This window comes from Corallococcus sp. CA049B (assembly GCF_003611685.1).
GTDB classification, from domain to species: Bacteria; Myxococcota; Myxococcia; order Myxococcales; family Myxococcaceae; genus Corallococcus; species Corallococcus coralloides.
The window spans coordinates 1-56377 of sequence record NZ_RAWC01000026.1 but is presented as its reverse complement, the minus strand read 5'-3'; the positions used below and the strand labels follow the sequence as shown (position 1 = coordinate 56377).

The 56377-nt window shown below is 69.7% G+C and carries 52 protein-coding genes and 1 riboswitch (1 of these 53 cut by a window edge); of the genes, 28 read left to right on the top strand and 24 right to left on the bottom strand.

Annotated elements, in window-relative coordinates; translation table 11 throughout:
- A protein-coding gene (locus D7W82_RS08940; RefSeq protein WP_120617934.1) for an Ig-like domain-containing protein crosses the window boundary here: on the bottom strand, window positions 1-1169 show its beginning. Its footprint begins 1276 nt before the window's first position; 1169 of the gene's 2445 nt are visible here — the first part of the coding sequence; the start codon lies at window positions 1167-1169; its stop codon lies off the left edge, out of view.
- 314 nt (window positions 1170-1483) lie between these two features.
- On the opposite strand from D7W82_RS08940, the gene D7W82_RS40915 reads away from it, so the two are divergent.
- Window positions 1484-1633, top strand: coding sequence for a hypothetical protein (locus tag D7W82_RS40915; RefSeq protein WP_199727712.1), 150 nt, complete (start codon window positions 1484-1486; stop codon window positions 1631-1633).
- Between the two features lie 127 nt (window positions 1634-1760).
- On the top strand, window positions 1761-3050 hold the full coding sequence (locus D7W82_RS08930) for an OprO/OprP family phosphate-selective porin (RefSeq protein WP_120617933.1): 1290 nt from the start codon (window positions 1761-1763) through the stop codon (window positions 3048-3050).
- Between the two features lie 12 nt (window positions 3051-3062).
- Here the strand turns inward: D7W82_RS08930 and D7W82_RS08925 are convergent, their stop codons facing one another.
- From D7W82_RS08925 to D7W82_RS08890, 8 genes are all read right to left on the bottom strand, one after another.
- Entirely contained in the window at window positions 3063-6302 is a 3240-nt protein-coding gene (locus D7W82_RS08925) for a hypothetical protein (protein ID WP_120617932.1), read from the bottom strand.
- Between the two features lie 330 nt (window positions 6303-6632).
- Window positions 6633-7100: an NUDIX hydrolase gene (locus D7W82_RS08920; RefSeq protein ID WP_120617931.1), complete on the bottom strand. Its 468-nt coding sequence runs from the start codon at window positions 7098-7100 to the stop codon at window positions 6633-6635.
- Window positions 7097-8617 carry a DUF2380 domain-containing protein gene (locus D7W82_RS08915; RefSeq protein WP_120617930.1) on the bottom strand — a complete coding sequence of 507 codons (1521 nt, stop codon included), beginning with the start codon at window positions 8615-8617 and terminating at the stop codon, window positions 7097-7099. Before D7W82_RS08915 ends, D7W82_RS08920 begins: the two co-directional genes overlap by 4 nt.
- Window positions 8607-9947: a hypothetical protein gene (locus D7W82_RS08910; protein ID WP_120617929.1), complete on the bottom strand. Its 1341-nt coding sequence runs from the start codon at window positions 9945-9947 to the stop codon at window positions 8607-8609. Before D7W82_RS08910 ends, D7W82_RS08915 begins: the two co-directional genes overlap by 11 nt.
- A gap of 142 nt (window positions 9948-10089) precedes the next feature.
- Entirely contained in the window at window positions 10090-11433 is a 1344-nt protein-coding gene (locus D7W82_RS08905; RefSeq protein WP_120617928.1) for a sigma-54 dependent transcriptional regulator, read from the bottom strand.
- Window positions 11430-13565, bottom strand: coding sequence for an ATP-binding protein (locus D7W82_RS08900; protein WP_120617927.1), 2136 nt, complete (start codon window positions 13563-13565; stop codon window positions 11430-11432). The genes D7W82_RS08905 and D7W82_RS08900 overlap by 4 nt, the downstream gene beginning before the upstream one ends.
- 210 nt (window positions 13566-13775) lie before the next feature.
- A complete protein-coding gene (locus D7W82_RS08895) occupies window positions 13776-14012 on the bottom strand; it encodes a hypothetical protein (protein WP_120617926.1) in 237 nt (78 codons plus the stop codon).
- A complete protein-coding gene (locus tag D7W82_RS08890) occupies window positions 13942-14574 on the bottom strand; it encodes an OsmC family protein (RefSeq protein ID WP_120617925.1) in 633 nt (210 codons plus the stop codon). The genes D7W82_RS08895 and D7W82_RS08890 overlap by 71 nt, the downstream gene beginning before the upstream one ends.
- A gap of 352 nt (window positions 14575-14926) precedes the next feature.
- Between D7W82_RS08890 and D7W82_RS08885 the strand changes: the two genes are divergently transcribed.
- On the top strand, window positions 14927-15430 hold the full coding sequence (locus D7W82_RS08885; protein ID WP_158617616.1) for an SRPBCC family protein: 504 nt from the start codon (window positions 14927-14929) through the stop codon (window positions 15428-15430).
- Between the two features lie 7 nt (window positions 15431-15437).
- On the opposite strand, the gene D7W82_RS08880 is transcribed toward D7W82_RS08885, so the two are convergent.
- The gene (locus D7W82_RS08880) at window positions 15438-16877 is read right to left on the bottom strand and encodes a cytochrome c peroxidase (RefSeq protein WP_120617923.1); all 1440 of its coding nucleotides are present in this window, start codon (window positions 16875-16877) and stop codon (window positions 15438-15440) included.
- A 168-nt stretch (window positions 16878-17045) separates the two neighbouring features.
- On the opposite strand from D7W82_RS08880, the gene D7W82_RS08875 reads away from it, so the two are divergent.
- Together D7W82_RS08875 and D7W82_RS08870 are read left to right on the top strand one after the other, a co-directional pair.
- The gene (locus D7W82_RS08875) at window positions 17046-17873 is read left to right on the top strand and encodes a PPK2 family polyphosphate kinase (protein WP_120617922.1); all 828 of its coding nucleotides are present in this window, start codon (window positions 17046-17048) and stop codon (window positions 17871-17873) included.
- A 147-nt stretch (window positions 17874-18020) separates the two neighbouring features.
- Window positions 18021-19028 carry a fatty acid desaturase gene (locus D7W82_RS08870; protein ID WP_120617921.1) on the top strand — a complete coding sequence of 336 codons (1008 nt, stop codon included), beginning with the start codon at window positions 18021-18023 and terminating at the stop codon, window positions 19026-19028.
- Between the two features lie 73 nt (window positions 19029-19101).
- Here the strand turns inward: D7W82_RS08870 and D7W82_RS08865 are convergent, their stop codons facing one another.
- The gene (locus D7W82_RS08865) at window positions 19102-19578 is read right to left on the bottom strand and encodes a bacterioferritin (RefSeq protein ID WP_158617615.1); all 477 of its coding nucleotides are present in this window, start codon (window positions 19576-19578) and stop codon (window positions 19102-19104) included.
- A gap of 211 nt (window positions 19579-19789) precedes the next feature.
- On the opposite strand from D7W82_RS08865, the gene D7W82_RS08860 reads away from it, so the two are divergent.
- Complete coding sequence (locus D7W82_RS08860; RefSeq protein WP_120617919.1) at window positions 19790-22201, top strand: helicase-related protein; 2412 nt, start codon at window positions 19790-19792, stop codon at window positions 22199-22201.
- A 36-nt stretch (window positions 22202-22237) separates the two neighbouring features.
- Here the strand turns inward: D7W82_RS08860 and D7W82_RS08855 are convergent, their stop codons facing one another.
- On the bottom strand, window positions 22238-22609 hold the full coding sequence (locus D7W82_RS08855; RefSeq protein ID WP_120617918.1) for a DUSAM domain-containing protein: 372 nt from the start codon (window positions 22607-22609) through the stop codon (window positions 22238-22240).
- 189 nt (window positions 22610-22798) lie between these two features.
- Between D7W82_RS08855 and D7W82_RS08850 the strand changes: the two genes are divergently transcribed.
- Complete coding sequence (locus D7W82_RS08850; protein WP_120617917.1) at window positions 22799-24517, top strand: radical SAM protein; 1719 nt, start codon at window positions 22799-22801, stop codon at window positions 24515-24517.
- Here the strand turns inward: D7W82_RS08850 and D7W82_RS08845 are convergent.
- Window positions 24474-25196 (bottom strand): DUF6600 domain-containing protein, encoded by a 723-nt coding sequence (locus tag D7W82_RS08845; protein ID WP_233587388.1) that lies wholly within the window; start codon window positions 25194-25196, stop codon window positions 24474-24476. The two genes, D7W82_RS08850 and D7W82_RS08845, sit on opposite strands and share 44 nt — an antisense overlap.
- Window positions 25197-25387: 191 nt before the next feature.
- On the opposite strand from D7W82_RS08845, the gene D7W82_RS08840 reads away from it, so the two are divergent.
- A complete protein-coding gene (locus D7W82_RS08840) occupies window positions 25388-26098 on the top strand; it encodes a siderophore-interacting protein (protein WP_120617915.1) in 711 nt (236 codons plus the stop codon).
- A gap of 1 nt (window position 26099) precedes the next feature.
- On the opposite strand, the gene D7W82_RS08835 is transcribed toward D7W82_RS08840, so the two are convergent.
- Window positions 26100-26465 carry a hypothetical protein gene (locus D7W82_RS08835; protein ID WP_014396503.1) on the bottom strand — a complete coding sequence of 122 codons (366 nt, stop codon included), beginning with the start codon at window positions 26463-26465 and terminating at the stop codon, window positions 26100-26102.
- A gap of 205 nt (window positions 26466-26670) precedes the next feature.
- Here D7W82_RS08835 and D7W82_RS08830 point away from each other — a divergent pair, with 205 nt between their 5' ends.
- The 5 genes from D7W82_RS08830 to D7W82_RS08810 all read left to right on the top strand — a co-directional run bounded on the left by D7W82_RS08830 (window position 26671) and on the right by D7W82_RS08810 (window position 31594).
- Complete coding sequence (locus tag D7W82_RS08830) at window positions 26671-27165, top strand: MarR family winged helix-turn-helix transcriptional regulator (protein ID WP_120617914.1); 495 nt, start codon at window positions 26671-26673, stop codon at window positions 27163-27165.
- A gap of 28 nt (window positions 27166-27193) precedes the next feature.
- Window positions 27194-28018 (top strand): alpha/beta fold hydrolase, encoded by an 825-nt coding sequence (locus tag D7W82_RS08825; RefSeq protein WP_158617614.1) that lies wholly within the window; start codon window positions 27194-27196, stop codon window positions 28016-28018.
- A gap of 167 nt (window positions 28019-28185) precedes the next feature.
- A complete protein-coding gene (locus D7W82_RS08820) occupies window positions 28186-28857 on the top strand; it encodes an Isoquinoline 1-oxidoreductase subunit (RefSeq protein ID WP_120617912.1) in 672 nt (223 codons plus the stop codon).
- Window positions 28854-29315 carry a (2Fe-2S)-binding protein gene (locus tag D7W82_RS08815; protein ID WP_120617911.1) on the top strand — a complete coding sequence of 154 codons (462 nt, stop codon included), beginning with the start codon at window positions 28854-28856 and terminating at the stop codon, window positions 29313-29315. Before D7W82_RS08820 ends, D7W82_RS08815 begins: the two co-directional genes overlap by 4 nt.
- Before the next feature lie 11 nt (window positions 29316-29326).
- Window positions 29327-31594, top strand: a complete 2268-nt coding sequence (locus tag D7W82_RS08810; RefSeq protein ID WP_120617910.1) for a molybdopterin cofactor-binding domain-containing protein — start codon at window positions 29327-29329, stop codon at window positions 31592-31594.
- A 15-nt stretch (window positions 31595-31609) separates the two neighbouring features.
- Here D7W82_RS08810 and D7W82_RS08805 read toward each other — a convergent pair whose 3' ends face one another.
- From D7W82_RS08805 to D7W82_RS40010, 4 genes are all read right to left on the bottom strand, one after another.
- Window positions 31610-32803, bottom strand: coding sequence for a hypothetical protein (locus tag D7W82_RS08805; RefSeq protein ID WP_158617613.1), 1194 nt, complete (start codon window positions 32801-32803; stop codon window positions 31610-31612).
- Window positions 32804-32868: 65 nt separating this feature from the next.
- On the bottom strand, window positions 32869-33732 hold the full coding sequence (locus D7W82_RS08800) for a hypothetical protein (RefSeq protein WP_120617908.1): 864 nt from the start codon (window positions 33730-33732) through the stop codon (window positions 32869-32871).
- Between the two features lie 33 nt (window positions 33733-33765).
- A complete protein-coding gene (locus tag D7W82_RS08795) occupies window positions 33766-34626 on the bottom strand; it encodes a hypothetical protein (RefSeq protein WP_147439268.1) in 861 nt (286 codons plus the stop codon).
- A 516-nt stretch (window positions 34627-35142) separates the two neighbouring features.
- Complete coding sequence (locus D7W82_RS40010) at window positions 35143-36030, bottom strand: hypothetical protein (protein WP_147439267.1); 888 nt, start codon at window positions 36028-36030, stop codon at window positions 35143-35145.
- A gap of 392 nt (window positions 36031-36422) precedes the next feature.
- On the opposite strand from D7W82_RS40010, the gene D7W82_RS08790 reads away from it, so the two are divergent.
- Together D7W82_RS08790 and D7W82_RS08785 are read left to right on the top strand one after the other, a co-directional pair.
- Window positions 36423-36719: a hypothetical protein gene (locus tag D7W82_RS08790; protein ID WP_120617906.1), complete on the top strand. Its 297-nt coding sequence runs from the start codon at window positions 36423-36425 to the stop codon at window positions 36717-36719.
- A complete protein-coding gene (locus D7W82_RS08785; protein WP_120617905.1) occupies window positions 36659-37237 on the top strand; it encodes a hypothetical protein in 579 nt (192 codons plus the stop codon). Before D7W82_RS08790 ends, D7W82_RS08785 begins: the two co-directional genes overlap by 61 nt.
- Window positions 37238-37245: 8 nt before the next feature.
- Here D7W82_RS08785 and D7W82_RS08780 read toward each other — a convergent pair whose 3' ends face one another.
- On the bottom strand, window positions 37246-38022 hold the full coding sequence (locus D7W82_RS08780; RefSeq protein WP_120617904.1) for a hypothetical protein: 777 nt from the start codon (window positions 38020-38022) through the stop codon (window positions 37246-37248).
- A gap of 193 nt (window positions 38023-38215) precedes the next feature.
- A riboswitch (TPP riboswitch) is annotated at window positions 38216-38328 on the top strand.
- A gap of 45 nt (window positions 38329-38373) precedes the next feature.
- On the opposite strand from D7W82_RS08780, the gene thiC reads away from it, so the two are divergent.
- Together thiC and D7W82_RS08770 are read left to right on the top strand one after the other, a co-directional pair.
- Window positions 38374-40245 carry a phosphomethylpyrimidine synthase ThiC gene (gene thiC / locus D7W82_RS08775; protein WP_120617903.1) on the top strand — a complete coding sequence of 624 codons (1872 nt, stop codon included), beginning with the start codon at window positions 38374-38376 and terminating at the stop codon, window positions 40243-40245.
- A gap of 130 nt (window positions 40246-40375) precedes the next feature.
- Window positions 40376-40780: a DUF4870 domain-containing protein gene (locus D7W82_RS08770; RefSeq protein WP_120562849.1), complete on the top strand. Its 405-nt coding sequence runs from the start codon at window positions 40376-40378 to the stop codon at window positions 40778-40780.
- A 3-nt stretch (window positions 40781-40783) separates the two neighbouring features.
- On the opposite strand, the gene moaA is transcribed toward D7W82_RS08770, so the two are convergent.
- The 3 genes from moaA to thiO form a co-directional block, all read right to left on the bottom strand.
- On the bottom strand, window positions 40784-41788 hold the full coding sequence (gene moaA / locus D7W82_RS08765; RefSeq protein WP_120617902.1) for a GTP 3',8-cyclase MoaA: 1005 nt from the start codon (window positions 41786-41788) through the stop codon (window positions 40784-40786).
- Window positions 41789-41855: 67 nt separating this feature from the next.
- Window positions 41856-43088, bottom strand: coding sequence for an HD-GYP domain-containing protein (locus tag D7W82_RS08760; protein ID WP_120617901.1), 1233 nt, complete (start codon window positions 43086-43088; stop codon window positions 41856-41858).
- A gap of 172 nt (window positions 43089-43260) precedes the next feature.
- Window positions 43261-44376, bottom strand: a complete 1116-nt coding sequence (gene thiO, locus D7W82_RS08755) for a glycine oxidase ThiO (RefSeq protein ID WP_120617900.1) — start codon at window positions 44374-44376, stop codon at window positions 43261-43263.
- A 293-nt stretch (window positions 44377-44669) separates the two neighbouring features.
- Between thiO and hisG the strand changes: the two genes are divergently transcribed.
- The 10 genes from hisG to D7W82_RS08705 all read left to right on the top strand — a co-directional run bounded on the left by hisG (window position 44670) and on the right by D7W82_RS08705 (window position 52527).
- Complete coding sequence (hisG, locus tag D7W82_RS08750; protein WP_120587507.1) at window positions 44670-45527, top strand: ATP phosphoribosyltransferase; 858 nt, start codon at window positions 44670-44672, stop codon at window positions 45525-45527.
- Window positions 45524-46825 (top strand): histidinol dehydrogenase, encoded by a 1302-nt coding sequence (gene hisD / locus D7W82_RS08745; protein ID WP_120617899.1) that lies wholly within the window; start codon window positions 45524-45526, stop codon window positions 46823-46825. The genes hisG and hisD overlap by 4 nt, the downstream gene beginning before the upstream one ends.
- Complete coding sequence (locus D7W82_RS08740; protein ID WP_120617898.1) at window positions 46822-47859, top strand: histidinol-phosphate transaminase; 1038 nt, start codon at window positions 46822-46824, stop codon at window positions 47857-47859. Before hisD ends, D7W82_RS08740 begins: the two co-directional genes overlap by 4 nt.
- The gene (hisH, locus tag D7W82_RS08735; protein WP_120617897.1) at window positions 47859-48452 is read left to right on the top strand and encodes an imidazole glycerol phosphate synthase subunit HisH; all 594 of its coding nucleotides are present in this window, start codon (window positions 47859-47861) and stop codon (window positions 48450-48452) included. The genes D7W82_RS08740 and hisH overlap by 1 nt, the downstream gene beginning before the upstream one ends.
- Window positions 48449-49165: a HisA/HisF-related TIM barrel protein gene (locus D7W82_RS08730; protein ID WP_120617896.1), complete on the top strand. Its 717-nt coding sequence runs from the start codon at window positions 48449-48451 to the stop codon at window positions 49163-49165. Before hisH ends, D7W82_RS08730 begins: the two co-directional genes overlap by 4 nt.
- Complete coding sequence (locus D7W82_RS08725; RefSeq protein WP_120617895.1) at window positions 49162-49707, top strand: imidazoleglycerol-phosphate dehydratase; 546 nt, start codon at window positions 49162-49164, stop codon at window positions 49705-49707. Before D7W82_RS08730 ends, D7W82_RS08725 begins: the two co-directional genes overlap by 4 nt.
- Entirely contained in the window at window positions 49704-50468 is a 765-nt protein-coding gene (hisF, locus tag D7W82_RS08720; RefSeq protein WP_370450960.1) for an imidazole glycerol phosphate synthase subunit HisF, read from the top strand. The genes D7W82_RS08725 and hisF overlap by 4 nt, the downstream gene beginning before the upstream one ends.
- Window positions 50465-51247 (top strand): histidinol-phosphatase, encoded by a 783-nt coding sequence (gene hisN, locus D7W82_RS08715; RefSeq protein WP_120617893.1) that lies wholly within the window; start codon window positions 50465-50467, stop codon window positions 51245-51247. Before hisF ends, hisN begins: the two co-directional genes overlap by 4 nt.
- The gene (gene hisIE, locus D7W82_RS08710) at window positions 51244-51861 is read left to right on the top strand and encodes a bifunctional phosphoribosyl-AMP cyclohydrolase/phosphoribosyl-ATP diphosphatase HisIE (protein ID WP_120617892.1); all 618 of its coding nucleotides are present in this window, start codon (window positions 51244-51246) and stop codon (window positions 51859-51861) included. The genes hisN and hisIE overlap by 4 nt, the downstream gene beginning before the upstream one ends.
- A gap of 222 nt (window positions 51862-52083) precedes the next feature.
- Window positions 52084-52527, top strand: coding sequence for a hypothetical protein (locus D7W82_RS08705; RefSeq protein WP_014396527.1), 444 nt, complete (start codon window positions 52084-52086; stop codon window positions 52525-52527).
- 58 nt (window positions 52528-52585) lie between these two features.
- Here D7W82_RS08705 and D7W82_RS08700 read toward each other — a convergent pair whose 3' ends face one another.
- On the bottom strand, window positions 52586-53719 hold the full coding sequence (locus D7W82_RS08700; RefSeq protein WP_233587387.1) for a hypothetical protein: 1134 nt from the start codon (window positions 53717-53719) through the stop codon (window positions 52586-52588).
- An 81-nt stretch (window positions 53720-53800) separates the two neighbouring features.
- Here D7W82_RS08700 and lpdA point away from each other — a divergent pair, with 81 nt between their 5' ends.
- Window positions 53801-55198, top strand: a complete 1398-nt coding sequence (gene lpdA / locus D7W82_RS08695; protein ID WP_120617890.1) for a dihydrolipoyl dehydrogenase — start codon at window positions 53801-53803, stop codon at window positions 55196-55198.
- Here the strand turns inward: lpdA and D7W82_RS08690 are convergent.
- On the bottom strand, window positions 55195-56193 hold the full coding sequence (locus D7W82_RS08690) for a YafY family protein (protein WP_120617889.1): 999 nt from the start codon (window positions 56191-56193) through the stop codon (window positions 55195-55197). The genes lpdA and D7W82_RS08690 overlap by 4 nt on opposite strands.
- Window positions 56194-56377 lie beyond the last annotated feature (184 nt).

The following is a 56377-nucleotide window of genomic DNA, read 5'->3' as shown; positions in this document are numbered from 1 at the left end:
CAGTCGGCGTAGTCGTGCTCGAGCTGCAGCGCTTGCCCATACACGTGGTCGATGGCCCAGTTCGCGGTCGCATCGCGGATCCATCCGTATTGGGGCTGCGGGCCCTTCGTCTTATAGGACCACTGGATGGCGTGCATCAGCTCGTGTGCCACCGCACCCTTGAGCTCGTCGTTGGTAAGCCCGTCCGACACCAGGATGTAGGTGGCGGACTGCGTGTTGTCGAAGCCCTCCGGGACGGTCAACCCCCGGCCGGTCATGTTGCGGGACAGGTAGATGTCGAGGTGGGCGCTTCCCCCGTTGCAGCCGGCGTAGGCCCCGTCGGTGAGGGGCTCCTTGAGTCCCAGCGCCATCAGCTTCGGCCAGATCTCCTTCTCGATCGCCCTGTCGAGGAGGATGGCCTGATCGCGCTGACTCGCGAAGGCGAACTCGAACCAGACCTTCACCTTCGCGTAGGACGGCGAAACGGAGTGCCACCTGTCGGAGCTGGGCTTGCAGGCGGGCCGCTTCATGCTGCGCAGCCGGGTGTCGGATAGGGGCGTGTTGAGCCAGCTCCCCGGGTCATCCGGGCGGAGCATGTACATCCCGAGCGCTTCCTGCATCGGCGCGGAGAGGTCGTCGAAGCGCTCGCGAAGTTCTTCGAGCGGGGTGACGTCGAAGCCCGGCTCGACGCGGGCCTTGTACTGGAGGGGCAGCCGGGGATCGCTGAGCGCGGCGTACACCCGGTAGGCCAGCAGCTCTTCGTCGTTGATGAGGCCTGCCTCATGCGCGGACGCCAGGACCTCGTCGCTCGACGGACGGGATGCGTCATCCGGCATCACGACCACCGTCAGCGTCGTGCTCACCGACCCCACCTTGGCGGTGATGACCGAGCCGCCGGGGGCCACGCCCGTCACCCGGCCGTCGGACACCGTGGCGTACTCGGGCAGGTTGGAGGACCAGGTCACCTGGACGTTGTTGAGAACGTGGCCGCTGTCGTCGAGCGCATGGGCGGCCAGGGTCAGCGTTTCGCCGACCAGGAGCGTCGCCCCGTTCGGAGAGAGGGTGAGCGCGGCGACCTTGTCGCTGTCGTCATCCTCCCCAGGCCCCGGATCGGGTTCGGTGGAACCGCAGGCGAGGACGAACGTGAGCAGGCACAGCGCGAGCCAGCGGGCTCCATGAAACACAGGCATTTCCAGGCCTCGAAGTGTCGAGCCGCGGGGTGCGGGCTGCAACAAACCTTTATCGGCACGGCGCCAGGTGAAGTTTCTCCAGGCCGGTGGATGTCTGTCGTTGACTGGGAGGCCACAGTTGCCTGTCAGGCAACAACGGGCCGGGAGCGTGGGGGGGCGCGCTCGCGGTGCTGGCCGCATCCGCCTGGAGCCGGCGGACGCAGCGAAGGCGCAAGCGATGCTCTTCGACGCCACCACCCTGGAGCGTGTGGCGCTGGACGACACGGCGCGCACCCACGCCGCGCTGGCTCCGGCGCCACACCCCGAACGACACGGTGACCCAGTGGTTGGACGACGAGCTGGGCTACCCCGTCCGCGAGGAGTCCGACCTCTTCGGCACGCTCACGCTGACGGACATCCAGGTGGGTGCGCAGCGCGCGGAGCGCTTCGTCATTCCCAGCGGCGACCAGGCGGAGCGCGACTGAACCGGCTCCGGCAAGTGAAGGGGACAACAGCCCACTCCGCGATTCTTGACAGCATCACTGACTCGCGGGGAGGGTGAGCGCCCGGCGCCCCCTCCAGCCCTGGCGCCCCTCGCCTGAAAGGTCCCGCGTGTCCGCCTTCTCCGCCGCCCACCTCGCCACCCTGGGGCTGTTGCTCGCCGCGCCCCAGGCCCGCGCCCAGGCGACCGAGCCCGAAAAGTCTCCGGAGCCCCCCAGCGTCCAGATCTCCGAGGAGGGCTACGTCTTCTCCACCGCCGACAAGGCCTTCGTGCTGAAGATCCGCGGCCAGCTCCAGGGGGACGGCCGATTCTACGTGGCGGACTCGGACCGGAGCGGCACCAACACGTTCCTCATCCGGCGCCTGCGCCCCTTCCTGGACGGGACGCTGTTCGGCTTCGTGGACTTCCGGCTCATGCCGGACTTCGGCGTCAATCAGCCGCTCATCCAGGACGCGTATATCGACCTGCGCCCCGTCGAGTGGCTCCGCCTGCGCGCCGGCCGCTTCAAGACGCCCTTCGGGCTGGAGCTGCTCCAGGCCAACACGGACGTCCCCTTCATTGAACGCTCGCTCACCTTCGGCCTGGTCCCCATCCGCGACGCGGGCCTGCAACTGCACGGCGACATCGCCGGGGGGCGCCTCAGCTATGCGTTCGCGGTGGTCAACGGCGATCCCGACGGCGCCAGCATCGACGTCAACACCGACGACAGCTTCGACCTGGTGGCCCGCGTCTTCGCCCAGCCCTTCAAGGGCGATACGAGCTCCGCGCTCCAGGGCCTGGGCCTGGGCGTCGCCGTCTCCCGGGGCCTCCAGTTCGGCACGCCCTCCGCCAACACCGCGACGACCGCCCTGGGGCCGCAGCGCAGCACCGGCCAGGAGATCATCTTCAGCTTCCTGAACAACGGGACCCCCGGACCCACGGTCGTCGCGGACGGAGAGCACGTGCGTCTGTCGCCCCAGGGCTACTTCTACTGGGGCCCCGTGGGGCTGCTCGCGGAGTACGTCCTGTCGTCACAGGAGGTGAGCATCGGTGACCAGCGCGCGCGCCTGACCCACCACGCGTGGCAGGCCTCTGCGTCGTATGTGCTGGGCGGGGAGGCGTCCTTCACGGGCCCCAAGCCCCACCGCCCCTTCGACCCCAAGACTGGCAAGGGCGGCGCGCTGGAGCTCTCCGTGCGCTACCAGGGCCTGGACATGGACGACGACGCGTTCCCCGTGTTCGCGGATCCCACCCGCTCCGTGAGCCAGGCCCGGGGCTTCGGCGTCGCCACGCTCTTCGCCTTGAACCGGCGCGTGCGCGTCGCGTTGAACTACCACCACACGCGCTACGAGGGCGGGGCCCTGGACGGTGACAGGGAAGCGGAGAACGTCGTGATGTCCCGGTTCCAGGTCGCGTTCTGAGACACGGGCCGTCTACCGCGGTCCCCCGGCGGATTCCTGAAGGCGCGTCAGGCCCGGAGCAGGCCCGATGTGCACCTGCGTCACGACCTGCGTTTCGTTTCCCGCTGCATCCGTGGCGCGCACCAGCAGCGGGACGGATCCCCGGTTGACCAGGTCCACCGTGTGGCTGACCGTGCCCGCGCCGCTGTCCAGCGTGCTGGTCTCCAGCCACTGCGTCGTCACACGCGTGGGCGTGGCGTCCTGGACGGAGGAGGTCACGGTCACCAGGGGGCTGGAGAGCGTTTCGTCCCCCCGCGGAGCGAGGATGGCGAGGACGGGAGGCGTGAGGTCCACCGTCACCGGCAGCTGCTTTCGCGTGACGGCACCGCTCGAATCGGTGGCGGTCAGCTCCACGACATGGGGGCCTTCCCCCAGGTTCAGGAAGGTGAGGACGAAGCCTCCGCTGAGGTCCGGCGTCACGGGGAGGGGGGCGCCCCCGTCCACCTGGAAGGAGGCCTGGGTGACGGGGGCGCCGCCGGGACGGGGCGTGGTCCAACCGCAGGCCATGAGGGTCGTCTCCCGCGTGTATCGCGGCAGGTTGCACATCGTGACGTTCAGCGCGTCGTCCGGCGGGGGCTCCGTGACCTGGATGGTGGAGACACACTGCACCTGATTCCCGCCGACGTCCGTGGCGGTGTACGTCACCGGCGTGGTGCCCACCGGGTACACGCCAGCCGCGGGGCCGGAGACCTGGGGCGGCGCGCAGGAGTCCTCCGCGGTGGCCACGCCCGGTGTCACCAGGGCGCCCTCCGGGCCCGTGCCCTGGACGGTGATGGGCGCGGGGCAGGTGAGGGTGGGCGGCTGCGTGTCCCGCACCGTCACGCTGGCCGTGCACGACGAGCTGAGTCCCTTGCTGTCCGTGCACGTCAGCGTCGCTGTATGCGAGCCCAGCGCGTGCGGACAGCCAGGGGTCTGCACGCAGTTCACGGTGTCGCCCGTGTCCGGGTCGAAGGAGCCGTCATCCACCGAGCCGCAGCCGCTGCACGTGCTGTTGGCGGGAACGATGATGCCCTTGCAGCGGGCCACCGGGGGCTGGTTGACACAGAAGGCTCCGGGGCAGCTCGGACCGTCCGCCGGATCATCCCAGACGAGCTGCTCGATGGCGCTCGCGGGCTCGCTCATTCCTTCAGTGAAGGCGAAGACCTGGATGCTGTTGTCGCAGGCCTGCAGCGGCACCTGGAAGGAGAAGGTCGGGTCGAAGCCGCAGTCGGTGCAGAGCGTGACGTCCGGTCCTCCGTTGAGCCGGTACCAGACGCGGTCCACCTGGGCGGGCCGGCTCTTCACCTGTCCGGAGACCTGCTTGGAGTCCGATGCGGCGCATCCTGCCAGCGAGGCCAGGCTGATGGACAGCGGAGGCACCAGCTTGAGCCGCTGTCCACACCCCAGCGTCACCCCGATGGGCGCGAAGCTGGCTTTGTTCACCGCGCCTGACTCGCTCACCATGAAGGCGCCGGGCTGGAGGGTGAAGGTACCCTGGGGGAGTGCCATGGAGATCTGTCCGCTCGTCTGCGCGTACGAGGCGGGATTCGGCGTGTTCCAGACCGCGGGCGTCCCGTAGGCGGTTCCCGAAGCCACGTAGGCCGCTGGCTGGTTGCGCCAATCCCTGCCGGTGTAGCTGCCGGACACGTCAGCGAAGGGATTGAAGAAGCGGCCTGAGGTGGAGGTGTATTGGATCTGCACCTCGTTGAAGCAGTACTCGTGGTTGATGCGGAAGCGCTGTTCAGGATTGAGCCGGGCGCTGCTGGCGCCATCAATCGTGGAGCGCAGTGCGAGCGTCCCGTAGCGGAAGCGCGCCGGGTCATACAGCCCAGGCCGGGTGGTGAAGGGGCCGCTGCCGGTCGGCTCGGACCAGAAGCTCAGGGCGAACTTGTGCTGGGTCCAGTCCAGGACCAGCAGGTCGAAGGTCAGGGGCAACACCTGCTCATACGTAGAGACCAGCTCGCCCAGGTTCGCGTCGAAGGTGCCGGGGAAGGCGGTGTGGCTGGAACCGCCCGAACCGGTCGTATGGAAGTAGGTGCCCCGGCTTCCAATGGCCGTGGAGTCGGGCACGCCATCGCCATTGCTGTCGTGATCCCCCTCGAAGTAGAGCGCCTGGAGCGAGCTCCAGGCCCCCGGATGCTGGCGCATGAAGGGGTCCGCCAGATGGACGGAGCCGTAGAAATAAGCGGGGTGCATGTCATAGGCGTGGCGTGTCTGCCCATTCACCTGCCGCGTCAGCGGCATCGGTGGGCCCTCGGTGACGGACACCGGGAAGGCGTAATAGGGCGTGTTGACCTGCGTGAAGTTCCGCCCTGAGCGCAGGTTGGCCCTGGCATACGTTGAATAGGTGCCGACGGTGAGGTTGGGGCTCGTCCACCAGCTCGCGGCATCGTTCACGGGAGACCAGCCGCCGGGCAGGTTCAGGGTGTGTGCCTGGGCGGGCCCACCGAAATAGATGCTCTTGGAGGAGGCGGTCTCCCCGTGGATCTCGAAGGCCCCGGTCAGGCCTCCGAGCGCGGGGGGAGCGGGAGTCCCCACGGGAATGCACGCCTGGACGATCTCATCGCAACCCGCGGCGAGCTGCACGGGATACGTGCTCCTCACCGGTCCCGTCGAGGTACTGACGCTGTAGGCGAGCGAGGCGGTCTGGCTCGTGCCGCCCGCCACGTAGTGGATGTAGCGCCCCGCGCCCCAATCCGACAGATACAGGCCGCCGTCGAGCCGGACGTCCCTGACCGCCGTCAGGGTCTGGCAGGTCGCATCCGTTCCGAACTGGAACTGGACAACGCCAATGCAGCTCTGGACCGTGACTTCCGTGGGGGCGGGCTGCACGTCGACGGGCCGGACCGTCACCCCGGACATGACAGGGAAGGCGTAGGTCCCCCGGCTGGCGCTGAGGTTGTAGACGACGCCCGGGTTGCCGCCAGCCCCTGCCTCGACCTGCATCTCGAAGCGGAACTCCGAGGGGCTGACCCGCACGGTGGAGCTGGTGGTGGCACTGAAACCCGGAGGCGATGTGCTGGATACGGAAACGCTGTTGGAGCCGTGGATCCACGAGTCCGTGGCCAGCAGCGCCAGCACCTGCGGATTCATGTTGGTGAGTCGCACCGAGCCCTGGAGCACGTTCGACTCCAGCTCCACCACGCCCCCTGCGTCGAGCGCGGCTTCCTTCTGGGCGAAGAAATCACCGGAGCCTTCCTCTGGCGCTCGCTCCTCACATGCGGCCAGCCCCACCAGACCTGCGAGGACCGTGAAAAGTCTTCCGAGTTTCAAAATCACCAGGTCACCGGGCCTTCACCGACAGTGGTTTTTGCGACAGACCGGCGGCGTATACGGAGTATGTGTATTGAATGTCAAATGCGTGGCGGGATGAGAGGGGTTGAGTCCAGCTCCACCCGCCTGGGTTGGCGCAGCCCGGGATGCTCGCGCTGCTCCATGATCAGGCAGGAGAGGCGAGGCAGGGCATCAGTGGCAGAAGACGACTCGGGGTGTACCGCACCGGATTGTTGAGACACCAGGTTGGTTGTAATCAGGCAGCTTGCTTCTGCAGCAACTCCCGCCGGGTCAGACGTCCTCGTCGGGAAGGAGCGTCCGAAGCAGTTCGTCGTCAGGACTGAGCGGGCGCCAGCCGGGAGGTGGGGGACTGGCGAGGAGCGCATCGCGCACCTGCCGCACGCGCTCTTCATGGGTTTCTGGGGTGTACGCAGACCAGCGCCCAAGCGCCATTGCAACCTCGAAGCGGCTTGCGTCGTCCAAGATGAGCGGCCAACCGTTGGGGAGTCCCTCGGCGACTTCGCGCACGAGCACGTCGCGAACGAAGCGCGTGACCCGCTTGTGCTGCTCCGCCTCGTACAGCAAGCCGCTCAACACCTGCACCGCAGCAACGTCGTTGCCCAGCTCGTCGGCCAGGACGTACAGCGGAACGGCAGGGCGCGCATCGGCAAAGGCGGTCAGTGAGTCGTAGCCTCGCTCACGGACCCGTTCGTACAGGCGCGCCTTGATGTTGCCCTGCCATGCACCTCCGTCGCTCATCGTCCTCTCCCACGAGTGAAGCTCATCGGGATCCTATAGTCCCGCATGCTCTTCGCGACGAGAGTCAGGATCTCGTTCCGCGTCAGGGTTCGACCAGTGGCAATCTCGGCATCGCCCAGGGCCTTCATAATCAGCCTGTTCCACTCGCCGGGCCATGTGCGTCCCAGCTTCCAGTTTCCCCCGCCGTGAATCGCCTCGTGATCGGCCTGCTCCAGCCGGACGCAGAACTGGTCGATGTCCATGTCGCCCTTGAAGCCGCGCCGCTCGAACCACTCGCGGTGCTCTTTCGGTAGGACATGGTGCTTGGGTGCATCCGACATGCCCGCCCCAGCTCTGTCAGTTACCTGCATGCCGCGCACCTCGGGGCTGTCCCCCAGCGCTTCGCGCACGCCCTTGGGCAGGTCCTGGTGCGCCTGGGCCATCGTGACCTGTCCGCCCTGAATGAGGACGGCCGCGCCGACGGCAGGCACGGAGATGACGCCCGCCTGCACGAGCCTTCGCATCATCTCCACCCATTCGGCGGAGACCACCAGCCGCGAGCCCACCATGACGCCGCCTGAACTCATCGCCAGACCCACGCCCAGCGTCACAGGGGCCGAGGGCGGCACACGTGGCAGGGCCATCTTCATGGTGGAGATCATCGTGACCATCTCCACCGCCTGCATCGCCGCGATGACCTGCCCGCCAAGCTTCATGGTTTCGCGGGTCTCCCGATGGAGCGTGTCGAACTCACGCGTCAGCTTCCCCATCAGTTCCGGCATCGCGGTGGTCGCTGTCTCCACCCGCTCCGGGTCCAGTGAGGCAAGGTCCGTCAGCGTAGGCTCCATCAACCCCTGCACGCGATGAAGGTCCACGAAGAGCTTCTCGGCGCTGCACATGGGGCAGTGACGGAGCATGGCGTCCGCGAGGTGCAGGAAGTCCACCCAGGTGGCCAAGAGGAGCGTCCCGAACTGCGCCGCCTGGAGCTTCGGCCCTGTCATGCGCAGCAGGCCCAGCTCCATGTCCGTGTCGCCAACTTCCGAGGCCGCTTCCGTCAACGCGGTGGCGCTCCCCAGCGCGCCATGAAGCCACGTCACCTGCTTGGAGCCCTGGTCGAGGTAGCGTGTGAAGACGCCAGTGAGGCTCCAGCCCCAGGGGTCCGGAGGGCGGGCCGCCAGCTGGGTGAACGCGTCCTCGACGCTGCGCAAGGAGCCCTTCACGTCTTTCGTCGCGTCGAGGACTGCCTGCCGCGTCAATGCATTGCTCCGGTCCCCGCCCCCGACAGCGCCGCCTCCCACGGCGGTCACGTCGTCACGCGGCTGCTGGCGGCGCAGGAGCCGTTGCTCGGGCCCAGCAAGCGCGCGCGGGAGGAAGTTCTGGGCGCGCGGGGGATCATCGCTCGGAGCCTCCACCCACGCGGGCGAGGAGTCCTCTCGCGGTGCGTAGCTCAAGCTTCGGCCAGGCCCAGGCGCTTGCGGCACGGAGGCGCATCCCGTGGCCAGCAGCACCAGGGCCAGCAAGAGGGCATCAGCGCGCATTGTCCACCCCCAGGCCCACCGAGGCGAACGCCCCCGGCCGCAGCGTCCCCTCCGGCGCGGGGAACAGCAGCGTTCCGCCCGTCCCCATCGCGTAGAGCTTCCCGCCCAGCAATCGCCAGCGGGCCTCGACGGCTCCCAGGTAGCGTGCCCCGGGTTGACCCATGCCCACTCCGAGCCCCTTCAACGCCACTTCGAGGCTGCGCGCGAAGAGCTGCACCGCTACGCGCCCGTCCACGTCGAAGCGGCCCCACGAGAAGGCCTCCATCCCCAGCGACAGCTTCAGGTGCTTGAAGAGGCCGCCGTAGCGGACCGCGTCCCAGCCCACCTCCGCCTCGCCATAGGCGGAAGTCCCGTCCGGGAAGTGGGCCTCCGCCAGTGGCACGCCCTCCGGCCCCGCCGCGTGGAAGCGCGCCAGCTCGTAGTCCGGGCCGAAGTATCCCTGTCGGAAGCCACCCTGCTGCCTGCGCACCTCCAGCCGCAGCCGCATGTCCAGCGTGGGGGTCACCGCATCCGCGCCCGCGCCCACCACCGCACCCCATGCGCCGCTTGCGCCGGGGCGTCCGCCCCAACCGGCAAGCAGGTGGGCCTCGAAGCCCGGCCGCACCACCACCACGGCGGTTCCGTCCAGGTGCGCCAGCGTCACCGGAGGCGCGTCTCCTCCAGCCTTCCCCCAGTCATGCACGGCGGAGAGTGCCAGCGTGTAGCGGCCCTGCGCGCGGGGCGGACCGAAGAGGACGTGCTCCAGGTCCAGCGCGACTTCCGCCCCCATGAGGCGCGCGCCCAGCACGTCCGAGGCGAACGCCTGCGTATAGAGGGGCCCCAGCGCGCCCGTGAGGAAGCCGCCCGCTGGGTGGTAGTCGGGATTGCTTCGGTTGGAGTAGCGCCGCACGAGGTGCGCGGACAGCAGGCTGTAGGACTCCAGCGCGCCGAACCAGACGCCCACGGGCGCGTCGTTCGAGCCCAGCTTGAGGCCGCGCACGAGCTGGCCCCAATCAGAGAGACTGTCCCAGTCCTCGCGTCGCACGAAGCCCGCGGCCCCTTCACCACCCCAGAGGCGCAACCGCACGGGCGCGCCCAGGTTGAGGCCGAACTCCGAGCCTCCGTCGAGAATGAGGGTCGGCTCCACCTGGAGGAAGCCCTCGTCCGTGCCGACGCTCGCGCGCGGCATGAAGGACAATGTCGTCGCCTCCACACGCAGCAGGTTGCGCCAGGCCTCGTCCCGCGGGCGCCGTTCCTCCTCCACGGGCGGCACCTCCGGGACGTCCTCGGCCCATGCGGCGACCGGCAACAGCAGCCACAGCCAGACGGCCCCACTTCGCGTCATTCGCATCCACGCCCCCTGGGAGTGACTCCTCCGAGGACAGCAAAGGACACGCGTCTGACATTCAGCCCGGCACCCGCAGGCCCCGCGCTGCTGGGCTCTCAGTGGCGAGGAATACGGGACTTGAACCCATACCCCTCGCGCGCTGCCGTCAGCCCCCCTTGTGCTGCCAGCCCTTGAGCTTCGCGTAGAGCGAGCTGCGGGAGATGCCCAGCTTCGTCGCCGCGCGCTCCACGTGGCCGCCCTCGCGCGCCAGCACGCGCTCGATGTGGCGGTGCTCCAGCTCCTCCAGCGTGAGGTCCTCGCCCAGCGGCTCCTCCGCGGGGAGCAGGGACTCGAAGCGCAGGGCACTGCGCGACAGGCGCGACGTGCCGGACAAGAGCACCGCGCGCTCCAGCACGTTGCGCAGCTCGCGGATGTTGCCCGGCCAGCTGTAGGCCATCAGGGCCCGCTCCGCGTCGGGCTCCAGCTCCACCTGGCCGCGGCCCCGGTGCGCGCCCATCTCCGCCAGGAAGTGGCTCGCGAGCACCGGCACGTCCTCCGCGCGCTCGCGCAGGGCCGGCACGTGGAGGATGAGCGTGCTGATGCGGAAGTACAGGTCGCTGCGGAAGCGCTTCTCCCGCGCGGCCACCTGCAAATCCTGATGCGTGGCGGCCACGAGCCTGACGTCCACGCGCCGGTCCTTCACGTCGCCCAGGCGCCGGAAGCGCTTCTCCTCCAGCACCTTGAGCAGCTTGGGCTGGACGGCCACGTCCATGTCGCCAATCTCATCCAGGAACAGCGTGCCCCGGTCCGCCACCTCCAACAGGCCCTGCTTCGCGGCCACCGCGCTGGTGAAGGCGCCCTTCTCGTGGCCGAACAGCTCCGAGTCCAGCAGGTCCTTGGACAGCGCCGCGCAGTTCAGGTCCACGAAGGGGGCCTCCTTGCGCGGTCCCCCTTCATGCAGCCAGCGCGCGAGCACGCTCTTGCCGCTGCCCGTCTCGCCCGTGACGAGCACCGGGCTGTCGCTGTCGCGCACGCGCTCCGCCTGGTCGCGCAGCGCGCGGATGGCGGGGTTGTTCCCCAGGAACGGATCCACCTGCGTGCGCACCGCGCGCGAGCGGTCCGCCAAGAGCCGCTGCCGCTCGCGCCGCTGGGCCACGAGCCGCTCCAGCACCACCTTGAGCACCGCCAGCTCCAGCGGCTTGGTGAGGAACTGCTCGGCGCCTTCCTTCACGGCCTGCACCGCCAGCTCGATGGAGCCGTGCCCGGTCAGCACCACCAGGGGCACCGCCGCGTCCAGCTCCTTGAGCCGGGGTAGCAGCTCCAGCGCCGTGCCGTCCGGCAGGCGGTAATCGATGACGGCCACATCGGGCCGGTGCGTGCGGAAGCCCTCCTGGGCCTCGGCGACGCTGGTGGCTTCGTCCACGTCGAAGCCGTGCTGGGTGAGGTAGCCCTTCATACCCAGACGGACGCCGGGCTCGTCGTCCACGAGCAGGATACGGGTGCGAGTCATGACACCTGGGACTGCGGAGTGGGGCCGGTGCTGCCGGCGCGGGAAAGGGCGGGCAGGAGGATGATCACCTCCGCGCCTCCCTTGGGATGGTTGGACAGGCGGATGCGCCCCTGGTGCTCCTCCAGGATGCGCTGGACGATGGACAGCCCCAGGCCGGTCCCTCCTCGACGCTTGCTGAAGAAGGGCTCGAAGACGTGGGGCAGGTCCTCGCTCTTGAAGCCGGGCCCTCCGTCGTGGACGGTGCAGCGCACCCAGGGGCGCCCCGCCTCCTCCACGGCCTCCGCCGTCACGTGGACGGTCGTGCCCTGGGGGGAGTGCTGCACGGCGTTCTCCACCACGTTGCGGAAGACATGGAACAGGCGGCGCGCGTCCATGCGCACCGGGGGCAGCGCGCCGGACACCTCGCGCTCGAGCTTCACGGCCGCCTTGTCGCTCGTGAGCGTGCAGGCGGACAGCGCTTCGGAGACCACCGGGCCCACGGCGCCGTCCGTCCACTCCCCCCGCGTGGGGCGGCCGTACTCGAACAGCTCCTGGGTGAGGTGCGTGAGGCGGCGCACCTCGCCGCGCAACACGTCCAGGTAGGGCTTCAACTCCGGCTGGGCGCCGTAGGTGGCCTCCACCGCGTCCACGACGGCGGAGATGGAGAAGAGGGGGTTGCGCACCTCGTGGGCCACGCCCGCGACGATGGCGCCCATGGCTGCCATCGTTTCACTGCGGCGCACGTGGGCCTGCAGCTCCAGCAGCCGGGTGACCTCGGTGGCCACCAGGATGATGCGAGGGTCCTCGCTGGCCTTCTCGTCCACCCAGGCGGCCGACAGCTCCCAGGTGCGCCCGGACTCCGCGTCATGCACCTCGCGGCTGGTGCTGCCGTGCGTCGCGCGCAGCTCCTCCACCAGCGGACCCGCGCTGGACCAGGGCGGCGCCCCGACGGTCACGGAGAGCGGCTGGCCGGAGGGATCCGCTTCTCGGAAGAGCACGCGGGCCGCGTCGTTGAGCCGGTGGATGATGCCCTCCGCGCTCAGCACCAGCAGCGGCGAGGACACCGCGTCGAAGGTGCGGCGCCACTCCGTCGCGGAGCGGCGGAAGCTGTCGTTCAACCGCTGGCGCAGGTCGTCCGCGAGGCGCCGGTCGGTGACGTCCGTGACGACGCAGCCCAGGTGCACGCCGCCCAGGTCGTCCAGGCCGGAGGCCGCGGCGCGGCTGCGCACCCAGCGCACGCGCCCGTCCGCGCAGATGATGCGGTGTTCGATCTCCACCTCCGTGCTCGGAGCCAGGGCCAGCGACTCGATGCACTCGCGATAGCGCGTCCGGTCCTCCGGGTGGATCATCTCCGCCCACAGCGGCGAGGGCGTCCCCTCCGGCCCGCCGCCCGTGGTGAAGGCGCTGGCCGGATAGCCGGTGGTGCGCTCCACGACGGGCGTGCAGTAGAAGTCCCGCAGCACGCCGTCCCGCAGCTTCCCGCCCCAGAGGTAGTCCGGCAGCGACCGGGTCAGCACGTCCAGGCGCCCCTCGTGCTCCTGGAGGGAGGCCTCCGCGCGCATCCGCTCGGTGACCTCCGACAGGGACGCGATGACGCCCAGCACCGCGCCGCCCGAGCCGCGCACGCGCGAGTAGCTCCCGAACCAGAAGCGCGTCTCGCCGGGCGCGGCGGGCGTCTCCACCTGGAGGCTGAGGTCCTGCAAGGGCGCGTCCGACTCCAGCGCGCGGGCGAGCCGGGGCGCGAGCGCCGTGCCCAGCGCCGGCAGCACCTCCGAGACGTGGCGGCCCAGGTGCGCCTCCGCCGGCAGGCCGTTCATCGCGGCGAGCGCGGCGTTGACGTGCACGTAGCGCAGGTCGCGGTCGTAGAACGCGAAGCCCACCGGCGTGATGTCCATCACCGCGTCGCGCAGCGCCCGCGCATCATCCGCCTTGGCGAGCAGTTGGGCGCACTCGCGCTCGCTCCGGGCCATGGCACGAAGCGCGACCCCCGCGCCCACCGCCGCCAGCACGAACGCGCTCACCGCCAGCAGGGCGATGCGGACACCCGCGGACTGGCTTTCGCTCCAGGCCGCCATCAGGCCCATGAGCACCGCGCACGCGGCGGCGACAGTGAGGAGCCGCGGGAGGTGAGGGGGCGAGGAGAACGGGAGCATGGCTCGCGACGAGCGCACCTCACTCTATGATTCCCCGCATCGACTTGCATCGCCGCGTGAAGGCAGCAAACGCTGTCATTGGACGAAGGTCCAGGGAGGTCCGCAAGTCGTCTCCTGCCGGTGAACGCGCTCGGACGCCGGGTGTGTCAGGTCCAGGGCAACCCAGGGGGCCGCGCGGGCGGGCGCTCACCCGCCGCGCGCCTCGAGCGGTCACGCGATGATCTTCGGCGGCCCCGGGTGGTTGGGGTCATGCGCGGGTGGGTCCTGGATGCCCGGCTCCACCTCCGGGTCCTGCTGGGGCGGCGGAGGTTCCCGGCGCTGGGGCTCGCCCGGCGGTGGATCCTTCTCCGGCATGGGCGGCCGGGGCGGCTCAATCTCAGGCGTGGGCTTCGGCTCCGGCTCCTTCACCGGCTTCGTGGGCGGGTTCGTCTGTGGATTCGTCGGCATGTCCTTCCACACTGCGCATGCCGCTCCTCCAGGGAACCACCGCGTCCGCCTCTCCGGGAGCAGGTGCGTGGTTTTCGACAGGTGCGGGAGTGTCCTCGCGACGGGCGTGGGCCCAGACCTCCACCACCGGCTCGATGCGCGGGGTGAGCTGGAGCATGGAGCTGGGAAAACAGCGCTCCGGCAGCCGGGCGAAGAGCTGGCGCGCGTCCTCCGCCTCCCGCGGACTGCCCACGGCGACGTGCGGCCGGACGATGAGGTCGGTGAAGTGGGGGGCCTCTTCAGGGCCTCCGCGCACCAGCCGGGCCGTGGCGGAGCTCTGGTAGAAGAGCACGCCCACGCCCGCCTCCCGGGCCCCGTCCAGGAACGCGTGCAGCGTGCGCCCCTCCACCGCGCCCACCAGCAGCGCCTCCGGGTCCCAGCGCCCCTCCTCGGGCCCGCCTTGCTGGCCGCACAGCGGGCGGCCAATCGGAACGGGGGGCGCATGGTCGCTCGTCAGCACCGCGCCCCGGTCCCCCTGCCAGTAGAGGCGCGTTTCGTACTCGGTGATGGAAGCGGAGGTCATCGGGCATCTCCTCGGCGAAGCGGGCATCCACCATGCGCCTTCAACAGCCATGCCCGGGCAATGCTTCACATCCCGCCAGTCCATGCCCCGCGGGGCGAGTCCCCCCAGGTGGGCCGGTGATCGCGGGGCCACACGCAGACTGACCCGGGATGCGGAGCGCTTACAACAGCCCTTTTGGACGATTCCGACTCCGCTGCCCTTGCTCCACATCACGCGCCTCAATGCCTGACATGGGGGGCGGCATGAATGCGATGCGATGCGGTGGGGGAACCGGTCCGTTGACTGTATGGCTTTGTGAGGGCTTCCAGGGCCGTACCGCCTGAGGGGCTGGAGCCCCTTCTTGAGCATGTCCATGCACGAACGACGTGAGGCACTGATGGCCGAGGCCTATGCGAGTCAGCTCATCCAGGCACCCGCGGACGTGGTCTGGGACCGCGTGGGAGGCTTTGACAGCCTTCCGCGCTGGCACCCGGGCGTCGTCTCCAGCGAGCGGGTGACGCGCCCAGACTCCGGCCCCCTGCGCCGGTTCACCACGCGCGACGGCGAGGTGTACCTGGAGGCGCGGTTGGCGTACGACCCGAATGCGCGCAGCTACGCGTACGAGATGGTGGAGGGCCCGCTGCCCGTGCGCGACTTCGTGGCGAAGCTGCGGGTGACGCCGGTGACGGCGACCGGACAGACCTTCGTGGAGTGGCACGCGACCTTCCGGCTGGCGCCGGGGCACGAGGGCGAGGCGGCGGCGCTGAGCCAGTGGATCCGCGAGGAGTTCTTCGCGCGGGGCCTGCGGGGACTGGCGCACACCTTCCTGCCACCTCCGCCCCGGGTGCCGGCGCCGGAGCTGGAGTGGCGGCGTTGAGAGGCGCCTACAGCCGCTGGAGGAAGCGCAGCAGGTCGCGCTTCTGCGCGGGGCTGAGGGACTCCGGCGGCCCGCCCGGGAACTCGGGCGGGTGCACCGGCAGCGCGCCCACGGAAGGGATGCCCGGGAGGATGAAGCGGCTGTAGGTGTCCACCGTCTCCGCGAGCGTCGCGTGGCTGTTGTCGTGGAAGTACGGCGCGGTGCGGGCAATGCCTCGCAGGGACGGCACGTCGAAGGCCTCGAACTCCGCGGGGTCGCCGCTGATCAGCGCGCGGCCGGGGTCGGTGGAGTACCACTGCGCCGCGAGCGCGGGGCCCACGATGGGCGCGCCGTCCTCATCCAGGGCGGGGTTGATGTCATCCGGGTCGCCGCTCGCGGTGACGGGGATGGGCGGCAGGTCCGTGACGGCGTGCTGTCGCGTGCCGTCCGTGTAGAAGCGGAAGCGGTACTGGGGGAAGTCGACGGACGTGTTGAAGAGGGGCACGACGCCGCGCTGGCCCAGGTAGGTCATGTATGCGTAGCCGGCGTTGAGGAACTCGCTGTGGGGACGGGGCACGCGCACGGGTTGGGGCGGGGCGCCGGGCGTGACGGTGTACTGGATGTTGCCGTCGGGCTTGAGCGCGTAGAAGAGCGCGTCGTGCGTGTCGCGGTTCACGATGCGGTTGCGCGTGCGGTCGCCGTGGCAGGCCTCGCAGGCCAGGTCGTAGACGTCTCGGCCGCGCCGCTCGGATGCGTCGAGCAGGAGCAGGGCGTCCGGATCCGGGATGGCGCTCAGTGGCCAGCCGCGCTCCAGCAGCTCCGACACGAAGCGGGCGCGCGGGGAGCTGAACACGCTGCGCTCGAACGCGGCGATGCGCTGGAGCACGGCCGGCGCCACCGTGCCGCCCTCGCTGTGGCTGGTGACGGCGCTCTGGGCCTGGGTGACCAGGTCGGTTTCGCGGCCGTCGAACTGGAAGGGGCCGGAGAAGCCGGTGTCGGCGATGCTCGGCACGGCGCGCCAGACGGACACCTTGCGGTCCGGGGCGGTGATGACGTTCCCCCGCACGTCGATGACGTCCATGTTCGCGGGGAGGGGGAGCACCACGCGCACCAGGCCCTTCTTCAGGTGCTCGTAGGTGGGCACGGGGGCGGCCGGGTCATCCGCGTCGATGCGGTTGAACAGCGGATCCGCGGGGTTCTTCGCCCAGAGGGCCTGCACGTGCGCGGGCGTGAGCGCGGTGTCGTCCGCGAAGACGTGGCACGTCGCGCAGGAGCGCCCGTTGGTGCCCGGCAGGGCCTGCTGGAAGTGCTTCCTGCCGGCGGCCGCCTGGGCCACGGACGCCAGCTCCGCCTCGGACGTCGCGAGCGCGGCGGTGGTTTCCACGGGAGCCGCGGTGTCGGTGCAGCCCGCGAGCGCGGTGAGCGCGAAGGCGCCCAGCGCGCTCGCGATGAGTCGATGCCCTGCCATGTGTTCCCCTCCCGGTTGCTGCGACGGGAGGGGAACACCGCGCGCCCCGCTTCGTGTCACCGCCTCGAATGGTTCGACGCGGACGTTCCGCCGGCGTCCTGGCTCGGAACGGTGTGAATCCGCCTTCGCTCCAGGCACGCTTCCGCCACACCAGGAGCGAAGAGGACCATGGACATCATCCGCAATGACAAGCAGGGCGCGAAGGTGAAGCTGGAGCGCATCCCCACGACGCCTCCGAAGAAGGAGGACAAGGAGGCCGCCAGGGAGGAGTTCGCCGCGCTGGGCGAGGAGTTGTTCGATCTGCAGGACCTGCTGTGGGGCGCGAAGCTGAACTCCGTCCTCATCGTCCTGCAGGGACGCGACACCGCCGGCAAGGACGGCACCATCAAGCACGTGGTGGGCAGCCTCAATCCGCGCGGGGTGAGCGTCACCTCCTTCGGCGTACCCAGCACGGAGGAGCGGGAGCACGACTTCCTCTGGCGCGTGCACCTCAAGGCCCCCAGGCAGGGCGAGTTCTCCATCTTCAACCGCTCCCACTACGAGGACGTGCTCGTGGCGCGGGTGAACCACCTGGTGCCTGAGGCGCTCTGGAAGGTGCGCTACCAGCACATCCGCGACTTCGAGACCCTGCTCTCCGAGCACGGCACGATCGTCCTCAAGTTCTTCCTCCACATCAGCCAGGAGGAGCAGGAGCAGCGGCTGCTGGCGCGCGAGGAGGAGCCTCGCAAGGCGTGGAAGATCGCCGCGGGCGACTGGGAGGACCGCAAGCACTGGGCGGACTACACGCGCGCGTATGAAGACGTCTTCGCTCGCACGTCCACCCTGCAGGCGCCCTGGCACCTGGTGCCCTCGGACGCCAAGTGGTACCGCAACCTGGTGGTGGCCCGCGCCGTGGCGCAGGCCCTGCGTCCCCACCGTGAAGCCTGGCAGGCCCGGCTGGACGAAGTGGGCAAGCACAAGAAGGCGGAGCTTCGCGCCTGGCGCAAGAAGCGCTGACGCATGGCCTTTTGCGTCATCCATGACGCGAAGGGCCCATGCCGCGCGTGGGATGCGCTGACCCGGCCGTGACATGGGGATGGGACAACGCTCGCGGTCATCCGTCCCGGTGTGTCGCCGGGCGGTCACCGCTGGAGCCCTGTCCCCATGGAACGAACCGCGTCGACCTCGAGCAAGGACCTCATTGCCCGCACGCGTCCCTTCGCGGCCCAGGACACCGCGCGCTCGCTCTGGGCGCTCGGCTCCACCTACGCCGCGCTCGTGGGCGCGGTGGTGCTGGCGGTGGCCGCGCCCTGGTGGCCGCTGCGCATCGTGGGCGGCCTCATTGAAGCGCTGGTGCTCATCCGCTGCTTCATCCTCTTCCACGACGCGATGCACGGGGCGCTCCTGCCGAAGTCCCGGTGGGCCAAGGCGCTCTTCCAGGTGCAGGGGCTGCTCACGCTCACCCCGGCGCGCATCTGGAATGACACGCACAACCATCACCACGCCAACACCGCGCGCATCGCGGCGGACTCGGCGGGCACCTTCGTCACCTGGACCACGGACCAGTGGCGCAAGGCCACCGGCGCCGAGCGCCTGGGCTACGTGGTGGAGCGCCACCCGGTGACGCAGCTGTTCGGCTACTTCACCGCGTTCCTCTACAGCCTGTGCCTCCAGCCGTTCGTGAAGAACCCGAAGCGCTACTGGACGTCCGGGATCGCGTTCGGTGTGCACGTGGCCCTGTCCGCGGCCGTCTGGCATTTCTTCGGCCTGGGCGTCTACCTCACCGCCTTCGTGGGGCCGCTGTTCGCCGCGTACGCGCTGGGCACGTACCTGTTCTACGCGCAGCACAACTTCGACGACGTGGCCATCCTGCCGGAGGCGTCGTGGAACCACGCGGACGCGGCGCTGGAGGCCAGCAGCTACATGCGCTTCGGGCCGGTGATGGAGTGGTTCACGGGCAACATCGGCTACCACCACGTGCACCACCTCAACCCGCGCATCCCGTTCTACCGGCTGCCGGAGGCGATGGCGTCCATCCCGGAGCTCCAGGGGCCGCACGTCACCGCGCTCACGCTGAAGGACATCGTCGGGTGCCTGCGGCTGAACCTGTGGGATCCGTCGCTGAAGCGGATGGTCCGCTACCGCGACGCGCGGGTGGCGACGGGCACCTGAAGAAGCTCGGCGACGAGCCTCGGCCCGGCGGGTCCATTCGGGACCCGCCCGAGGAACCCACCGGGCCGGGGGCTCAAGGCTTCAAGAGCGTGTGCAGGACGTTGGCGTGTGCCTCCTCTTCGTCGAGGAGCTCCTCCAGGAGCCGCCGCGTGGTGGGGTCCCGCTCCGCGAAGTAGGGGATGAGGTCGCGGTACGACGCGATGGCGACGCGCTCCGCCTCCAGGTTCTCGCGCAGCAGCTCCACCAGCGTCCGCCCTTCGTCGTCCTGGGTGTCACCGCTGGACATGAGCCCTCCAAGGTTGAAGTCCGGCCTGCCGCCCAGCTGCTGGATGCGCTCGGCGAGCCTGATCGCGTGGTCCTGCTCGTCGCGTGCGTGCAGGCCGAACGCGGCCTTCATCGCCTGGTGGCAGGCGCCTCCGGCCAGCAGGGCATGGCGTGTGTAGCGCCGCACGCAGACGACCTTGGTCGCCAGCGCGGCGTTGAGCAGCGTGATGCGGACGCCCAGCTCCTCCGGGTCTGTCTCGGACGGCTGCGAGTGCGTGTCGGCCATGGCTTTGCCCCCGGGCGGCTGCGTGTCCGGAAGCTGGGGGGCCCGGGCACCGCCGTCCATCCCACCTGCCCCCGTGTGCCGGCGGCGCCGCGCCTGTCCGTCCCGCCCTTCGACGCCTGCCTCCACGCCGGGCGGCGGGCAGGGACGTTGTCCGCGAACATCCCTTGCGGCCTCCAGGGCGGAGGAGGGGGTTCGGGGTTAGTCTTCGCGAATGAGCTCGAGCCCATCCAGCCGGCCGTCCGTCGTCGTGGCGGAGCTGGGGCCCACGAACACCGGGAAGACCTTTCGCGCCATCGAACGGATGCTCGAGCACGACTCCGGCATCATCGGGTTGCCGCTCCGCCTGCTCGCCCGTGAGGTCTACGACCGGGTGACCGCGAAGGTGGGCGAAGGCCGGGTCGCGCTGATGACGGGCGAGGAGAAGCGCATCCCGCCCCGGCCCGACTACTGGATCTGCACCGTGGAGGCGATGCCGACCGACCGGGAGGTGGACTTCCTCGCGGTGGATGAGATCCAGCTCGCCGCGCACCGGGAGCGCGGGCACGTCTTCACGGACCGGCTGCTGCACGCGCGCGGGCGCAAGGAGACCTGGTTCCTGGGCGCGGACACCATGCGGCCCATGGTGCAGGCGCTGATCCCCCATGCGTCCCTGAAGCGCGCCACGCGCCTGTCGCAGCTGCGCTACGCCGGGCGCCGCTCGCTCAAGAGCCTGCCGCCGCGCTCGGCGGTGGTCGCGTTCTCCGCGGACCGCGTCTACGAGCTGGCCGAGTCGCTGCGCCGCCTGCGGGGTGGGGTGGCGGTGGTGCTGGGCGCGCTGTCGCCCCGGACGCGCAACGCGCAGGTGGCCATGTATCAGTCCGGCGAGGTCCAGTACCTCGTGGCCACGGATGCCATTGGCATGGGGTTGAACCTGGACCTCAACCACGTGGCCTTCGCGACGCTCTCCAAGTACGACGGCGCCGAACAGCGCGACCTGTATCCGGACGAGCTGGCGCAGATCGCCGGCCGCGCGGGGCGCCACCTCAACGACGGGAGCTTCGGCGCGCTGAACACGCTGCCGGAGCTGCCGCCGCGCATCGTCTCCGCCATCGAAACCCACCGCTTCCCGGCGGTGCGCAGCCTCATCTGGCGCAACTCCTCGCTGGACTTCGCAAGCCCGGAGGCGCTGCTGGACTCGCTGTCGCGGGCGCCGCGCGACAGCGCCTTCGTCCGGGTGGAGCGCGCGGACGACTTCGACGCGCTCAAGGGCCTGTCGGCGGTGCCCGCCATCCGCGAACTCACCACCGACAAGGCCTCCGTGGAGCTGTTGTGGCAGGTCTGCCAGGTCCCGGACTTCCGCAAGGGGCTCTTCGGGCAGCACGTCGCGCTGCTGCGCGAGACGTTCCTCCAGCTGACGGCCGGAGACGGGAAGCTGGACCCCACCTGGCTGGGCCGGCAGGTGTCACCGCTGGACGACGCCTCCGGAGACATCCACACGCTGATGGACCGGCTCGCGGCCATCCGCATCTGGACGTACATCAGTCATCGTCCGGGCTGGCTGAATGACGCGGAGGCCTGGCAGGAGCGCACGCGCCGCATCGAGGACGCGCTGGGGGATGCCCTGCATGAGCGGCTGGTGGAGCGCTTCGTCCAGCGGGCCGCGAGGAGGAGCGCGCGCCGCTTCGTGAGGGCCAGCGCGCTGCCACAGGCCGGTGCTTCGGACAGTCCGTTCGCCAAGCTGGGGCTGCTGCTGACGGAGGTGCCGGGCGGGGAAGGCGCGGTGATGACGGAGGAGCAGTTCGTCCAGCGCGTGGTGGACGCGACGCATGACGCCTTCGAGGTGGACGCCGCGGGGCGCATCTCCTTCGAGGCGCAGCCGCTGGCCCGGCTGGTGCGGGGGCGCGACCGGCGCTCGCCGCAGCTGGCGTTGGCGGAGCCGGAGGTGTGGACGGGAGGCGCGCGGCAGCGATTGGAGCGCCGGTTGGTGGCGCTGGCGAGGGACCTGGTCACGGAGGCCATGGGACGCTTCCCCGCGGAGTCCTTCACGGGGGCGAGCCGCTCACCGGCGACCCGAGCCGTGGCCTACCAGCTGGCGGAGGGGCTGGGCGTCATCTCGCAGGGAGAGGCGCGCGAGCAGTGGCGGCTCCTGGACGAGGAGTCGCGGGAGCGGCTGAAGGCGCAGGGCGTCCACGAGGGCCAGCGGTACCTCTACGTCACCCAGGCCCTGTCGCCCCAGGCGCTGGAGCGGCGGGCCATGTTGACGGCGCTGTTCCAGCAGGCGCCGTGTCCGCAGGGCATCCCCCAGGAGCCGGCGCTGAACGTGTCGGCGCTGGCCGGCCGGAGCGCGCGGTCCTTCGGCTACGAGGTCATCGGGCCGGTGGCGCTGCGCATCGACATCGTCGAGCGGCTGGGAGAGGGATTGCGCAATCCCCAGGGCGCGAAGCAGGTGCAAGCGCTCATGCAACAGCTGCGATTGGACGGCGGCGTCCGCGCGCAGGTGCTGCGGACGTTGGGCGGACAGCCCCAGGGCGCTGCCTCGAAGCGGCGGCGGCGCAGGAGGGGACGGAAGCCATCGGCGCCGGAGGCGGGTGGTGTCCGCGGTCGTGAGACGGCAGGGGCGGGCCGGCTCAACGATCGTCCGTGAAGCCCTGGGTCCTGCTCCGGTACCTCGCTTCGGCTGTCACGGCTCGTCGGACATGCCGGAGAGCTGTTCCAAGGCGAGCTCGCGGTAGTAGGGGACGACTTCGACCGCGAGCACGTCGCGCATCTGCTGGCGCGCGCTGTCAAAGTCACCTTGCCGCTGGAGGCTCCACATCCGATGCAGTGCGTCCGTCAGGCGGTTCGACCCCTCGGCGATGCGCCGTTCGGCCTCTTGCACCAAGGCCAGCGCCCCGGCGCTGGTGCTCAAAGCGGCATCGGCATCCGCGATGGAGACCTCCTCGGCGGTGCGAAGCATGAGGGTGCGCACCTCGTCACTCAGTGTCAGTGGCGCTCCCTCGCGAAGGACACGCAGTGCAAGGTCGCGGAACGGGCTCCAGTCGGGTGTGCTCATTCGGGTCTCACCGCCTGAGTCCGGTGGCACATCCCAGGATGTCATGAGGGGCGGACCCTACTGCGGCGAGGGGCCGGCCAGGGAGCAGGCCGGCGGCCCGGGAGGAGGGGAGGCGACGAATCCACGCGGGGCCTGCCCGGATTCGCCTATACGCTGGCCCCGTCTCCCTCCCATGCCGGTGGTCGTCCCATGAGCAGTGGTCGTGCCCTTTCGCCAGTCCTCCTCGTCGGTGCCGGAACGGGCGAAGCCACGTGCGGCATCCTCTACCTGGCGAGCTACCTGCGGCGCGGCGGGATTGAAGCCTTCGTGCGGCTGTGGGACGGGGACGAAAGCGCAGGAGAGGTGACGCAGTCCTTCGAGCGCCTCATCGCCCGCGTGCGCCCCAAGCTCATCGGCATCAGCCTGAAGTGGTTCCACCACGTGGACCGCGCGCTGCTGATCGCTCGGACCATCCGGAAGATCGACCCGTCCATCCGCATCGTCGTGGGCGGCAACTCCGCGTCGTACTGGTGGAAGGAGTTGAGCGGCTACGACTGCATCGACCACGTCATCCTGGGCGATGGAGAAGTCCCCCTCCTGGCGCTCTGCAACGGAGAGGAAGCCCCGCCCAACGTCGTGACGCGGACGCCGGACGGCCGTCCCCGCAGGCTGCCGCTGGCGTACGTGCAGCGCGCCACCAACACGCAGGACGTCTACTACTCGCACTTCAACGAGCTCTTCCTCAGCCAGATGGACGCGCACTCCTTCTCCGGCTGGGTCGCGCCCGGCAAGGGCTGCGGCGAGAACTGCCTCTACTGCGGCGGCGCACGAGGCAACCAGAAGGCGGACTTCGGGCGCGCGAAGCCGTTCCTGCGCGCCGAGGAGAACGTGCGCAGGGATCACCAGGAGATCGCCAGCCGGACCTGGCAGATGCGCTACGACTTCGCGGGCAGCACGGCGGAGTTCCTGGGGAGCACCTGGGCGGGCGTGGACCTGTCGCGCCACTGCTGCACGTACTTCCTCTGGGGCGTGCCGCGCGTGGAGCTGGTCGCGGCGCTGGCGCAGACCTTCCAGCGCATCTACATGGTCATCGACATCGGCTGCTTCTCCGAACAGCAGCGGATGGAGCAGATGTCCAAGGGCCTGCTCAAGCCCTGCGCGAAGGACCGCGAGCTGCTGGACGTCATCGAGTCCGTCCGCCGCCACCCCAACGTGGAGATCGAAATCTCCGGCATCGGCGGCCTCCCGTTCACGAACCGGGAGCGGCTCGCGGAGGAGCTGCGGTTGGTGGAGCGCATCATCGGCCTGGACTGCGTGGTGGGTTACCAGCGGCTGGAAGCGCAGCCCGGAGCGCTCGTCACGGAGCACCCCGCGCGCTTCGACATGGTGACGGAGGCGAAGACGTTCGCGGAGTTCCTCGACTACTTCGAGCAGCGCGAACCCGGTGACGTGTCCGTGCCGATGATCCGCTTCAAGGACAAGGAGCTGGAGGCCGCGGTGCAGCGCAACTCGGACCGGGTGGACGAACTGGCCTGGAAGCACCGGGACGCGAGGAAGCGCGTCGAGCTCCACGGCCGCACGCGGCTCAAGAACACCGCGCCCTCGACGGAGCGCTTCACGTTGGGGGACTGGCTGGGCAGCCACCGGGCGCCCGCGAAGCTGGCGAAGGAGCCGGTGACGGTCCTGCGCTCGGTGGACGGCATCACCCTGAGCTGCGCCCCGTCCGTCAGCCCGCGAAAGTTCACCGACCCCACGCTGACCCAGGGCGAGGACGGCGCCATCCTCCTCGCCGCCCTGGCCGCCTTCAATCAACCCACCACCGTCTCCAGCGCGGTGTCACACCTGGGCACCAAGGCCAGGCTGGATCCGCACTCCGCCCGCGAGGTCATCGACCACCTGGTGGACGGGCGCTTCCTCCAGCCGGCGTAGCCGCGGATGCTTCATGGGCCTTGGGTTTTGAGCTCTCGGCGGACGCACGCGGTGGTTGCCCCGTGGGCGGAGTCATCGGCCTCGCGAGCGGCACCTGCTGTCCGGTGACCCGGGCCACTTCCTCCGGCTCCGGCCCCCGGTTCCAGTACCCCTCGCGAGCCACCACGTGCTCGCCCACGGGCTGCGTCTGACGCATCAGCTCCTGGACCCGTGACTCCGGAAGGAGATGCGAGCCCACGTCGGGCTGCACGAAGTTGTCCGCGCTCATGAACGTCCAGCTCAGCCCGGTGCTCATGCCCGGCGGCGCGAGGGGCTGCCAGCCAACGAAGCCATTTCCCCACCGCCAGTCCACCCAGGCAGGGGCCCACTCACTGTCGGGCCACCACAACCAGCCTTCCGACGGCGTGGTGAACCACCGGCCGTAGTGGAAGGGCGCCCAGCCCCACTCCGAGTCGCTCTCGAAGGTCCATCCCCAATCGCTGGAAGCCCACCGGCCGGCGGTGGAATACGGGACGAAGCCCGCACCCACCTCCTCGGGGTTCGGCTTCCAGACCCAGCCGACGTCCGGCAGGTTCATCCAGTTGCCGTAGGGCGCCAGCGCCTCCCGGAACTGGGACATGGGGTTGTTCAGGGGCGTCGAACTCGACGTCACCTGCGGCCCGAAATCTTCCGGGCCCATCACGCAGCCTCCGGCTGCCAGGATGGCAAGGACAGGGGTGCCGGTCCGAAGCCAGCGCACCCGGGGATGCCAGGAGCCCATGTCCGGTTCCTTTCGTGGGGGTCTCTGCCCTGCAAGGTGAGGACGCCTTCACGCAACTTCACGAGCCGTGAACGTGCAGGCGGCGTATGAACGCCTGAACGGAGGCTCCAATGGCAAACGCCAAGGCCATGCTCGGAAGCATGCTGGGCCGTTTTCTCTTCACCGAAGCGAAGGTGACCCAGGTGCGCGAAGTCTCGCGCGCCTTCCGACAGATTGACTGTGAAGGACCCGCGCTGCGCGGGCAGGGCTGGACCCCCGGCGACAAGGTGCAGGTGTTCCTGCCCGGGCTGGGCATGCGCACGTACACGCCGCTGTCCTGGGACGAAGCGCGCGGCGCCACGGCCTTCCTGGTGTACCTGCATGGCGACAGCCCGGGAGCGAAGTGGGGCCGCGATGTGCGAACCGGAGACGCCGTGCAGTTCTTCGGCCCCCGGCGCTCGGTGGCGCTGGAGTCCGGCGGCGCGCCGGTGGTGCTCTTCGGAGACGAGACGTCCTTCGCGGTGGCGCACGCGTTCCGCACCGGAGCGAAGCGCGACGTCACCCCCATCTTCGAGGTGAGCCGCCGCGAGGACTGTGCGCCCGCGCTGCGCGAGCTGGGCTTCGAAGGCCAGGACGTGGAGCGCACGGCAGGCGACGCGCACCTCACGCAGGTCCACGAACGGCTGCGCGAAGCCCTGCGCGCGACACCCGGCGCGACGCTGGTGATGACGGGCCGGGCGCAGTCCATCCAGGCCCTGCGCTCGCGGCTGCGCGGCGACGGTGAGCGCGCCACGCCGAAGGTGAAGGCCTACTGGGCCGTGGGCAAGACGGGGCTCGACTGATTCAGGCCGGAGCGAACTGGAGGCCGCGCAGGAAGTCGTCGCGGTCCCGGGTGACTCCCGCGGGACGGCGCTTGGACTTCTGCTTGAGGAAGCGCGAGGCGTCCTGGCGGCGGTAGCAGGTGAGCAGCCGGTCCTCGTCATTGAGGATGAGGATCCACCCGCGCGCCTGACGCGCCAGGGACGAGTCCCGCAGCGCCACCGGCAGGTCGCGCTCGTGCACGGTGAGGTGGGTGGCACCACACGCCCGGGCGGGTGTGCCGAACTCGAGGATGAACGCGATGACCTCCTCGCGCAGCCTCCAGCGGGCACACTGCTCGACGAAGAGGCGGGTGAGGGAGAACACGGACGACGCGGGGCTCTGGCGCATGGCGGGCAATCTCCTTGCGCGCTTCCCAATACACACCGCGTTCCAACGTCCCATTCACGCGATTCCGCGCACTTGCGCGGAGGCTCCAAGGGCCCCGAAAGACATTCCGTCAATCCCGCCCGCGGCCCGTGTCACCCAGGCACAGCCCGCGACAAGGGCTTGCGAATTGACGCTTCAGGCGTCAAGTTGACGCCGGAGGTGTCAATTGGCCCGGCGAGGCGGCAAGGCAGCGGCAAAGCGTGACGAGGACGCCCTCTACGACGTCATCCTGTTCGTGCGCCCGCTGCACCGGTATCTGCTGAAGGCGGTGGAGGAGCAGCTCGACGGCACCGGGGTGACGGTGGGCATGCGGGCGGTGTTGGATCGGCTGTTCGCGCACGGGCCGCAGACGGTGCCGCAGCTGTCGCGGGGCATGGAGCTGGGGCGCCAGTTCGTCCTGCGGCTGGTGAACACCGGGCGCGAGGCGGGGCTCCTGGACCCCCTCCCCAACCCGGCGCATCGCCGCTCCTCGCTCTTCACCCTGACGTCCCAGGGCCGGGCGGTCATCGAAGGCATCCGGGCGCGCGAGGCCGTGAAGCTGCGCGAGGTGGCGGCGGAGCTGGACCGCGAGGACATCGACGCCTGCGTGCGCGTGCTGTCCCTGATGGCGGACCGCTTCCGGCCCAGCACCGGGCCCATGGATTACGGCGGAGACCCCTGAACCGCGACGCATGAACAAGGAGGAGGCCATGTCGGAAGCACATCGGATCGAGCGACGCCAGGTGGAGGTGAACGGCCGTCCCGCCACCGTGTACGTCGGAGGAGACGGTCCTCCGCTGCTGCTCATCCATGGCGGATGGGGGAGCGCTCCCGGACACTGGTCTCGCGCGTGGGAGCAGCTCGCGGAGCACTACCGCGTGGTGGCGCCGGAGCTGCCGGGGTTCGTGGAGGGGGAGGCGCTCGGGTCCTACGAAGCCTATGGCCAGTGGTCGGTGGCGCTGCTGGACGCGCTGGACATCCAGGCTGCGTGGTGCGTGGGCAACTCGTTCGGCGGCAGCGTGGCGTGGGTCGTCGGGAGCGAGCACCCGGAGCGCTGTCTGGGCGTCATCATCGTCAACGGGCTGCCACCGCCCGCGCCGCCCCCGGCCTGGATGATCCGGTTGGGCCGCTGGCGCCCGGCGCGTGCGCTGATGCTCGGGCTGTACCGGCGCGTGGCCTTCACCCAGGGCATGCTCGACCGGGCCTTCGTCGCGAAGGGAGCCGCGGACGTGCCGGCCTTCCTCGCGCCGCTCTTCCGTGAACGCATGCCGAGGCCCGCGGAGATCGTCTTCGAGGTCATGGGGTCGAGCCGGGAGTTCGCGGCGCCGCGCGGGCCCGTGTTGCTGCTCTGGGGTCAGCAGGACCGCGGACCGGGGTCGAGTGAGGCGTCCGCGCGGAAGTTCCATGCACGGCTCCCGGGCAGCCAGCTGGTGTTCGTGCCCCGCGCGGGGCATCTTCCCCAATGGGAGAATCCCGCCCGGTTCGTCCAGGAGCTGGTGGCCTTCACGCAGGCCGCCGTCCCCCACGCCGCGTGATGGGCCCGCCCACTCCCAGGGTCGGGTCCGTTCTGAAGAAAACCTTCACAGGCCATGCGGCTTTTTGAAAGGCTCCGGGAGGGCAGGCCCGGGGCAGCATCGCCCCTCCGGCCTCGTGACGCAGCGTGGGCTGGAAGACCTCTGGCCGAAGGGATGGACGGGGCACGATGAATCTTCGCTCGAAGGCACTGGGAGCCGTGCTGGGCGCGGGGGCGGCGGGGCTGTCGCTGTCGCTCCTCATCAGCGCGGGATGCGCGGGCCGCGCGGCGCATCCGGGCGGGGTACCTCCGCCCGCGAATCCACGGACGCTCCGGCCGCCAGAGGCCTTCGCGGGCATTGGCGACAAGAAGGAGCGCTCGCGGGCGCTGTTCCTGGAGGCGAGCCGGGTGATGCTGCATCCCCGCTGCGTCAACTGCCACCCCGTGGGCGACAGCCCCCTGCAGGGGGAGAACAGCCAGGTCCATGATCCGCCGGTGGTCCGCGGCCCCGAGGACCAGGGCGTGCCCGGCCTGGAGTGCACCTCCTGTCACCAGGACCGCAACGCGCAGCTGGCGCGGGTCCCCGGCGCGCCCAAGTGGCACCTGGCGCCCAAGGTGATGTTCTGGGAGGGGCGCACGCCGCGCTCGCTGTGCGAGCAGCTGAAGGACCCGGCGCGCAACGGCGGCAAGAGCCTGGCGGAATTGATTGAGCACTCGGCGCATGACGAGCTGGTGGGCTGGGGCTGGAAGCCCGGGGCGGACCGGGTTCCGGCGCCGGGGACGCAGGCGGAGTTCGGGGCCCTGGTGGCCGCGTGGGTGAAGGACGGCGCGGAGTGCCCGCGCGAGGAGAGCCAACCGTGAGCATCCGACTGCGAGTGAATGGGACCGAGCACGAGCTCGACGTGGATCCGGAGATGCCGCTGCTCTGGGCGCTGCGCGACGTGCTGACGCTGACGGGCACGAAGTACGGCTGCGGCCAAGCGCTCTGCGGCGCGTGCGTGGTGCAAATCGACGGCGCGGCGGTGCGCTCGTGCGTGACGCCGGTGCGCCGCGCGGAGGGCCGCGAGGTGATGACGATTGAAGGCCTGTCGCCGGACGGCTCGCACCCGCTGCAGAAGGCGTGGGTGGACCTGGCGGTGCCGCAGTGTGGCTTCTGTCAGGCGGGGCAGATCATGACGGCGGCGGCGCTGCTGGCGAAGAAGCCGAAGCCCACCGACGCGGAGATCGATCAATCGCTGGCGGGCAACCTCTGCCGCTGCGGGACGTACACGCGCATCCGCACCGCCGTGAAGAAGGCGGCGGGACTGCCGACGGAGTGAGGGCCACCACCATGCAAGACACGCGCATCCGTCTGTCGCGCCGCTCCGTGCTCGAAGGAATGGGACTCGTGGCCGCGGGCCTGGGGTTGGAGGTGTTCCTGCCCGCGAGGGCGCACGCCGCGCCCATGCCCACGTCGCTGCCGGAGGTGCCCTCGGGGGGCCTGAGGGCCAACGTCTTCGTGCACGTGGCGCCGGACGGCGTGGTGACCATCGTCTGCCACCGCTCGGAGATGGGGCAGGGCGTGCGCAGCTCGCTGCCGGTGCTCATCGCGGACGAGCTGGGCGCGGACATGGCCCACGTGAAGGTGGTCCAGGGCGACGGCGACGAGGCCTACGGCGACCAGAACACGGACGGCTCCAGCAGCGTGCGGAAGATCTTCGACGACCTGCGCTACGCGGGCGCGACGGCGCGCACGATGCTGGTGGCGGTGGCGGCGAAGCGCTGGAAGGTGGCGCCCGCGGAGTGCGAGGCGCGCGACCACGCCGTGTTCCACAAGGGCACGCAGCGGACGCTGAAGTTCGGCGAGCTGGCCGGTGACGCGGCGAAGCTGAAGGTGCCCAGGAAGGACGCGGTGACGCTGCGTCCGCGCAGCGAGCTCAAGCACCTGGGCAAGGAGCTGCCGCTCCTGGACGGGCCGGACATCGTGACGGGCCGGGCGGTGTTCGGCGCGGACGTCGTGTTGCCGGGGATGCGCACGGCGGTCATCGCGCGTCCGCCCGTGGCGGGGGGCAAGGTGGCCCGCTACGACGCGGCGAAGACGCTGGCGGTGCCGGGCGTGCGGCAGGTGGTGGAGCTGCCGGCGGCGACGAAGCCCTTCCTGTTCCAGCCGCTGGGCGGGCTGGCGGTGGTGGCCGATAACACCTGGGCGGCGATGAAGGGCCGCGCGGTGCTGGACGTGACGTGGGAGGGCGGGGAGAACGTCGTCTACGACTCGGCGGCGTACCGCGAGCAGCTGCTGGAGGTGATTGGCAAGCCGGGCAAGGTGGTGCGCAACGTCGGCGACGCGCCAGGAGCGCTGGCGAAGGCGGCGAAGCGGGTGCAGGCCACGTACAACACGCCGCACCTGGCGCACGCGCCCATGGAGCCGCCCGCGGCGGTGGCCAGGGTGGAGAACGGCACCTGCGAGGTGTGGGCCACGACGCAGAATCCGCAGGCGGCGCGCAGCGAGGTGGCGAAGGCGCTGGGGCTCGACCCGTCGAAGGTGATGGTGCACGTGACGCTGCTGGGCGGCGGGTTCGGCCGCAAGTCGAAGCCGGACTACGTGGTGGAGGCCGCGCTGGTGGCGAAGGCGGTGGGCGCGCCGGTGCGCCTGCAGTGGACGCGCGAGGACGACGTGCGCCACGACTACTACCACTCCACGAGCGCGCAGCGGCTGGAGGCCGGCCTGGACGCGAACGGCAAGGTGGTGGCGTGGCATCAGCGCATCGCGTTCCCGCCCATTGGCTCCACGTTCTCCGACGCGACGTTCGCGGGGGACGGAGAGATGGGGCAGGGCATCGTGGACCTGCCGCTGGCCATCCCGGACGTGCGGATGGAGAACTGCGAGGCGCGGGCGCACACGCGCATCGGCTGGCTGCGGTCCGTGGCGAACATCTACCACGCGTTCGCGGTGCAGAGCTTCATCGACGAGCTGGCGCACGAGCGCGGCACGGATCCGCGTGACACGTTGTTGGAGGTGCTGGGGCCGTCGCGCATCGTGACGCCCAAGGATCTGGGCGTGGCGAAGATTCCGAACTACGGCCAGTCCATTGAAGAGCACCCGGTGGACACGGCGCGGCTGCGCAGGGTGATTGAGCGGGTGACGGGCCTGTCGCGCTGGGACGAGCGCAAGCAGCAGGGCAGGGCGCTGGGCCTTGCGGCGCACCGCAGTTTCCTGACGTACGTGGCGGTGGTGGTGTCGGTGGTGAAGGACGCGGACGAGCGCATCCGGGTGGACGAGGCGTGGATCGTCGCGGACGCGGGCACCATCGTGAACATGGAGCGCGTGCGGGCGCAGATGGAGGGCGCGGTGGTGTTCGGCCTGAGCCTGGGGCTCTACGGCGCCATCACGATGAAGGACGGCGCCGTGGTGGAGAGCAACTTCCGCGACTACCGCCTGGCGCGCATCGCGGAGACGCCGAAGCGCATCCACGTGGACATCATCCCCAGCGACGGCCGCCCCGGAGGCGTGGGAGAGCCTGGAGTGCCCCCCGTGGCCCCGGCCCTGGCCAACGCGGTGTTCGCGCTCACGGGAACGCGTGTGCGCGAGCTACCGTTGGTGAAGACCGTGAAGGTGTAGGCGGAAGCCTCGCCGTCACGGCACCCACAGGGCGCCATCCGACAGGGGGGCTTCCGCGCCGCCGCCCCCCATCCCTCCCCAGATGAAGAGGGCGTTGCCCGTCCACACGCCCACGTGCCCGGACCGTGCGGAAGGGGCGCCTTCAGTGCGCAGCGGCGCCCACGTGTCCGTCTCCGGGTCGTAGGCTGCGCCGTCCGAGCAGGCGCCGCCGCCGGAGCCGCACTTCGGCGACGCGCCACCCCAGATGACCATCTTCGAGCCGGTCCACACCGCGGAGTGCCCGGTGCGAGGTGAGGGCGCGCCCCTGGCGGAGACGGGTGACCACTTCCGGTCCACCGGATCGAACGTGGCGCCCTGCTCGCAATAGACCGGCGGGCCCTGCGTGTCGCCGCCGCAGCCGATCCCGCCCCAGATGATCATCTTCGCGCCGGTCCACACAGCCGTGTGCGCCCAGCGGCCCTTGGGTGCCCCTTCGGTCGGCATCGCCAGCCAGTGGCCCTCGAAGGGGCCGTAGCTCGAGCCGTCCGCCAGGGCCACGTCCACGGTGCCACCGCCGCCGTTTCCGCCCCAATAGAGCACCTCGCCGCTGAGCTCACCGGTCCACACCGCGGAGTGGTAGCGGCGCCCCACAGGGGCCTCGACGAGGTTCAGGGTCGTCCAGAGGCCCGCATCGACGTGGTAGCGGGCCCCGTCCCCGAACACGCGCCCCTGCTGGAGATCCTGGCCCCCCCACACCACCATCACCTCACCGGTCCAGGTGGCCGTGTGTCCCCCGCGCGGAGAGGGCGCGTCCTGGGACGTGATGGCGCTCCAGGTGTCGGTGGCCGGGTCATAGGTCGCGCCGTCGCCGCAGGGGCCCAGGGGGCTCCCACAGCCGAGTCCACCCCAGACGATCATCTTCTCGCCGGTCCACACCGCCGAGTGCAGGGTGCGCGCGGACGGTGCCCCCTGGGTCGACAGGGGCGTCCAGGTCTTCGCCTCCAGGTTGAACCGGGCCCCGCCACCGCAGACGCCGTTGACGGTGCAGCCGCCCAGCCCACCCCAGAGAAGGACATTCTGGCCATCGAAGACACTCGCCACCTGGAGCCCCGTGGCCAGGGGCGCGCCCGAGGGCAGGGGCGTCCAGGTGCCCTGCTCTGGGCCCTCCGTCCCGGTCTGCTTCCGCGGACTCGAACAGCAGACCAGCGACAGGAGGGCCAGGCTCGACATCAGGCGCATCCGAAACGGCTTCGCGGCGTCACGCTCCGAATGCGCCATCTGTCATTTCCTTCCAGCTACCAGGGGCGAGGGCTGCCGCAGGTGTACCCCGGGCCGTTGATGAAGCGAGACGCGGCGCGGGCATTGGCATCCGAAGCGGCAGTCTGCCTCACGCTCAGCGGAATCCACCATTGGGATTGATCCGCCACATCGCAGAGGAACTCCACCTGCACCTGGTTGGGCGAGTGGAACCGGCTGGCGGTGCCATTGTTCTCCCACATGGCGCCAAAGACATACTTGGAGATGCCGTGGAAGTAGAAGTAGTCGCAGCCGTTGATGGTGCACGCGCCCTGCGGGCCGGGGCGGTGGCCGCCGGTGTTGCCGTTGTCGAAGTTGTACTTGTCGAAGTAGGCGTGCCAGCCCTCGTGCATGTAGTCACCCGCGCGAGAGCCCGGGTTGGAGTTGCTGACGGTCGGGTTGTAGAGGGGGCACGCGGTCTCCACGCGGTCCGTGTCCCACGGCCAGAAGCGGGGCGTGAAGGTCCCGAAGACGTCCGTGCGGTCGGTGATGCTGTGGTAGAGGCTGTCGTGGAAGTTGCTGCTGCGCGCCTCCGCCGTCGCCCGGTAGTCCTCGGTGCCGTGGAAGGACTGGTTCCAGTCATCCTCCATGCCGTACGTCAGCAGGTAGGACGCGTTCCAGTGCTTGGGGAACTCCAGGTTGACGTTGCAGGCGGCATTCCAGCCGCGGTTGCTCCAGTCTCCGGAGCGCAGGCCGTAGGCCTTGTACTGCCAGAGGAAGAAGTCCTGCCAGCAGCCGTGGGTGTTCCAGAGGTCCCGGTCCGCCTGGCTCGCGGCCGTCTGGGTGCAGACGGCGCCGGCTTCGGTGGCCAGACCGAAGGCCAGGACGGACGACATCAGGGCAATGCCTTGCTTGAGATTCATGGGCGTTCTCGCTCCTCAGGTCGTGAGGGAAGGTCAGAACTTCGGAGGGGTCACGTCGAAGGTGTTGGGCTTCTCCTCGGGCGGGCGCGGGTCCTTGCGCACGGGATCCGGCGCCTGCACTTCCGGGTGGGCCTTCAGGTAGGCGGTGAGCTTGCGGTTGAAGGCATCCGCGCCTTCGCCGGTGACGCGCCGGACGCGGTCCAGGTACATCCGCTCCTCCTTGCGGACGAACGGCTCCAATGCCTTGCGAGCCTCCAGCGAGTCTCCGCGGTTCCAGAGGTACGCGCTGATGGCCTCCGCGCGGACGATGACGGAGGAGTGGTTGCCGGCCTGGTACGTCACCTCGCGGTCGAACTCCTCGTTGCGCAGATACGCGACGCCCGCGATGGCCTTGGCCTGCAGGCGCGCCAACTGGGCCTCTTCCTGGAGCTCGCCTTCGATGACGGTGCCCTTGGTGGGCAGGGGCCTGTGGACGAACTCCACGAGGAACTTCGCGCCGTCGTAGGTCCGCATCTCTCCCAGCAGGCCCAGGCCGACGAGCGCGCGGCTGGTGTCGCCGGACTCGTGGGCCGCGAGGATCTCCTCCATGAAGGCCTGGACGAGCTCCGGCTGCTTCGCGGCGGAGGCCAGCGCCCGGCGCGCGGTGCTCTGCTCTTCCACCACGGACTCACCGGCCCAGGTGATGAAGGCATTGACGCTCTTGCGAGCATCCGCCGCGTTCATCTTCGGAGGCGAGTGCAGGGGCCGGCCCGCGATGACGCGGCTGGGAGGAATGTTCGACGGATTTTCCGAAGTGGGCTTGTCCTGCGCGACGGCCACGGAGCCGGACATCAGCCCCAGGGTCACGACCAAAGTGCCCGCGCGCGAGAGGACTCGCCTGGTGTTGCGCTGCATGGTGTTGCCTCCATTCACAGACGTGAAGGAGGTGCCCGCCAAAGGGGCTCCCCCTGCCACGACGCGCCGCTACCGCCGCGACCCGTGGCTGGGCTGACCCACTTCAATCGCCGTACCAGCCCGTTGAGGCAAGGAAGGCCGGAGGCGTCCGGAGGCCGCTTCTCCCTCGGGAAACAGGGCAAAGGAGCGCAGGAGAGACTCCGTGCAGCGTCTCCCGGTTGTTGCTTCAGGAGCGACAGGCAGTGTTGTTCTTGTTGCTTGGTAGGCACCCGGCGAACATCAATCGGACATTGAGCTACGATGCACCCAGGCTCGACGCCTTCTTGAAGTTCTTCCGGGAGTCCCCAGGCCGTATTGAGGATGTGCCCCAATACTACCTAGTCACTTCGGGAGCTTCCCGAGGGAGATTTCCCTCGGAGAATCGACAGGGCATCGAGGGAGGTGACCACGTAGTAATAGCCCCGGGTCATGCTGCTCAAGTTCTTCGACGCCCTTTGAGGCAGACGCTACCTGCTGCTATTTCTTGAACGTTGGAGCTGGGCCGACGGTTCTAGGGAAATTTAAGGGTGACCAAGATTTCCCGAGCAGCTCCGCTTCCGTGGGACTTAGTTTTTCGAAAACGCTTTCAATCTGACTTACGTAAGCATCGAAAAACGACCAGCGCACCACCTCAATACGAAAGATGCTTCCTAGCCAATAGAGCACATCGCCCAACGGGACAGTGTCTCCGCTTGGCGTTGGAACCAATTGGCCATCCATGGCGAGTGCATGGCGCACATCCCACTGGGTGTAGTCAATTGGCTTGACAACGTCTTCGTCGGCTGTGGGATCGTAATACGACTCAAACATGTTTCCGTCGAAAATAGTAAGCAAAAAAACAGCCGTCCCTCGTTCGTCCGCAAGAAGTCGGTGTGGGCTCAGCATTGCGTAAATACTAGAGAGTGCCGACATGAGGCCGTCTCGCACGATTGCGCGTGCATTTTCCGCCAAGTCCTTCCCCAGGAAAGCCGCAAAGTTGATTGCAGTGCGTTTATGCGAGAAGAACAAGAGGCTTTGCAGTGCCTTGAGAAGAGACTTGTGCCTCTCTCGGTTGTCTGATACGGGAAATGTCTTTAGTGTATCAGCGTGTTTGGGGTATTTTGTCGCGTCTTCAGTGAAGAACACCCAGGGCTTGTTTGCACTTCGCTTGCACGAAATGCGGAGTTCGATTCGTCGCTCATTTATTAGTTTGTAGGCGAGGATGTCTAGCTCTCGCTCTGATTCCAGCGAGTTGTTGTAGTATGTGACCGAATGGAATGTTATCCAGCCGCGCTTCTGGAGTGCATGGCCAACACGCTGTTCCAATGGGTATCCGCTCAATGCGATTGCCTTTTTTACCTGCGACAGAAGTTCTGGGGATGTCATAGGGCTCTCTTGGTGGCTAAGTGGGTTTGGGTTCTAAGATGCCATGGGGTTACTGGGAATGCATCTGCGGCGGATGCGTTGTGACTCCCACCGCTGGTCCATTTCCGGCCCCTTCCTGATCCTCCAGCACGAAGTCCATCCCCTGGACGCGTGGCTGGCGCGATGCGCGCTGCTGGTGGCGCTGGCGTTCCCGGTGATTTCCCTCGCGACGAGCTACCTCTCCGACGAGTGGCGCCTCTGGTTCCTAGTGCTGGCCATGGGAGTCCTGGCCGCGCACTACCTGATGTCCCGGTGGTGGGTGCTGCTGAGCCTGGAGACGAGCACGCTGTGGTGTCACACGGGCTACTGGGGCCTTCGGCGGAGAGCCGCAGTCACTGGAGCCATTTTCGTCCGTGGCGCTCTACGTGCGCGACAAGGGCTCCACGGCGGGCCCCTTCAGCCCGAAGGTCTACCTCGTGACGTTGATGGGGAACTCGGTCGCCGTCGTCCTTTCCCACATCGATAACCGGGAGGAGGCGCTGGGGCTGGCGCAGGCGGTCTCCAAGCTCCTCGGGCTGAGCCTCCGCGTGGAAGGCGGGCAGAGCCGCTCGGTGAGCATACGCATGGAGGAAGCGCCGCTGACGGAGGAGTGCCTTCCAACCTGCCCTATGGCAGCGGCACTCAGTTCCGGCAGGGCGCCCTGGGGCTGACGCTGGAACTGCCGCCCTGTGGATGGCGTCCCACCTACGCGGCGCAGGGAGCCTTCGCGGTCCTCGTCGCGGTAGGCGGGCCCGTCTTCTTGCTGAGGCAGTTGCGTCAGATCCTCGGCCCGCAGGCCGCCTCCTCGCAGGTGATGGTGATTGCGAGCTCCCTCTTCATCGCCTGCGGTGCCTTCTTCTTGTGGTGGGTCGCCAGGGAGGCCACCAGCCGGTGGTCCATCAACGCCTCTTCCCGAGGCATCGAGGCGACGCGGTATGGACCCTGGAGGCCCCGGAAGGTCCTGCGGCTGCCCAGGTCACGCATCCAGGACATCGACGTGCGCGACGCGCGGACGCATGTCTCCCGGGGCCGAGGCATCGTCATCGAGCACGACAAGGGCAGCGAACTGCTGGGCATGAACCTGTCGCAGGAGGAACTCGACTGGGCAGGGACCGCGGTGCGCCGCGCCCTGGCGACCCGTCCGAACCTCGACTCGCGTCGGCAGGAGCACATCACCGCCAGGCTTTGAGCCTGGACTCACCGGAATGCAACTTTGCTGCGGCTGTGCCATGCGCTGGGATGGGAGCTGGCTTCCACCACGGGAATCCTGCATGAGGCCCAGCGAATGACATCGCCCAGCACCTCCTGTTTGAGATTCGCCGTACAGGCAACGATGACGGCCGCGGGATCGTAGCGGTCGAGGCGGCTGAGGAACCCAGCCCGTTCATTCAGGCCGTAATACAAGGTCCGCCAGGTGGTGTCCCTCAGGCTCTGAGCCTCATCGTTCTTATAGAGGCTTTGTCGGTGGAACTCGTAGAGGGAGGCTTGAAACTGGACCGGATTGCAAATCAGCAGCTCATAGTGATCCGGCGGCAATCCAAGTCGCTGATGGTCATGGAGCAGCGAGACGATGTGAGTAGAGATGTTCCTTCCGGTCGTTTTCTGCGCAGGGGCAATGGGCGTGAATGCGGACGTGTATTCATGCCTGTGCGGTGACTCGATGATCAGCACAATCTGTTTGTGCTCTGCAGCGTGGTCATCCGCCCGCACATCTCCTGCGAATTGATCGCCGTTGATGGGAACAGCGGAGCCACGCAAAAGGGGCGATGGCACCGAGAACCGTGCGGTTGGACTGTCGGTCAGGTCGAGCACATACCGGACCACGTCAGGTACTCGCGTGCACTCAAGATAGAGCCCGAACACAACAGGGCGGCCGTCGACGATCCTGCACTGGACCTGGGTTTCTGGCAGGTTCGTCTGGAGAAGGTTCCAGGGCTTTTCGGTGTTCTCCGTCACGGGCAGGACAAATGTCATGGACTCAAGCCTTCTCTGATGAGTTCGGGCCCAACTGGATGAGATTGCTCTGACTTCTCACGGTGCTGAGCATAGAGCTGCGCAGCCGCCCGGCGATGGTTGATGCCTCCCCACAGGGCCACCAGTGCGTCCACTGGACCCGGGCTCACCTCCGCCCGGGTTGAAGCGGGCTTGCCCCTGCGCTACACCGCTCCGCAGTCGCTAGGGGTGCCCCCGGAAGGGGGCTGAGACGGACGTGTGGCCGCGTCCGATCCCTTTGAACCTGAACCGGTTAGTACCGGCGGAGGGAAGCGGTGTGGGCGCTCCATGCTCCCGTCCCGTCTCCCGTCCGTTCTCACGAGGAGATGTCCGATGAGTGGAGCGTCCAAGAGCCTGAAGGTCGATGGGAAGGTGCTGGAGGGAATCAGCCGCGGCCCGCTTCCCGCCTCGCGCAAGGTCTACGTGCCCGGGTCGCTGCACCCCGACCTCCGCGTCCCCCTGCGCGAGATTTCCCAGACGCCCACGCGCCACCACGGCCATTCCGGCCCTGAAACCGCGAACCCTCCCGTCCACGTCTACGACTCCAGCGGCCCCTACACCGACCCGTCCGCTGACATCGACCTGCGCCGGGGCCTGCCCGCCGTCCGTGAGAACTGGATCCGCGCCCGCAACGACACGGACGAGTTGGATGGCATCACGTCCGAATACGGCCGCGCCCGCGAAGCCGACCCGCGCCTCAACGGCCTGCGCTTCAGCCACATCCGCAAGCCCCGCGTCGCGAAGGCCGGCGCCAACGTCAGCCAGATGCACTACGCCCGCAAGGGCATCATCACGCCGGAGATGGAATACGTCGCCGTGCGCGAGAACCAGAAGCTCGACGCTTCACTCGCCGCCCAGCACCCCGGCCACTCCTGGGGCGCCGCGATTCCGCGGGTGATTACGCCGGAGTTCGTGCGCGAGGAGATCGCCCGGGGCCGCGCCATCATCCCCGCCAACATCAACCACCCGGAGCTGGAGCCGATGATCATCGGCCGCAACTTCCTGGTGAAGATCAACGCCAACATCGGCAACTCCGCCGTCACGTCCTCCATCGAGGAGGAGGTGGAGAAGATGGTCTGGTCCATCCGCTGGGGCGCGGACACCGTCATGGACCTGTCCACCGGCCGCAACATCCACGAGACGCGCGAGTGGATCCTCCGCAACGCGCCCGTGCCCATCGGCACCGTGCCCATCTACCAGGCGCTGGAGAAGGTCGGCGGCAAGGCCGAGGAGCTCACCTGGGCCATCTTCCGTGACACCCTCATCGAACAGGCCGAGCAGGGCGTGGACTACTTCACCATCCACGCGGGCGTGCGCCTCCAGTACGTGCCGCTCACCGCGAAGCGCCTCACCGGCATCGTCAGCCGCGGCGGCTCCATCCTCGCCAAGTGGTGCCTGGCCCACCACCAAGAGAACTTCCTCTACACGCACTTCGAGGAGATCTGCGAGATCATGAAGGCGTACGACGTCAGCTTCAGCCTGGGCGACGGCCTGCGCCCCGGCTCCATCGCGGACGCCAACGACGCCGCGCAGTTCGGCGAGCTGGAGACGCTGGGCGAGCTGACGAAGGTGGCCTGGAAGCACGACGTGCAGGTGATGATCGAAGGCCCCGGCCACGTCCCCATGCACCTCATCCAGGAGAACATGACGAAGCAGCTCGCCGTGTGCCACGAGGCGCCGTTCTACACGCTGGGGCCCCTCACCACGGACATCGCGCCCGGCTACGATCACTTCACCAGCGGCATTGGCGCGGCGATGATCGGCTGGTTCGGCACGGCGATGCTCTGCTACGTGACGCCCAAGGAGCACCTGGGCCTGCCCGACCGTGACGACGTGAAGGAGGGCGTCATCACCTACAAGATCGCCGCCCACGCCGCGGACCTGGCCAAGGGCCACCCGGGCGCGCAGGCCCGCGACAACGCCCTGTCCAAGGCGCGCTTCGAGTTCCGCTGGGAGGATCAGTTCAACCTGTCCCTGGACCCCGAGCGCGCCCGCGCCTTCCACGACGAGACGCTCCCCGCCGAAGGCGCCAAGGTCGCGCACTTCTGCTCCATGTGCGGCCCGCACTTCTGCTCCATGAAGATCACCCAGGACGTGCGCGACTACGCGGACCAGGTCGGCGTCAACGAAGCCCAGGCCCTGGAGCAGGGGATGAAGGACAAGAGCGAGGAATTCAAGAAGGCGGGCCACGAGCTGTACCGCTGACGGGCGCCAGTGGACGGGGGGCCTGCACGCTCGGCCCCTGTCCGCTGGATGACAGGGACCGACACGCCATGTCATGGTGCGCTCATCCGGGCGCACCCGTCGCGCCCCATTCAATTTGGGAGGGCGTTTCATGGACCCGAGTCAGCGCGAGGATCAGCAGTTCGGCACGTTCATCACCGGCTCGCCGACGGCGACGTCGGATGAGAAGACGATGGGGATGCTGGCCCACCTGGGCTCCATCGCCGGTGTCGTCGTGGGCGCGGGCTTCCTGGGCTGGGCGGTGCCGCTGTTCCTGATGCTGACCAAGGGCAAGGAGTCGTCCTTCGTCCGCGCGCACGCGGTGGAGTCGCTCAACTTCCAGATCACCACCTTCATCGCGATGGCCATCTCCGCGGTGCTGATGTGCGCGGTGATCGGCTTCGTCCTGGCGCCCCTGGTGGCGATCGTCTCGATCGTCTTCACGGTCATCGCCGGCTTGAAGGCCAACGATGGCGAGCTGTACCGCTACCCCGTGAACATCCGGCTGGTGAAGTAGCCCTCAGCCGCCAATGCCCATCATGGGCAGGAGCGTGGCGCCGTTTCCGGCCTCCGTGAAACGGTGCCCCTCCGGCTTCTCCCCCAGCGCGCGGCGCACGGCCAGGGCCAGCTCCTCGTCCGTCGCGCCGCCCCGGATGAGCTGATGCAGCGGCGCCTGCGCCCGGCCGCCCAGGCAGCTGCGCAGGTCCCCGTTGGACGCCACCCGCACCCGGTTGCAGCCCCCGCAGAAGTTCTGCGTCAGCGGCGAGATGAACCCCACGCGCCCGCTGTCCGTGCGCCAGTAGCGCGCCGGGCCGGACGTGGGGGATGTGGTGTCCTCGGGTGGCTCCTCCGTGAGGACGCGGCCTGAGGCCGCCAGGCGCTCCAGCAGCTCCGCGGTGGGCACCGGCGTGCCCTGGCCAAAGGGCATCAATTCGATGAAGCGCGGGGTGACGCCGCGCGCGTGCGCGTACGTCACCAGCTCCGGCACCTCCGCGTCGTTGATGCCCCGCATCACCACGACGTTGAGCTTCAGCGACTGGAAGCCCGCGCCCGCCGCCGCGTCGATGCCGCGCAGCACCGCCGCGAAGTCGCCCTGCTTGGAGATGCGCCGGAACACCTCCGCGGACAGCGTGTCCAGGCTCAGGTTGAGCTGGGTGACGCCCGCGTCGCGCAGCGGCCCGGCCAGTGACTCCAGGCGGCTCGCGTTGGTGGTGATGGCCAGGTGCTCCACGCCGGGCACCGCGGCGATGCGCTTCGCGATGTCGAGGATGTCCGGCCGGGCGAGCGGCTCGCCGCCCGTCAGGCGCACGCGGCGGATGCCCATGCGCGCGAAGACGGAGACGATGCGCTCGAACTCGCCCGCGTCGAGCAGGTCCTTCTTCCCGCCCCAGGAGGCCGGCGAGCAGTAGGTGCAGCGGAAGTTGCAGCGGTCCGTGACGCTCAGCCGCAGGTACGTCATGCGCCGCCCCTGCGCGTCACACAGCGGGGGGGCGAGCGGATTGGGAGCGGGCAGGGGGGCGGTCATCGCGGGGCCTTCCGCCTTCATGGATAGCAACCCCCGCGCGGAAAGGCACCGCTTCCCGCGGTCTGCCTCAGCCTTCGGTCCCGGACGCCGAGCGGATGGCGACGGGCGGCGCGCCGATGGGCGTGGCGCTGGGGCCCACGGGCGGAGAGTCCGGCTCGTCGTCCAGGTCGGTGAGCCGCGCCAGCTCGGCCTCGGACTCGGCGGCGTCCGCGGCGGCCTGCATCGGGTTGAGCTTCTTCTCCGCCATCTCCTTCTTGATGCGGATGAGGCCCTCTTCGCCGATGTCCAGGAACGCCTTCACGACCTCGGGGTCGAACTGCGTGTTGGCGCAGCGCTTGATCTCCTGGATGGCGTTCGCGAACGTCGTGCCCTTGCGGTACGGCCGGTCGCTCGTCATCGCGTCCAGGGTGTCCGCCACCGCGAAGATGCGCGCGCCGATGTGGATCTCGTTGCGCTGGAGGTTGCGGGGGTAGCCCGCGCCGTCGAAGCGCTCCTGGTGCGACAGGACGATGTCCGCCGGCGTGGAGAGGAAGGGGATGTTCTGGATCATCTGGAAGCCGATCTCCGGATGACGCCGCATCTCCAGCCACTCGTCGGGGGTGAGCTTGCCCGGCTTGAGCAGCACCGCGTCCGGCACGCCGATCTTCCCGATGTCGTGCAAGAGCGCCCCGCGGCCGATCTCCTCCATCTCCTTGCCGTGGATGCCCATGCGGGTGGCGATGGCGGAGGTGTAGCTGACCACGCGCTGGGAGTGGTCGCTCGTCTCGTGCTCGCGCGCGTCCAGGGCCGCCACCAGCGCCAGCAGCGTGTTCTGGTACGTGTTCGCGATGTTGTGCAGCGCGCTGCGCAGCTCGGCGGTGCGGTCGCGCACCTTGCCCTCGAGCTTCTTCTGGTAGCGCTTGCGCGCCATCTCGATGCGGCGCTTGGCGAGCGCGCGTTCGATGGCGCGGATGAGGTCCGTGAGCTTGGGTGGCTTGAGCAGGTAGTCCACCGCGCCCCGGCGCAGACAGTCCACGGCGGACTCGGTGTCGCCGTAGCCGGTGAGCATGATGACGGACGTGTCCGGCAGCCGCTCGCGCAGGTTCTCCAGCAGCCAGAGTCCGTCGCGGCCCGGCATCTTCATGTCGCTGATGACGAGCGGCGTCTCTTCTTCACCCGCCACGTCGAGCGCCATCTCGGCGCCGTTGGCCACGACGCAGTTGTAGCCCTCCTCACGGAGGAGCACGGAGATGACGTCGCGGACGGAATCGTCGTCGTCGACGATCAGGATTCTGGGCGGTGCGGGGGGGATGGCTTCCACGGCAGAAGATTCTAGAGGTTTCCAGGGATTAAAGGCGAACGAGTGCGAGAAATCATCACCCCCTCGCCTCCCTGCCATCCAGGGCGGGGTGCGAGCCCTGGCTCCGGAGTGAACGTCTCCGGTCCTTGGAGCATTCCCCGCCTTCCGGAGTAGGGCGGGCAGGCACGCCGCGTCAACCGCGCGCCATCGTCCCCCGGTCGTAGCGGAAGGGGGTGAGGTCCACCGAGGGCCTCTCCCCCAGCACGGCCTGGGCGACGAGCTTCGCGGTGATGGGGGCGAGCAGGATGCCGTTGCGGAAGTGGCCGGTGGCGAGGAACAGGCCGGGCGAGGGGCCCTCTCCGATGTACGGCAGCGCGTCCTGGGTCCAGGGGCGGAAGCCGGCCCAGGTCTCCGTGATGGGCGCGCTGGCCAGGTCCGGGCACAGCTGCAGCGCCATGTCGAGGATCCGCGCCAGCCCGGCCGCGGTCACCTGCTTGTCGAAGCCCACGTGCTCCATGGTGCTCCCGGCGATGATCCGCCCATCCGCGCGCGGCACCAGGTAGCCCTTCGCGGACGTCACCACCCGCTCCAGCAGGGGCAGCCGCGTCTGCAACTGCACCATCTGTCCGCGCGCCGGGCGCACCGCCTGCGCCGACACGCCCGCACCCTGGACCAGGGACGACCACGAGCCCGCCGCCAGCACCACGGCGTCCGCGCGGAGCACCTCGCCGTCCAGGTCCACGCCCACCGCGCGGCCGTGCTCGTGCACCACGCCGCGCACGTAGCCGCTCTTGAACACCGCTCCCACGCGCGCGGCGGCCATGGTGAGCGCGCGCACGAGGAGCCGGTTGTCGACCTGGTGATCATCCGGGAAGTGCGCGGCGCCCACGGCGGCGGGGGACAGGTGGGGTTCCAGCTCGCGCGCGGCCTGGCCGTCGAGCAGCTCGGCGCGCAGCCCCATGCCGTGCTGCCAGCCCACGGTGGACTCCACGTGATGGAGATCCGACTCGTCGAAGGCGACGCGAAGCAGGCCGCACGGCCGGTATGCGATGTCCACGCCGGAGAGCTCGCGCAGCTCCGCGGCGAAGCTTCCATAGAGGGCGCGGCTGCGCAGGCACAGCTCGAAGAAGGGGCCGGGTCCTTCGGACTCCCACTGGGGCGCGAGGATGCCGCCCGCGGCGCTGGAGGCCTCGGCGCCGGGGATGGAGCGCTCCAGCACCGTCACGCGCGCGCCCGCCTGCCGGAGTTTCAGCGCGATGCCACAGCCCATCACACCACCGCCCACCACGAGGACGTCGGAGGTTGCCATGCGCCGCTTGTGCTCAAGCGAGCACGGGTTTGCAAGCCTCAAGACAGGCCATGACCCGGGGTGACTTGACGTTGAGGCCTCCGGTCGTTAACCCTAGGGCCGTGCGTTCCACGTCCCTGCATCACCACCATGCGCATCATCGGCCGGCCCATGACGGGACCGTTCGCCGCGCGCATGCCTGGGTGACGCACTAGAACGCACCCACTTCCGGCAGATGCCGCAGTGATCGAAGGCCCGTCCCCCCAGGACGGGCCTTTTTTCGTTTCCGCCACCGCAGTCCCCCGAGCCCACCCATGTTGAAGATTGCCCTGCCCAACAAAGGACGTCTGTCCGAGGAAGTGCGCGAGCTGTTCAACGACGCGGGCCTGGAGGTGCGCGCCCGGGGCGAGCGGGCCCTCACCGCGTCCCTGGGCGGCGAGTTCGAAGCCATCTTCGTCCGCGCCCAGGACATCCCGGAGTTCGTCGCGGACGGCGCCGCGCAGGCGGGCGTCACCGGCTGGGACCTGGTGAACGAGGCCGGGCGCGAGCTGGAGCCGCTGATGGACCTGGAGTTCGGCCGCTGCCGGTTGGTGGTGGCCGCGCGCGATGAGAGCGGCATCTCCCGCGTGGAGGACGTGAAGGAGGGGATGCGGGTGGCCTCCTGCTTCCCCCGGCTGACGCAGGCCTTCTTCCAGCAGCGAGGGCAGAAGGTGACGGTGGTGCCGGTGAGCGGCGCGGCGGAGATCGCTCCGCACCTGGGCATCGCGGACATCGTGGTGGACCTCACGTCCACGGGGTCCACGTTGAAGATGAATGGCCTGAGGGAGGTGGCCACCGTGCTGGAGTCGAGCGCCCGGCTGGTGGCGTATCCGCGCAATGACTCGGAGGCGCGGCGCGCGTTGGAGGAACTGACGCAGGCGCTGGGGTCGGTGCTGGCGGCGCGCGGGCGGCGCTACCTGATGGCCAACGTCCCGAAGACGTCCCTGGAGCAGGTGCGCGAGGTGCTGCCCGGCCTCAACGGCCCCACGGTGGTGGACGTGATGAACGGGGGCCACTTCGTCGCGGTGCACGCGGTGGTCTCGTCGCGGAACCTCTACCGCACGGTCAACGCGCTGAAGGCGCTGGGCGGGCAGGGCATCCTCGTCACGCGCATCGAGAGGTTGATGGCATGAGCGCCCCGGTCCTCAAGTACCAGGGAGCGTTGTCCTCGCTGGAGCCCGACGCGCGGAGGAGGTTGCTGGCGCGCACGGGCGAGTCAGATGCGCTGGTGGCCTCCCGCGTCCAGGCGCTCATCGCCCGGGTCCGCGCGGAGGGCGACCGGGCCCTCTTCGACTTCGCTCGGGAGTTCGACCGCGTGGAGTTGGCGGCCCTGGAGGTGCCACGTGAACGGTGGAGCGCGGCGCTGGAGTCGATTCCCTCCGGCGTGCGCGAGGCGCTGAGCCGCGCGGCTCGCAACATCGCCCGGGCGCATGAGGCGCAGCGGCCCCAGGCCCTGGAGGTGGAGACGGAGCCCGGAGTCACCGTGGGCCGCCGGCCGGATCCGCTGAGCCGCGTCGGTGTTTACGCCCCTGGCGGCCGGGCGGTGTACCCCAGCAGCGTGCTAATGGGCGTGGTCCCAGCGAAGGTCGCGGGCGTGGGCGAAGTCATCGTCTGCTCTCCGCCAGGGCCGGACGGCCTTCCGAGCGCGGGCGTGCTCGCGGCGGCGGCGCTCGCGGGGGCGGACCGCGTCTTCGCCTTGGGAGGCGCGGGCGCGGTGGCCGCGCTGGCCTACGGCACCCAGAGCGTTCCCCGCGTGGATCGCATCGTTGGACCGGGCAACGCGTACGTGGCGGCCGCGAAGCTCCAGGTGGTGGACGCCGTCGCCATCGACGCGCCCGCGGGCCCGAGCGAAATCCTGGTGGTCGCCGACGCGAGCGCCCGTCCGGACGCCGTGGCGCGTGAGCTGCTGGCCCAGGCGGAGCACGACCCCGAGGCCTGCTGCGTGGCGCTGGTGGTGGGCGCTCCGCTGGCGCAGGCGGTGCGGGACGCGGTGGAGGAGCAGGCCCGCGTCGCCCGGCGCGGCGACATCGTCCTGTCCGCGCTGGGGAGCAGGGGCGCGGTGCTGCGCATCGACTCGCTGGAGGAGGCGTGGCCCTTCGTCGCGGAGTTCGCTCCAGAGCACCTGCTGCTCGCGACGGCGAAGCCCTCGGAGGACCTGGCGCGGGTTCGCAATGCGGGCACGGTGTTCGTGGGACAGCGCGCGTCGGTGGCCTTCGGTGACTACCTCACCGGTGCCAACCACGTGCTGCCCACGGCGGGACTGGCCCGGGCGTACTCGGGCTTGAGCGTGCTGGACTTCTACCGGTGGACCACGTGGCAACGCGTGACACCGGAAGCTGCGGCGGCGATGGCGGACGACGTGGGGACGTTGGCGGACAGCGAGGGCCTCTTCGCTCACGCGGCCGCGGCCCGGGCCTGGAGGGTGCCGTGATTCCATTTCGTGAGACGTACCGGGACATCCCCTTGTACTCCCCGGCGAAGAAGCCGTGCCGGGTGGACCTGAGCGACAACACCAACCTCTTCGGCGCGCCGCCGTCCGCGGAGCGCGTGCTGCGGGAGGAGGGCTTCCTTCGGCTGGCGCGATATCCCGCAAGCTATGCGCCGGACCTGAAGCGCGCCGTGGCCACGTACGCGGGCGTCGCGGTGGAGAACGTGACGACGGGCTGCGGCTCGGACGACGTCATCGACTGCGCGCTGCGGGCCTTCCTGGAGCCCGGGGATGCAGTGGCCTTTCCGGATCCCACGTTCGTGATGGTGCCCATGTATGCCCGGTTGAGCGCGCTCAAGCCGGTGCCCGTGCCTATGCGCGCGGACCATGACCTGGACGTGGACGGCCTGCTCGCCACGGGAGCGAAGGTCATCTACGTGTGCACGCCGAACAACCCCACCGGCACGGTGGCCTCGCGCGCGGCGGTGGAGCGGCTGGTGGACTCCGCTCCGGGGGTGGTGGTCATTGATCAGGCCTATGTGGAGTTCACGCGGGGCGGGGACCTCCTCGGCCTGGCGCGGACGCGGCCCAACGTGCTGGTGACGCGCACGATGTCCAAGGCGTTCGGACTCGCGGGCCTGCGGGTGGGGTGGGGCGCCGGGGCCCCGTCGCTGGTGGCGGAGGTGGAGAAGGCCCGCGGGCCCTACAAGCACACGGCGCTGGGCGAGGCCGTGGCGGTGGCCGCGCTCACGGATGACGTCGCGTGGATGGAGGCCTGCGCGGCGGAGGCGGTGGAGAACCGCGAGCGGCTGCGCGGCGCCTTGAAGGCGCTGGGGCTGGAGCCGCTCCCTTCGGAAGGAAACTTCCTCCTCGTCCCCGTGCCGGAAGCACGGCGGGTGGGCGAGGCGCTGCGGGAGCGCAACGTGAACGTGCGGGTATTCGAAGGGCTCACGGGCGTGGGCGATGCGCTGCGCATCGGCTGCGGTCCCTGGCCCATGATGGCTTCGGCGCTGAAGGCCTTGAAGGAGGTGCTGTGATGCGGGTGACCCTGTTCGACTATGGCGCGGGCAACCTGCACTCGCTGATCAAGGCGCTGGCCACCACGCCCGGCGCGGACGTGCGCGTGCAGGAGGATCCGCTGCGCGCGCTGGATACCGACGTCCTGGTGCTCCCCGGCGTGGGCGCGTTCGGCTCGGCGGCGGCGCGGCTTGCTCCGGGACGCGAGGCGATGCGCAAGGCGCTGGATGCCGGCCTGCCGTGCCTGGGCATCTGCCTGGGCATGCAGCTGCTCTTCGAGGAGAGCGACGAGGGGGCAGGGCAGGGACTCGGCTACTTCCCGGGCCGGGTGACGCGGCTGGCCGCGCGGCACGTCCCGCAGATTGGCTGGAACGACGTGGAGGAGGACGAGGCGCTCCAGTCCGCGCGGTTGTCCACCGTGTACTACGCGCACAGCTTCGTCTGCCGCGCCGTGGATGCGCGCGAAGTGGTGGGCTGGACCACCCACGAGGGCGACCGGTTCCCCGCCTCCGTGCGGCGCGGAGACGTGCTGGGCGTGCAGTTCCACCCGGAGAAGTCCTCCCACGCGGGCGTGCGCTTCGTGCAGGCCTTCCTCCAGGAGGTGTCCTCATGATCGCCATCCCGGCCATCGACCTTCGGGAAGGGGCGTGCGTGCAGCTCGTGGGGGGCTCCTACGAAGAGGAGCGCGTGCGTGTGAAGGATCCGCTGGAGGCCTTGAAGCAGTGGCTCGCGCTGGGCTTCCGCACGTTCCATGTCGTGGACCTGGACGCGGCGCTGGGCAAGGGCTCCAACGCGGACGTGGTGGCCCGGCTGGTGTCGCATGCCCCGGGCCTCACGTTCACGGTGGGCGGCGGTGTCCGTGAGGCCTCGCGCGTGGAGGCGGTGCTCGCGGGCGGGGCGTCCTCGGTCGTCGTGGGGACCCGCGCCATCGAGGACCTGGCCTGGCTCACCGAGGTCGCGGAGCGCTTCCCCGGCCGCGTGGTGGTCGCCGCGGACGTGAAGGGCCGCGAGGTCGTGACGCGCGGCTGGACGTCCGGCAGCGCGCGCGACATCCGTGACGTGCTGTCCGCGCTGGAGCCTTTGCCGCTGGGCGGGATGCTCGTCACGGCGGTGCACAAGGAGGGGCAGCTGGGCGGCGTGGACCTGCCCTTGATGGAGGAGGTGGCCCGTTCGAGCCGGCACCGGCTCTACGCCTCCGGCGGCGTGACGACGATCGAGGACCTGCGCTCGCTGGCGAAGGTGGGCGCATACGGAGCGGTGGTGGGCATGGCGCTGTACACAGGTCGGTTGGATGCGCGCGCGGTCGCGCGGGAGTTCACGCAATGAGCACGGTCACCACGGTCGTCCGCGAAACGAAGGAGACCCAGATCACGGTGGAGCTGGCGCGCGGAACCGGCGTGGCCCGGGTGGACACGGGCCTCAAGTTCTTTGATCACATGCTCGCCACGTTCGCGCGCTACGCGGGGCTGGACCTGACCCTGCGCGCTCGCGGAGATCTGCGCCACCACCTGATGGAGGACGTGGCCATCACCCTGGGCACCGCCGTCCAGCGCGTCATCCCCGCCACCGCCGCGCGCTACGGGGAGCGCACCCTGCCCATGGATGACGCCCTGGTGCAGGCGTGCCTGGACGCGGGCGGGCGCTTCTACTACCGGGGCCCGCTGAAGAACCGGCTGTACGAGCACTGGATGCGCTCCTTCTGCGAGCACGCGCGCATCACGCTCCACCTGCGCGTGCTGCGCGGCAAGGACAGCCACCACCTCACCGAGGCGGCCTTCAAGGCGCTGGGGCTCGCGCTGCGCGACGCGATGGTGGACTCCGGCGTCGTCTTCAGCATGAAGGGCAGTGTCTCCCTGGAGGTGAAGTGATGCTCCGCCGACGGATCATCGTCTGCCTGGACGTGAAGAGCGGACGCGTGGTGAAGGGAGTCCAGTTCGAGGGCCTGCGCGACGTGGGCGACCCCGTGGAATTGGCGCAGCGCTATGAGGAGGCGGGCGCCGACGAGGTGACCTTCCTGGACATCTCCGCGAGCACCGAGGAGCGCCAGACGCTGTGGGACCTGGTCCAGCGCACCGCGGAGCGCCTCTTCATCCCGCTCACGGTGGGCGGAGGCGTGCGCACCGTGGACGACGTGGGCCGCGCGCTGAGGGCCGGCGCGGACAAGGTGAGCATCAACTCCGCGGCCGTGGCCACGCCGGAGCTGCTCACCGGCTGCGCGGAGCGCTTCGGCGCCCAGTGCGTGGTGGCCAGCATCGACGCGAAGCGCGAGGGGGACCGCTACCGCGTCTACACGCACGGCGGCCGGCGGCCCACCGACCTGGACGCCGTGGCCTGGGCGAAGGAGTGCGTCCGGCGCGGCGCGGGCGAGGTGCTGCTCACCAGCATCGACCGGGACGGGGCGCGCACGGGCTACGATCTGGACCTGACCCGCGCGGTGGCGGAGGCCGTGGACGTGCCCGTCATCGCCTCTGGAGGCGCGGGCCGCGCGGAGCACGTGCGCGATGCCCTGACCCTGGGCGCGGCGGACGCGGCGCTCGTCGCCGGCATCCTCCACGACGGACTCACCACGGTGGGCGCCTTGAAGTCCCTCTTGAACGACAACGGCATCTCCATCCGGAGCACGACATGAACGCGGACCCGCGAGACTTGATGGAGGCCGCCGCCGACGTGGCGCGCAAGGCCGGTGACGTGGCGCTGGACTTCTTCCGGCGCGGCATCGCCGTGGACACCAAGAGCGACGGCACGCCCGTGACGGTGGCGGACCGCACCGCCGAGTGGACCGCTCGCGAATGGCTGGAGGCGCGCTTCCCCCAGGACGGCATCCTGGGCGAGGAGTTCGGCGAGTCCCGGCCGGGCGCGAAGCGCCGGTGGATATTGGATCCCATCGACGGCACGAAGACGTTCATCCGGGGCGTGCCGCTGTGGGGCACGCTGGTCGCGGTGGCGGAAGGGGAGAACATCCTCGCGGGCGCGGCCTACTTCCCAGCCGTGAATGAGCTGGTCGTCGCGTCCCCGGGCCTGGGCTGCTTCTGGAACGGCTCCGCGGCGCGCGTGTCGGAGCAGGACTCGCTGGCGCAGGCCGTGGTGCTCGTCACGGATGATCGCTTCCTCCAGAACCCCGCGAAGGGCGCGGCCTGGAAGGAACTGTCCCGGCAGGCGTCCCTCTCCCGCACGTGGGGGGACTGCTACGGCTACCTCCTCGTGGCCACTGGCCGCGCGGAGGTCATGGTGGACGAAGGCCTGTCGCCCTGGGATGCGGCGGCCCTGCAGCCCATCATCGAGGAGGCGGGCGGCGTCTTCACCGACTGGAAGGGCGCTCGCACGGCCTTCGGCGGTGACGGCATCGCCACCAACGCGGCGCTGTCCAAGCGCGTGCGCGAGGTGCTGCGCGCGGGAGTCCAGCCATGACGCTGGAGCTCTCCAAGCTGAACTTCGACAAGGGCCAGGGGCTGGTGACGGTGGTGGCGCAGGACGCGAGCACCGGCGACGTGCTGATGGTGGCGCACGCCGACCGCGAGGCGCTGGAGCGCACGCTCGCCACGGGAGAGATGCACTACCGCTCGCGCACGCGCGGCCTCTGGCACAAGGGCGCCACCAGCGGGAACACCCAGAAGGTCGTCTCCCTCACCGCGGACTGCGACGGCGACGCGGTGCTCGCGCGCGTGCGCAAGGCCGGCCCCGCCTGCCACACCGGCGAGGAGACGTGCTTCGGCGAGGGCCGCTGGGACGCGCTCGCGCACCTGGACGCGACGCTCGCCGCACGCGCGGCCGGACTTCAGTCAGAAGGCTCGAGGCCCAGCTACACCCGGCGCCTCCTGGAGGACCGGAACCTGCGCCTGAAGAAGGTGGGGGAGGAGGCGGCGGAGCTCGTCACCGCCTGCGCGGACGCGGACACGCACCGGGCCGCGGAAGAGGCCGCCGACGTGCTCTTCCACGCGCTCGTCGCGGTGCGCGCCCTGGGCGTGACCCTGGACGACGTGAAGACCGTCCTCGCAGCCCGCGCGCGACCGAAGCCGCCCTGAATTCCCTGGATAGTCTGGCGTGTCGGTTTCGACCCAGGCGGAGTTGTCCAGCTGCACTGCATCCTCACAGCGTGGCTGGCACACAGGCGCCCCAAAGGTGCAGGCGTGTGTCCGCTACTCTTCAACCGCCTCTGTGATCCTGGTACAGATTCCGCCCTGCGACACGGGCCGTGCCCGACGAAGCGGCCCCGTCGTCATCAGCGTTCGCATCCCGGAGGCTTCGTGTCTGCCACGTACCAATCCGAACTCATCGACCGCGTCTTGTTCTCGCGCTGGCACAACCCGCCGACGAAGGATGACGTCCAGGCCATCATGGCGCAGATGGAGGACGCGACGCAGCGGCTGGGGCAGAACGTGCTCTACATCGCGTCCATCAGCCCCAAGGCGAAGGTTCCCGACGCGACCGAGCGCGCGCACCTGAACCAGATGGTCGCCGAGGGCCGCCGCTACTGTGAGCAGTCCTGGCTCGTGTACGAGGGCACGGACCTGCAGCACAACCTGCAGCGAGTCATCATCTCGGGCGTGCTCATCCTCACGCGCACGTTCGACAACTACCTGTCGGTCGCCAAGTCGGCGGACGCCATCGTCAAGGACGTGTCCACCGCCCTGAAGAAGGACGCGTCCGGCATCTTCCGTCAGGCGCGCGACCGCGGCCTCATCGCCTGAGACCCACGCGGGCGACGTCGGAGCCCCTCCGACGCCGCGTGCGTGATGGCGCCCGTGTCTACCGGGCGCCGATGATCTCCAGCTCCTTCAGCTCCACCCCCGGCCGCTCCGGAAGGACGCTCACCGCGTCCACGTCGAGCAGGGGGACTCCGGGCTTGCAGATCTCCCACCTGCCCGTGCCGTGGAAGCGGCAGACGGTGGGATCCACGAAGAAGCCCTCGCCCCCCGGCTGCGCGTGCCCCACGCCGTCCGGCGCGCGGACGTGTGCCCGCAGGGAGCCCGGCCCCGTGGCCCGCACCTGGAAGGACACCACGTACTTCAGCGACGGCGCGTACCCCAGCCGCAGCACGCCGTCCGAGCCCGTGCCCGCGTCCGCCATGGGCAGCTTCACCCCCGACAGCTCATCTCCGTCGAACGCGCGGAACGCGTCCCCGGGCCCCGTCGGCTGATCCGGATCGATGGGCTTCGTCTCCACCGAGCCCGCAGTGTTCAGCGTCGCCAGCATGGGCGCCCGCTGGGCCTGCTGCACCGCCGCCGCGTTCAGGAGCGGCGCGGGCAGCTGCCCCGTCTTCACGCACGTGGGCGCCAGCGCCTCCGTGAGCGCCATCAGCTGTGGCTCCACCACCGCCCCCGTCACGGCCGCGGGACCCACGGCCTGGCGCGCGAGCTCCTGGCAGGCCGCGCCCAGGGCGGGGCCTGCGTGCTCCAGGCTCCAGCTTGCCTCCTGGAGGGGCGGGTTCCCCCGGCGCGCGGCCTCCCGCAACGCCTGTGTCACGGCCCGGCCGCAGGGATTGTCCGCGGGCGCACACCGCTCGCACAGGGTGGCGAGCAGCTCGCGGGGCAGGTCGTCCTTCGCCGTGAGGGGCGCGCGGGAGGCCAGCGCAGGGCCCCGGGCGCAGGCGGCGGCGGGTGGGGTGGGGCAGTCGCCGAGCTGGCGGCGTGCGTCACTCCAGGCCGTGCCCGCGTCCCCTCCGGTGCCACCGTCGCTCTGGAGGAGGTCCCCCAGGACGGCGTCCAGGCCCCGGCACGCGGCGGGGCCCAGGTCAGGCGGGGTGATCTTCACAGGGGCCGCGGCCGGCGCCTTCCCGGGGGCCGGAGCGGGCGGGGCTTGATGCGACACGTAATAGAGGCGCGCGAACGCCAGCAGCGCTACTAGCATCAAGAGAAGCGTGTGGAGCGGGAAGCGACGCACGAGCAAACTCCTTGATTCCAACCGGGACCGGGGGTTATCAGCGCCCGCGAGTTCCATCCGCAAAAATGACCGGAGGCGTGTGTGGCTGAGACTTTCGACGTGGTGATCATCGGCTCGGGTCCTGGCGGCTATGTGGGCGCCATCCGCGCGGCCCAGCTCGGGCTGAAGACGGCCATCATCGAAAAGGACAAGCGCCTGGGTGGCACGTGTCTGCACCGCGGCTGCATCCCCACCAAGTCGCTCCTGTGGACGGCGTCGCTCTTCCACCACATCAAGGAGTCGTCCGACTTCGGCATCGATGTGGCGAACCCGACCGTGAACTGGGCCAACGCCCAGAAGCACAAGGACAAGGTCGTCACGAAGGGTGCCAACGGCATCGACTTCCTGATGAAGAAGAACAAGATCACCGTGGTGAAGGGCCACGGCCGCATCGCCGGCAAGGGCAAGGTGGAGGTCACGGCGGAGGACGGCTCCAAGCAGACCCTGGAGACGAAGAACATCATCATCGCCACGGGCTCCGTGCCCAAGTCCCTGCCGAACGTGGCGGTGGACCACAAGCGGGTGATGAACAGTGACTCCATCCTGACCATCGATCGCATCCCCAAGAGCATCATCGTCCTGGGCGCGGGCGCGGTGGGCTGCGAGTTCGCCTCCGTGTTCAACCACGTGGGCAGCCAGACGGCCATCGTGGAGTACATGCCCGCGCTGCTGCCCATCGAGGACGCGGACATCTCCAAGGAGCTGGAGAAGGTCTTCAAGAAGCGCAAGATCGACGTTCACACGGGCGCGAAGGTGGAGAAGGTGGAGCACACCGCCGACGGCGTGCGCGTCACCATGTCCGTGGGCAGCGAGACGAAGACGCTGGAGGCCGAAATCCTCCTGTCCGCGGTGGGCCGCTCGCCCGTCACGGAGGACGTGGGCCTCAACAAGACGTCCATCCAGGTGGACCGCGGCTTCATCAAGGTGGACACGCTGTGCCGCACCAGCGAGCCCAACGTCTACGCCATCGGTGACGTCATCCCCACGCCGATGCTGGCGCACATGGCCAGCGCCGAGTGCGTGATGGTGGTGGAGCACATCGCCGGGAAGAACCCCGCGCCCATCAACTACGACCTCACGCCGTCCGCCACGTACTGCTACCCGGAGGTCGCGTCCGTGGGCCTCACGGAGAAGAAGGCCAAGGAGCGCGGCTACGACGTGAAGGTGGGCAACGCCCCCTTCGCCGCCGTGACCAAGTCGGCCATCTCCAACGAGTCGGTCGGCCTCATCAAGATCGTCTCCGACAAGAAGTACGACGAGGTGCTGGGCATCCACATCATCGGGCCGCACGCCACGGAGCTGCTCGCCGAGGCCTGTGTCGCGATGAAGCTGGAGATCACCACCGAGGAGCTGGCCCACACCATCCACGCGCACCCGACGCTCTCGGAGATCATGCACGAGGGCGCCGAGGCCACGCTGGGTCACCCGCTGCACTTCTAGCGGATGCGGCGGCCCGGCCTCGTCTGGCCGGGCCCGCCGTAGAGCGCCACCAGTGAGGCCGCCAGCGCGGCCAGCCGTTGGCGCAGCGGCTCCGGGGCGAGCACCTCCACGCCCGCCCCGATTTCGCACAGCTGGGAGACCGCGATGGCCTCCCGCTCGAAGTCCAGCGTCACCTTCCGCTTCCCACCGCGTGCCGCGGGCGCTTTGTCGATGCGCTCACCGTCGGCCGGGGGACGCATCCTCCGCAGCGCCGCTTCCCCCTCCTGCGTGCAGGAGAGCGTGACGTCGTAGCGGGGGCGCTCGGTGGCGAACTTCGCGCACCAGTCCTTCCAGAACACGGGCAGGTCGAAGCCCTGGGGGCGGGTGAAGCCCTGGGGGCGCATCCTCACGTCGCCAATGCGCCCGCCCCGGAAGACGCGCGGGCCCTTGTCCGTCCCCGCGACCAGGTACCAGCGGTCCGCCTTGATCACGAGCCCGTAGGGGTCCACCGTCCGGCGGGAGCGGGCGCCGTCGAAGTCCTGGTAGCTCAGCGACACGCGGCGGTCCTGCCAGGCGGCGTCGCGCAGCTTGCCCAGGTGCGGCAGGGGCTCGCGGCCGGTGAACCAGCCGGAGGCGTCCACGTGCAGCCGCTGGCGCGCGTGCTCCAGCGCGGGCTGCTGGAGGGCGGGGAGGGCGGCGGCCAGCTTCACCAGGCCCGTGCGCAGCGGCCCGGACAGGCCCAGGTCGTCCAGGGCTCCCGGGGCGCCCACCGTGGCCAGGGCCTGGAGCTCCGGGCGGGTGAGGCCGGTGAGCTGCGTGCGCCAGCCCTCCATCAGCGCCACGCCGCCCGCGGCGCCGCGGGTGGCGTAGACGGGGACGCCCGCGGTGGAGAGGGCGTCCAGGTCCCGGTGCACGGTGCGGCTGGAGACCTGGAGCTCGCGCGCCAGCTCGCCCACGGTGCTGCGAGGGCGGGCCTGGAGGCGCATCAACAGGTGGACGAGGCGATCCGCGCGCATGGGCCCTCTGGGGTTCGGGAGAAGTTCAGCCTGGGCCGGCAATCATGACAGGGGTTGTCAGGATTGGGGATGCAGGGTGGCGCGTGAAAGGGGAGCACTGACATGAAGCCACTCGAAGGACAGGTGGCCCTGGTCGCGGGAGCGACGCGGGGCGCGGGCCGGGGAATCGCGACGATGCTGGGGG

Bases quoted from the DNA above. Each gene is read 5' to 3' on its own strand.
- D7W82_RS08900 (WP_120617927.1), bottom strand. From the start codon at position 13,565: ATGCTCCCGTTCTCCTCGCCCCCTCACCTCCCGCGGCTCCTCACTGTC.
- hisD (WP_120617899.1), top strand. From the start codon at position 45,524: ATGAGCGCCCCGGTCCTCAAGTACCAGGGAGCGTTGTCCTCGCTGGAG.
- D7W82_RS08860 (WP_120617919.1), top strand. From the start codon at position 19,790: ATGAGCTCGAGCCCATCCAGCCGGCCGTCCGTCGTCGTGGCGGAGCTG.
- hisN (WP_120617893.1), top strand. From the start codon at position 50,465: ATGAACGCGGACCCGCGAGACTTGATGGAGGCCGCCGCCGACGTGGCG.
- D7W82_RS08915 (WP_120617930.1), bottom strand. From the start codon at position 8,617: ATGCGCGCTGATGCCCTCTTGCTGGCCCTGGTGCTGCTGGCCACGGGA.
- hisG (WP_120587507.1), top strand. From the start codon at position 44,670: ATGTTGAAGATTGCCCTGCCCAACAAAGGACGTCTGTCCGAGGAAGTG.
- D7W82_RS08835 (WP_014396503.1), bottom strand. From the start codon at position 26,465: ATGCGCCAGAGCCCCGCGTCGTCCGTGTTCTCCCTCACCCGCCTCTTC.
- D7W82_RS08825 (WP_158617614.1), top strand. From the start codon at position 27,194: ATGTCGGAAGCACATCGGATCGAGCGACGCCAGGTGGAGGTGAACGGC.
- D7W82_RS08845 (WP_233587388.1), bottom strand. From the start codon at position 25,196: ATGGGCCCGGAAGATTTCGGGCCGCAGGTGACGTCGAGTTCGACGCCC.
- D7W82_RS08855 (WP_120617918.1), bottom strand. From the start codon at position 22,609: ATGAGCACACCCGACTGGAGCCCGTTCCGCGACCTTGCACTGCGTGTC.
- thiC (WP_120617903.1), top strand. From the start codon at position 38,374: ATGAGTGGAGCGTCCAAGAGCCTGAAGGTCGATGGGAAGGTGCTGGAG.
- D7W82_RS08875 (WP_120617922.1), top strand. From the start codon at position 17,046: ATGGACATCATCCGCAATGACAAGCAGGGCGCGAAGGTGAAGCTGGAG.
- D7W82_RS08810 (WP_120617910.1), top strand. From the start codon at position 29,327: ATGCAAGACACGCGCATCCGTCTGTCGCGCCGCTCCGTGCTCGAAGGA.
- D7W82_RS08850 (WP_120617917.1), top strand. From the start codon at position 22,799: ATGAGCAGTGGTCGTGCCCTTTCGCCAGTCCTCCTCGTCGGTGCCGGA.
- D7W82_RS08840 (WP_120617915.1), top strand. From the start codon at position 25,388: ATGGCAAACGCCAAGGCCATGCTCGGAAGCATGCTGGGCCGTTTTCTC.
- moaA (WP_120617902.1), bottom strand. From the start codon at position 41,788: ATGACCGCCCCCCTGCCCGCTCCCAATCCGCTCGCCCCCCCGCTGTGT.
- hisH (WP_120617897.1), top strand. From the start codon at position 47,859: ATGCGGGTGACCCTGTTCGACTATGGCGCGGGCAACCTGCACTCGCTG.
- D7W82_RS40010 (WP_147439267.1), bottom strand. From the start codon at position 36,030: ATGACATCCCCAGAACTTCTGTCGCAGGTAAAAAAGGCAATCGCATTG.
- D7W82_RS08895 (WP_120617926.1), bottom strand. From the start codon at position 14,012: ATGCCGACGAATCCACAGACGAACCCGCCCACGAAGCCGGTGAAGGAG.
- D7W82_RS08795 (WP_147439268.1), bottom strand. From the start codon at position 34,626: ATGCAGCGCAACACCAGGCGAGTCCTCTCGCGCGCGGGCACTTTGGTC.
- D7W82_RS08920 (WP_120617931.1), bottom strand. From the start codon at position 7,100: ATGAGCGACGGAGGTGCATGGCAGGGCAACATCAAGGCGCGCCTGTAC.
- D7W82_RS08730 (WP_120617896.1), top strand. From the start codon at position 48,449: ATGATCGCCATCCCGGCCATCGACCTTCGGGAAGGGGCGTGCGTGCAG.
- D7W82_RS08870 (WP_120617921.1), top strand. From the start codon at position 18,021: ATGGAACGAACCGCGTCGACCTCGAGCAAGGACCTCATTGCCCGCACG.
- D7W82_RS08690 (WP_120617889.1), bottom strand. From the start codon at position 56,193: ATGCGCGCGGATCGCCTCGTCCACCTGTTGATGCGCCTCCAGGCCCGC.
- D7W82_RS08885 (WP_158617616.1), top strand. From the start codon at position 14,927: ATGCACGAACGACGTGAGGCACTGATGGCCGAGGCCTATGCGAGTCAG.
- D7W82_RS08805 (WP_158617613.1), bottom strand. From the start codon at position 32,803: ATGTCGAGCCTGGCCCTCCTGTCGCTGGTCTGCTGTTCGAGTCCGCGG.
- D7W82_RS08780 (WP_120617904.1), bottom strand. From the start codon at position 38,022: ATGACATTTGTCCTGCCCGTGACGGAGAACACCGAAAAGCCCTGGAAC.
- D7W82_RS08800 (WP_120617908.1), bottom strand. From the start codon at position 33,732: ATGAATCTCAAGCAAGGCATTGCCCTGATGTCGTCCGTCCTGGCCTTC.
- D7W82_RS08770 (WP_120562849.1), top strand. From the start codon at position 40,376: ATGGACCCGAGTCAGCGCGAGGATCAGCAGTTCGGCACGTTCATCACC.
- D7W82_RS08820 (WP_120617912.1), top strand. From the start codon at position 28,186: ATGAATCTTCGCTCGAAGGCACTGGGAGCCGTGCTGGGCGCGGGGGCG.
- D7W82_RS08880 (WP_120617923.1), bottom strand. From the start codon at position 16,877: ATGGCAGGGCATCGACTCATCGCGAGCGCGCTGGGCGCCTTCGCGCTC.
- D7W82_RS08910 (WP_120617929.1), bottom strand. From the start codon at position 9,947: ATGCGAATGACGCGAAGTGGGGCCGTCTGGCTGTGGCTGCTGTTGCCG.
- thiO (WP_120617900.1), bottom strand. From the start codon at position 44,376: ATGGCAACCTCCGACGTCCTCGTGGTGGGCGGTGGTGTGATGGGCTGT.
- D7W82_RS08865 (WP_158617615.1), bottom strand. From the start codon at position 19,578: ATGGCCGACACGCACTCGCAGCCGTCCGAGACAGACCCGGAGGAGCTG.
- D7W82_RS08890 (WP_120617925.1), bottom strand. From the start codon at position 14,574: ATGACCTCCGCTTCCATCACCGAGTACGAAACGCGCCTCTACTGGCAG.
- hisIE (WP_120617892.1), top strand. From the start codon at position 51,244: ATGACGCTGGAGCTCTCCAAGCTGAACTTCGACAAGGGCCAGGGGCTG.
- D7W82_RS08725 (WP_120617895.1), top strand. From the start codon at position 49,162: ATGAGCACGGTCACCACGGTCGTCCGCGAAACGAAGGAGACCCAGATC.
- D7W82_RS08905 (WP_120617928.1), bottom strand. From the start codon at position 11,433: ATGACTCGCACCCGTATCCTGCTCGTGGACGACGAGCCCGGCGTCCGT.